Source organism: Sphingomonas sp. PvP055, assembly GCF_040546365.1.
In the GTDB taxonomy this organism is placed as follows: domain Bacteria; phylum Pseudomonadota; class Alphaproteobacteria; order Sphingomonadales; family Sphingomonadaceae; genus Sphingomonas; species Sphingomonas echinoides_A.
Genome location: NZ_JBEPNS010000001.1, coordinates 3,029,471 through 3,086,144, shown reverse-complemented (window position 1 = coordinate 3,086,144; position 56,674 = coordinate 3,029,471). Strand labels below are relative to the sequence as shown.

Below are 56,674 nucleotides of genomic sequence, written 5' to 3'. Positions count from 1 at the left end.
ACGACAGGCGCAGGCGCTCGAGCGCGGGCACATGCCGCAGGATCCGTTCGACCAGCAGCCCGAGGCTCGGCGCGCCCGGAAGGTCGGGGCCGTAACTGGTCAGGTCGACCCCGGTCAGCACGACTTCGCGATGCCCCGCATCGACCAGCCCAGCGATCTGGTCGATCACCGCGCCCGCCGGGACCGAGCGACTGTTGCCGCGCCCATAGGGAATGACACAAAAGGTGCAGCGATGGTCGCAGCCATTCTGCACCTCGACAAAGGCGCGCGCGTGCGTCGCGAACACGGCCGCCAGTTGCGGCGCCGTGTCGCGTGCGGTGAGCATATCGCCGACGACCACCGCTTCGTCCGAAGCCCACGCCGCAGCCGAGCGTTTCTCGACGTTACCGAGCACCCGGTCGACTTCGGGCATCGCCGCGAAGCTCACAGGGTCGATCTGTGCGGCGCACCCGGTGACGACGATCTGCGCGTTGGGTCGGTCGACGCGTGCGCGGCGGATCGCCTTGCGGGTCTCTGCAACCGCGCTGTTGGTGACCGCGCAACTGTTGATCACCACCGTATCGCCGCCGACCGCAAGCGCGCGAATCGCTTCGCTTTCTGCGATATTGAGACGGCAGCCAAGGCTGATGATCCGCGGTTCGGGCATGGCGGCGATCTAGGGACGGTACGGGGCGAAGTCCATGCGTGGCACGCCCCCCGGTTCAGGCGCTACGCCGCGTGTCCGTACCGGATACGGCAGCGATCCCGGCTGCGGGCTTCTGCAACAGGCGGCGCTCGGCCAGCAGGCGGCGCGTGTTCGCCACGCTCATCGGCTGGCCGTAGAGGTGGCCCTGTCCCATGGCGCAGCCCAGCATGCGCAGGCGCTCCTCGATTCGGATGTCCTCGATCCCCTCGGCGGTGATCGGCAGATTGAGGCTCTCGCCCAGGCGGGTGATCGCCGTGACGATCGCGGTGCTTTCCGCGCTGCGCTCGATCGACATGATGAGGCTGCGATCGATCTTGACGTGATCGAACGGCAGCGCGCGCAAATGCGCCAGCGCGGAGAAGCCGGTTCCGAAATCATCCAGGGCGATCCGGACTCCCTGATTCTTGAGGCTTCCGACGATCGACTGGGTCAGGGCAAGATTGTCGATCAACGCGGTCTCGGTGATCTCGATCTCGAGCCGGTTTGCCGGGAATCCCGTTTCGGTCAGGACCTTGATCACCTTCTGCGCCATCCACGCATCGCGGAACTGGAGCGGCGAGAAGTTGACCGAAAGCGACAGGCCCGCATCCCAATCCCGCGCCGCATGAAACGCCTGCTGCATGAGCGACATCGACAGGTCGCTGATCAGCCCGGTCTGCTCGGCGATCGGAATGAACACCGAGGGGCTGATCATCCCTCGCGTCGGATGCGCCCACCGGGCGAGGACCTCGAACCCGGTAATCCTCCCGCTCACCAGATCGACCTGCTGTTCGAAATAGGGGACGATCTCACCGTTGGGGATTGCGTTGCGCAATTCGGTTTCAAGGTCGTTGCGCGCCTTCAACTCGCGCTCCATCGACTGGTCGAACCAGGCGAACCGGTTGCGACCGGCGTTCTTCGCCGCGTACATCGCGGTGTCGGCCGACCGCATCAGCGCATCGAAGCCAGCGCACCCGGTGTCGGACCGCGCAATGCCGACGGAGGCCGAGATATGAAGATGCAGGCCATCGGCATGGAACGGGCGCGCCAGCCGCGTGACGATGGCTTCCGCCACCTGTTCGACTTGCGCGGGCAGCATCGGATCGAACGGGAATGCGCAGGCAAATTCGTCGCCACCCAGCCGCGCTGCCACCGCAAATGGAGGCATCGCTTCGGCAATCTCGCGCGCGACCGCCTTCAGCAACGCATCGCCCGTGGCGTGCCCATGCAGATCGTTGACCATCTTGAAGTAATCGAGATCGAGCAGGAGCAACGCCATCGCGGTCTGGCGACCCGTGGCTTGTCCGAACCCGGTGGCCTGCCCGAACATCTTGGCCCCGGTTTCCGCGAGGCTGCGGCGGTTGAGGAACCCGGTTAGCGGGTCCTTCGCGGCGAGTTGATGCGCGCGTTCCTCGGCGGCGGCGCGCACGTCGACCTCACGCAGCAAGAGACGGTTGTGCCGCCAGCCGATCAGGATCAGCGCGATGTTGAGCAACAGTGCGATCACCAGCGCCTGGTCGATCTGTTCGCCGCGACCGAGATAATGTTGCAGCGCGTTGGACATGGCTGCGCTGCCGAGCGCGACGAACAACAGGATCGCCCCAGTCGTGATGGCACCATTGACCACGCCGGGCGCCAACGACGTCCGGACGCTTTCTGCCTCTTCCTGACGGAATCCTCTGTCGCGTCTCATCATTTAGGATCAACCTTCCGTGCGTCGCCCATCTCACGGGATACATGTACAGGTGGTTAAACCCCGAGAGTTGCAGCGACGAACGCGTTGATGTAAGGGACGAACCGATCGCTCCACCGTGAAGCGTGAAGGCTGTCCTGCGGGACTACGCCGGCCGACGAGGTTTCGTCCGCCGGCGCTCTTTGCGTTACGCGGCGGATGCGCTGAATTGGAAGGGTTTTTTCGGATGTTCGAGAGCCTGAGCGACCGCCTTGGCGGTGTGTTCGATCGGTTGCGGGGGCGCGGTGCGCTGACCGAGGCCGACGTGCGTGCGGCGATGCGCGAAGTCCGAGTCGCGTTGCTCGAGGCCGACGTCGCGCTGCCGGTGGCGCGCGATTTCGTCGATCGCGCGACCGAGCAGGCGGTCGGCCAGAACGTGCTGCGTTCGGTCACGCCGGGGCAGCAGGTCGTCAAGATCGTCAACGATGCGTTGGTCGAGATGCTGGGTGCGGAAGCGTCCGAGCTCGAACTCGACGTCTCGCCGCCCGCGATCATCATGATGGTCGGCCTGCAGGGCTCGGGCAAGACGACGACGACCGCCAAGATCGCGCTGCGCCTCGCCAAGCGGCAGGGCAAGAAGGTGCTGATGGCGTCCTTGGACGTCAACCGCCCGAACGCGCAGGAGCAGCTCGCCGTGCTCGGCACGCAGGCCGAGGTTTCGACCCTGCCGATCGTCGCGGGGCAGCAGCCAGTCGATATCGCGCGGCGCGCGGTGCAGGCGGCGAAGCTGCAGGGCTTCGACGTGCTGATGCTCGACACCGCGGGTCGTCTCCACGTCGATCAGGCGTTGATGGACGAGATGCGCGCGGTCGCCGAGGTGACGAAGCCGACCGAGATCCTGCTCGTCGTCGACTCGCTGACCGGGCAGGATGCGGTCAACGTCGCGCAGAACTTCTCGGATCAGGTGCCGCTGACCGGCGTCGTGCTGACCCGGATGGACGGCGATGCGCGCGGTGGTGCGGCGCTGTCGATGCGGGCCGTCACCGGCAAGCCGATCAAGTTCGCGGGCATGGGCGAAAAGCTCGAGGCGCTCGAGGCGTTCGATCCGAAGCGGGTCGCGGGCCGGATCCTCGGCATGGGCGACGTCGTCGGCCTCGTCGAGCGTGCGGCGGAAGCGATCCAGGTCGAGGACGCCGAGAAGATGGCGGCCAAGCTCGCCAAGGGCGAGTTCGACCTCGACGATCTGCGCGCCCAGCTTGGGCAGATGCGCCGCATGGGTGGCCTGGGGGCGCTCGCGGGGATGATCCCCGGCATGGCCAAGGCCAAGCAGGCGATGGCATCGGGCGCGATGGACGAGAAGATCCTCGTGCGCTTCGACGCGATGATCACGTCGATGACGCCCAAGGAGCGCCGGAAGCCCGAACTGCTCAACGCCAAGCGCAAGATCCGCGTCGCCAAGGGCTCCGGCACGACCGTGCAGGACGTCAACAAGCTCCTGAAGATGCATCAGGAAATGGCGAACGCCATGAAGAAGATCAAAAAGATGGGCGGGCTGAAAGGCATGGCCAAGCTGTTTGGTGGTGGCGGCGGCATGGGCGGTCTGGGCGGCGGTGGCGGCCCGGATGGCGCGGGTGGCCTCGGCGGTCTCGGCGGGATCGACCCGTCCAAGATGTTCAGCGGCGGTGGCGGGGGTCTTCCCGGCCTCGGCGGCGGCCAGACGAAGCTCCCTCCGGGCTTCGAGAATTTGCTCAAGAAGAAGTGATCGCCATGCGGCCGCAAGCCGCTGGCAAAACCAAAGACCGAAGAAGAAGGAAGTAGTTTACAATGGCAATCAGCATTCGTCTGTCGCGTGGCGGCTCCAAGAAGCGTCCGTACTACCGCATCGTCGTCGCCGATGCGCGCAGCCCGCGCGACGGCAAGTTCATCGAGAAGCTGGGCACGTACAACCCGCTCCTCGCCAAGGACGACGAGAAGCGCATCATTCTCGACGCCGACCGCGCGAAGCATTGGCTGAGCGTCGGCGCGCAGCCGACCGATCGTGTCGCACGCTTCCTCGACGTCGCGGGCATCCGTGAGCGCGCTGCACGCAGCAACCCGAACAAGGGCAAGCCGGGCGAGAAGGCTACCGAGCGCGCAGAAGAGCGTGAGAAGAAGATCGCCGACGCCGAAGAGGCAAAGGCAGCAGCAGCGGCAGCCGCCGCTGAAGCAGCCGCAGCGCCTGCGCCTGCCGAAGCAACCGAAGATGCGACCAACGAGGGCGAGAGCGCCTCGGCACCGGTCGAAGGCTGATGTCGGCCGACTCCCCCGTTACGCTGGCCGTCGTGATCGGCGCGCATGGGGTTACGGGGGAGGTGCGTCTCAAGGTCTTCACCGAAGACCTTGGGCAGTACAAACTGTTCAACGGCGGCGCACTGACGCTCAAGTCGGTGCGCCCCGGCAGCAACGGCGCAATCGCACGGATCGCCGAAGTCACCGACCGCAACGCCGCCGAGGCGATGCGCGGGACCGAGCTGACCGTGCCGCGCTCGGCGCTCCCGCCCTTGGAAGAGGGCGAATATTATCATGCCGATCTGCTCGGCCTGCCGGCGGTATCGCTGGAGGGTGAGGCGCTCGGCCATGTCGTCGCGATCGACGATTTCGGCGCGGGCGACGTGCTCGAGATCGAACGACCCGACAAAAAGCGCTTCATGATCCCGATGAACGCCGAGGCGGTTCCCGAGTGGAACGCGGAGCGCGTGGTCGTGGACGGGGCGTTCATCGTTTAACCTGAATGCGGACGACCGGCGCGTAAGGCCCGGTCAACGCCTTCTGTTCTCCTGCGAAAGCAGGAGCCCAGGGTTACGCGTACCTCGTGCCGTTGTTCTGCTGGACCCTGGGTTCCTGCTTTCGCAGGAACACGGTGGGGGTGTTACGCCGCCTCGTTGAACTGCAGGCTGGCAAGCCGCGCATAGAGGCCATTCTGGCCGATCAGCGCGCCATGCGACCCCTGTTCGACGATCTGCCCATCACGCATCACGATGATCCGCTTCGCCGCGCGCACGGTCGCGAGGCGATGTGCGATGACGAGCGTGGTGCGGTGGTCCATCAACCGCTCGAGCGCTTCCTGCACCAGCCGTTCGCTTTCCGCATCGAGCGCGCTGGTCGCTTCGTCGAGCAGCAGGATCGGCGCATCGCGCAGCAATGCGCGCGCGATCGCGACGCGCTGGCGCTGCCCGCCGGACAGGCGCGCGCCGCTCTCACCGAGGAACGTGTCGAGCCCTTCGGGGAGCTTGCGCAGGAATTCGGCGGCATTGGCGGCCTCGGCGGCGGCCCATAACTCGTCGTCATGCGCGCTCCAGCGACCGTAGCGCAGATTGTCACGCGCGGTCGCGCCGAAGATCACGGTCTCCTGCGGCACCATCGCAATTCGTGCGCGAACTTCCGCCGGATCGGCATCGCGCAGGTCGACACCGTCGATCCGCACCGCGCCCGCATCGGGATCGTAGAAGCGCTGGATCAGCTGGAACAACGTGGTCTTGCCCGCTCCGGACGGGCCGACGATCGCGACCGTCTCGCCGCTCAGGATATCGAGCGAGAAGACGTGGAGCGCGGCGACGTCCTGCCGTGTCGGATAGCGGAATTCGACATGATCGAACGACACCGTGCCGCGCGCAGGAACGGGAAGAACGGCGGGCGCCGCCGGGGCAGCGATCTCGGGTTCTTCGTTGAGCAGTTCCGCAAGCCGCTCGGCAGCCCCCGACGCGCGCAGCAGGTCGCCGTAGACCTCGGTCAGCGCGCCGAACGCGCCCGTCACCAGACCCGCCGTGAAGATGAACGCGGTCAGCGCGCCACCCGTCAGCCGTCCCGCCGAAACGTCCGCGAGCGTCGTCCACATCAGCAGCGTCACCGCCCCGAAGATCAGGCCGATCACCAGCGCGGTCATGATCGCGCGGATCCGGATCCGGCGCTTGGCGGCGGCGAAGCTGCGTTCGACCGCACCGGCGAAGCGTTCGGTTTCGCGCTGTTCCTGGCCGAACGCCTGGACGATTTTCATCGCGCCGAACGTCTCGACCGCCATCGCGCCGATGTCGGCGATGCGATCCTGGCTGGAGCGCGAATAGGCCTGCACGCGGCGCCCGAGGAGCACGATCGGCAGCACCATCACCGGAATACCGAGCAACAGCAGCCCGGCAAGCTTCGGCGCGAGCGCGAACAGCGAGATGATCCCGCCGATCCCGGTCAGCACGTTGCGCAGCGCGACGGACACGGTGGTGCCCACCGCATTCTCGATCTGCGCCGTATCCGACGTCAGCCGGGAGGCGACTTCGGAGGGGCGATTCTCCTCGAACCAGCGTGGCGCGAGCCGGAGCAGGTTCGCCTGGACCGCGGTGCGGATGTCCGCGACGGTCCGCTCACCAAGCCATGATACGAAGTAAAAGCGCACCGCCGTGGCGATCGCCAGCACCGCGACGAGCCCGAACAGGCCGTAGAACACCCGATCGATATGTTCGGAATTGCCCGCCGAGCTGAACCCGCGATCGATGACCGACTTGAAGGTCCATGGAATGTACAGCGTCGTCGCGGACGTCGTCAGCAACGCCAGCAGCGCGATCGTGAGTTGGGCCGGGTAGCGCGACCCGTAATGCCAGATCATCAGCAAATTGCTGAGCTTCCGACGGCCGGGTGGCGCGGTATCGCTCGCATTGGGGTTGGGCTGGGGCGCGGCTTGGACGGGGTCTGCCATGGCGAACGCCTAGCAGGGACGGACGAGCGCCTCAATCGGGGTGCATCGTATTCCTCTGTTGCGCGTAGTAGCGCTGAACGCCATTCGTCCGGTTGCGGGACTGCGGATGCATATGGTGATAGAATCGTAAGCCCGGTATGCTAGAAGGCCGCTTATGCTGTACAATGCCTATGAAATTCAGAAGTCCATGCTCGCCGGAGCGAGCGCCATGGCCGACTTCAGCGCCGGCTGGCTGAGCAACCCGTCCAACCCGTTCTCCTACTTCGGTGGCGGCGCGGTGATGGGGTCGGCGCTCGAGGTGTTCGCGCACGCCGCCGCGCCGCGCGGCAAGCCCGAGTTCGGGCTCGATACAACCGAGGTCGACGGCAAGACGGTTGCCGTGTCCGAGGAAATCGTTGCGCGCAAGCCCTTCGGCCAGCTCAAGCGGTTCGTCCGCGAAGGCGTCGAGACGGGACCAAAGCTGCTGATCGTTGCGCCGATGTCGGGGCATTACGCCACGCTGTTGCGCGGCACGGTCGAGCGGATGCTCCCGGTGGCGGACGTCTACATCACCGACTGGCGCGATGCGAAGCTGGTGCCGCTGTCGGACGGCAAGTTCGATCTCGACGACTACATCGACTATCTGATCGAATTCCTCGAGGCGGTCGGGCCGGGCGCGCACATGCTCGCGGTGTGCCAGCCGTCGGTGCCGTGTTACGCCGCAGCCTGTGTCATGAGCGCGGACAAGAACCCGTGCCGCCCCAAGACCCTGACGATGATGGGCGGCCCGGTCGACACGCGCGAAGCGCCGACCTCGGTCAACACGCTCGCGACCGAGCGCCCGCACAGCTGGTTCAGCCAAAACGTCATCGCGACGATCCCGGCGATGCATCCGGGTGCAGGGCGGAAGGTCTATCCGGGGTTCCTGCAATTGGCGGGCTTCATGTCGATGAACCTCGGCAGCCACATGATGTCGCATTACGAGATGTTCAAACATTTGGTCGTGGGCGAAGATTTGGAAGCGGCCGCGACCAAGCGCTTCTATGAGGAATATCGCTCGGTCTGCGACATGACCGCGGAATTCTACCTCCAGACGATCGACGTGGTGTTCCAGGACCATTCGCTCCCCAAGGGCACGATGACGCATCGCGGACGACCGGTCGATCCGGGTGCGATCACCGATATCGCAATCCTCGCGATCGAGGGCGAGAAGGACGATATTTCCGGGCTGGGGCAGACGCGTGCGGCATTGACGATCGCGACCAATTTGCCGGATGACAAGAAGCGTTATTACATGGCCGAGGGTGCCGGCCATTACGGGATCTTCAACGGGTCGAAGTGGCGCAACAAGGTCGCGCCGGTCGTCGAGGAATGGATGAAAGCGCACGGCTGAGGTTGCTTAGCGCCGTCCCCAGCAATCTGGCGTCAAAATGAACTCGTTTCAGAGTCCACCGCGCTGCGAGTCCGGTCCGAGCCTGTCGCACGGTGGATGCTGAAACAAGTTCAGCATGACGGCAGGCGGGAGGTAAGCGGCGGTCCTTCAATCAACGCCACTCTGGACACGTTTCAGACTTCACTGCATCGAAAATGCGGTCTGCGCGGGATCCCGGCACGTGGCCGGGATCCCGCAGCACTGTCTTAGGCCGCGGTCGTGCTGACCTTGGCGTGGCTGCTGCTCTCGTCTGCGGTAATCGTGCCGCCGAACAGCATCTTGACGCGACCCGTCAGCGAAATGTCGGTTTCCCACAGCTCAGCACTGTCGATGTCCATCCGCAACAGCGCGAGATTGGGGTCTTCCTTGCCTTGCGGGAACCAGGCCTCGACCTGCTTGCTCCACAGCTTGTCGATCATGGCCTTGTCGTTGTCCTGGCGGATCGTGCCGGCCATGCACGCGAAATAGTCATGCCCCTTGGACACGAACTGCGCCATCACCGCGCCGCCATCGGCCAAGCGATTGTCCTTGCCGGTGAAGAAGAACAAAGTGTCGACCAGATCCTTGTCGAGCTGCGCCATCAGCGGCTCGCTGTGCGACGATCCGTCGGCCTTGCCCACCATGAGGTAGGGGCTGTCGGCCATCTTCTTCCACAGCGTCTCTTTGATTTCCTGGGTGTCTGCCATGCGTGTCTCTCCTTGAGGATGGTTCGGGAAGGAAACGACGGGACGCTAGGTTGGTTGCCCTGCATTTTTCGCAGTGTCATGGGCAAGATGTCAGCGCATGTCGCGAAGATGATCGACTACCATAATGTGACAATGACGTACTTGAGAAAGACCATTTACATCCGAATTTGCGGATATCCAAAGTCTCCATTAGTCATTCTGTCGGCGGCAATCCGGCCGCTAAGATGAGAGGTGGACCTATGGCGGTCACCGATCTGTGCCTGATCTTGGGCGTGCTCTTCGCCTTCACGACCTTGGTCCTGAAGATCATCGAAATGGCACGCAAAGACTAGGGTGCACGGGCGGGGCTCGGTCTAGCAGCCGAGCCCCAAACGCATTGAGCCCCGGCTGCTAGCACAACCGGGGCCCGTTATGAGAGGCGCCTATGACATCGCCAATCCCTACATAGACGAAATGGGCCTCGAGTTCAATTACAGGACTTCGAACAGACCGGCGGCACCCTGGCCTCCGCCGATGCACATCGTCACGACGACGTATTTCGCGCCACGACGCTTGCCTTCGATCAGCGCATGGCCGGTCGCGCGCGCGCCGGTCATGCCGTAGGGATGGCCGATCGAGATCGCGCCGCCCGAGACGTTGAGCAGCTCATCCGGAATGCCGAGCTTGTCGCGGCAATACAGCACCTGCACCGCGAACGCCTCGTTGAGCTCCCACAGGCCGATGTCGTCCATCTTGAGGTTGAAGCGCTCAAGCAGCTTGGGGATCGCGAAGACCGGGCCGATCCCCATCTCGTCGGGCTCGGTGCCAGCCACCGCCATGCCGACATAACGGCCAAGCGGGGCGAGGCCGCGCTTCGAGGCGAGCGACTCTTCCATCAGCACCGAGGCGGACGACCCGTCCGACAGCTGGCTGGCGTTGCCCGCGGTCACGTTCATCCCCGGGCCCATCACGGGCTGAAGCGACTGGAGACCCTCGAGCGTCGTCTCGGGGCGGTTGCCTTCGTCCTTGGAGAGCGTGATCTCCTTGTGCGTGACTTCCTTGGTTTCCTTGTTCGTCACCGCCATCGTCGCGGTGACGGGGACGATCTCCGCGTCATAATAACCCGCGGCCTGCGCGGCAGCGGTGCGCTGCTGCGACTTGAGCGCATATTCGTCGCACGCTTCGCGGCTGATGTTGTAGCGCTTGGCGACGACTTCCGCCGTGCCGAGCATCGCCATGTACACGTCCTTGTGCATCGCGATCAGTTCGGGGTCGGCGGCGAAGCGCATCTGCGGGGTCTGGACGAGGCTGATGCTCTCGACCCCGCCGCCGATGGTGACGTCCATATTGTCGGTGATGATCTGCTTGGCGGCGGTGGCGATCGCCATCAGGCCGCTGGCGCATTGGCGGTCGACCGACATGCCCGGCACGGTGACGGGGAGGCCGGCGCGGAGCAGCGAGGTGCGGGCGATGTTGCCGGCCTGGTGACCTTGCTGAAGCGCGCAGCCGAACACGACGTCATCGACCATGCCACCGTCGATCCCGGCGCGCTCGACGGCGGCCTTGATCGCGTGGCTGGCGAGGGTTGGGGCAGGGGTGTTGTTGAACGCACCGCGATAGGCGCGGCCGATCGGGGTGCGGGCGGTGGAAACGATGACGGCTGAACGCATCGGACTTCTCCTTTTTAAAGCCCCTCCCCTTCAGGGAAGGGGTTGGGGGTGGGGACGTGGGATGCAGGCAGCCGGTACGTTCGCGGCACGGCCCCACCCCAACCCCTCCCCCGAGGGGGAGGGGCTTTTAAGAATCACACGAAAATCTGTGACATCCATTCGGCAATCATGGCGGGCTTCTGCTCGCCCTCGATCTCGACCGTGAATTCGTTGGTCTGCTGCCACTGGCCGGGTCGCTTCTCGATCAGCTCGAGCAACTTGAACCGACCACGCACACGCTTGCCCGAGCGCACCGGCTGGAGGAAACGAACTTTGTTGCCCCCGTAATTGATGCCCATCTTTACGCCATCGATCTGCACCGCATCGATGATCTTGGACGACAGCAACGGCATCAGCGACAGCGTCAGGAAGCCGTGCGCGATCGTGCCGCCGAACGGCGTCATCGCCGCCATCTGCGGATTGACGTGGATGAACTGGTGATCGCCCGTGGCATCGGCGAACTTGTCGATCATTTCCTGGCTCACCTCGACCCAGTCGGACACCTGCTCACTGCCGATACGGCTCGCCAGTTCCTGGATGGTAATCGTCGTCACGGCATTCCCCTGAAGGCGGCACACTAAAATAGTATCGATCGGGAAATGGCACCCGGGCGCGCTGCATGCAAGCACCGCAGAAACCCGCAACCGGAACATTACGAAGGCCGTAGCGTTAAGGTACAGGAATTCACGATCGAGTCGGTTGCCAAGAGCGAACCCGATGTTCAAAAACGCGCTTTCGACGATTCGGATAATACGTAATGCGAGGCGGGAGATGGGTCGAACGGACCATCTTTCGACACCATATCGTCACGAAAAATAGTCAATAGGAATGAAACCGTTCTTTCGACGGATGGCATCCCCGACGGATCGCTGCATACCCCTCCTACATTCTTCCAACATCGTATGGATGTCAGCGGGGCATTTGAAAATGCGAGTAGCTATGAAACAGCGGCCAGAAAATCGGGGCGAAATGTACGTAGTGCGCGACATGCGCACCAACGAGTGCGCGGCGCAGGACGTTGTGCCGCTCGACCATCTGGCACATCTCACCATGCGTGCGTTGCAGGTGTCGGTCGCGGTGATCGTGGTGGATGGCGGCGCGAACCGCTGGACTCAGCGCCAGGTGGGTGTGGCCGTCGACGGTGCGTGTCTTACCGTCGCGGATCGCGACCAAGGCTCGCTTGCCGTTCTGGCGAACCCGGTGACGGCGGAAACCGAAGGCTTCGCCTTTTATGTCGCGACGCCGCTTCGCGACCCGTTGGGTGTTCGGATCGGTACGCTCGCGGTCCTGGACGAACGGTTGCGGTCGGTATCCGAAGACGACCTGACGACGTTGCGGGAAATGGCGGGGGTTATCGAGCGCCTGGCGTGAGCGCTGGGGCGCTCAGGAGCGGATGGTAGACGCGACGCCCTTGCGCGTCAGTATGGCATCGCGCGCGGTTGGTTCGTCGCCAGTGCCGATGAGGAAGAATTCCACGGACAACATCCCGTCGTCGATCAATGTCTGGACAATCCGGACGAATGCCTTGGCTTCAGGCGAAAATTCACTTCCCAGCCGAGTAGGGGAGAGATTCACCGGATTGGGCCAACTCTTCCGAAGATAGGCAAGGGTCGCCTGATTAAGGCGCACCTCGATGCTATCCGGATCGTCGGGGACCCATTGCAAAGCCACTATTATTGCCCCCAATACAACGGCGTCGTGCTAAAATCCCGTCAGATGTATCTGGGATAGTTCCGTGCGCTCCAAGTATACGGGCAATTTATAGGTCAAGAACGGTTCAAAAGCCAGTCTGGAAGCATCCGTTTGGGTGTCGCACCTAATAATGAAATACTATCTCATACTAATGGTGTACGGCGCATTCTGTATATGATGCAGCGGCTATTGTCGTGGTTAACGCTGGTCCCCATCTTCGTCGACGGCGGAAGTGTTTGGCGTCGCGCCAGTTCCGTGACGGCGATCGGGTGAGGCGCGGTCGGCGGCAATTTTCGGATCGCCAGAGCCTGCTTCGGCGTCGGCGTCGGGCATTGCTGGCGGGTTGATGAAATTGGTCTGGGTCGGATAGGCGAGGGCGATCCCCTCGTCGTTCAGCCGACGCACGATCGCCAGGCCAAGCGTGTGGCGCGCATTGTAGAAGTCCTGGAACGCGGCGCTCGGGGAATCGAACTGCACGTCGAAATCGTAACTGTTGGCGCCAAAGCCGGTAAAGCCGCTGCGCACGAACTTCATGCCATGCGCTTCGATCAATTCCTTCAGCATCGACGGCAAGGCTTCCATCGTGTCGATCGGGGTCCACTGGACAACGCCGAGCACGAACACGACGCGCCGATATTCGCGCGAACTGTTGTTGATGATTTCCTTTTCAAGAAGCTGCTTGTTCGCAACGACGCGTTCTTCGCCGGTCACGCCGCGAATGCGCGTCGACTTCAGGCCGATCGCCTCGACCGTGCCTGCGGAAGAATCGTAGCTGATCGCGTCGCCGCGTCGGAACGGGCGATCGAAAATGATCGCAAGCGCGGCAAACAAATCCGCGAAGATGCCCTGCGCGGCAAGACCGATCGCGATGCCGCTGACGCCCAGCCCCGCCACCAGTCCGGTGACGTTGACGCCCAGATTGTCGAGCACGACGATCAGCGCGATCGCGAACACCGCGAAGCTGACGAGCAGGCGGATAATCCCCATCGCGCTGCCGATTGCTTCGCCGGTATAATGCTCGCTCCGCGTGCGATGCTCGATCGCGCCGAGGATCAGTTCGCGCGCCCAGATCGCCGCCTGGAACACCGCCGAGATGGTGAACAGGAAGTTGATGACGCGCGTGACGTCGGCGGGCGGGTTCGCAAACCCGATCACGAGTTTGGCGGCGAGCACCAGAATGAAGATGTTGCCGGTGCGCGTCACCGCCCGGCCGAGGACGATGCCCCAACCGCCCAGCTGCTTGTCGCGCTCGCACAGTCGGTGGCCCATGCGACGTGCGAAATGGAGCGCGATGACGATCGCGGCGCCAGCGGCGAAGGAAATCAACAGTTGCAGCCAGTAATCGCCGATCCACTCGACCGTCGTCCGGACGAGGCTCTGGACCTGGCTGTTGACGTCGCGCACGCGGATCGGCGGCAGGACGACCGCATGTTTAGTGCTCATGGTGTACCTCAGGCAGCGCCGGCGAGGATCGGCGTGCCGATGGTCGCCGTGCCATTCTCAAGAAAAGCGATCAGACCGCGCTCGACGCGGGTGAGATGCTGGGTCGATCGCGGCAGGCGCAATGCTGCGCGGAATTCGCTCTGGCCGTGCTTGGCGATGTCCAGCAGCGCCGGGTGGACATACGACTTGCGCGCGATCGCGGGCGTGTTGCCCAGCGCCTCGCATACCGGTTCCAGCATCGTCTTCAGGCTGATGTCGTGTTTCGAATTGGCGAGCGCTTCGAACGCCAGCACGCTCGCGCTCCAGGTGCGGAAGTGCTTTGCGGTGAAATCGCCGCCCATCGCGTCGCGGATATAGGCGTTGACGTCGGACGAGTTGACCGGGTGGCATTCGCCCTCGGCGTCTACCCAGCGGAACAGGTGCTGGCCCGGCAAGTCCTGGCACAGCTTGACGAACCGGCTGAGCGACCCATCGGTGATCGTGAGCATCCGCAACTTGCCCGACTTCGCCTTGAACTGGAGCTTGAGCGATTGCCCCTTTAGCGCCGCATGGCGCTTCCGCAGCGTCGTCGCGCCGAAACTCTTGTTCGACTTCACATAGCCTTCATTGCCGATGCGAACCTTACCGAGATCGAGCAGCCGCACCACGGCGGCGACGGCCATGTCCTTGTCGAGCCCACGGCGCTTCAGGTCGGTCTCGACCCTGGCGCGCAGCTTGGGCAATGCATGCCCGAACGGCGCGCACAATTCGTATTTCGCGGCCTCCTGCGTTTCGCGAAAGCCGGTGTGATAGCGATATTGCTTCCGGCCCTTCTCGTCCCAGCCAACCGCCTGGATGTGCCCGGTGGGGGAGGGGCAGAACCAGGCGTCCCGATATGCCGGCGGAAGGCCGATCGCGTTCAACCGCTCGATTTCATCGCGGTCGGTGACACGCGCTCCGTCCACGCCGTAATAGCCCCAGCCGTGCCGCATCTTGCGTCGCGTGATGCCGGGTTCGCTGTCGTCGTGATACGAAATCGTCGGTGTGGTTTGCGCCATGTCCGTAAGGAATGCACGGGTCGGCGCATCGTTCCGGAACAGGCGCGCGCGCTCACGGGTTGAGCACCGCGAGCCCCCGAGGCTTGTTCCCAGTCGAATTATCCAAGTACCGGAGATTGTCATGGCCGAGCTTTCGCAAGCGCACGTACTCATCATCGCGACGGACGGCTTCGAACAGGCCGAATTGTTCGAACCGCGGAAAGCGCTGCTCGACGCGGGCGTGAAGGTCACGCTCGCATCGATCAAGACCGATCCGATCCAGGGGATGGTGTTCGACGAAAAGGGCGACACGATCACCCCAGACACGACGCTCGACGAAGTCGACACCGAAGACTTCACCGCGCTGCTGCTGCCCGGCGGCGTCGGCAATCCGGACAAGCTGCGCATGAACGACCGCGCGGTCGAGATCGTCGAGGAATTCGCGGACGACGGCAAGCTGATCGCGGCGATCTGCCACGCGCCGTGGCTGCTGATCGAGGCCGACGTGGTCGACGGTCGCCGCATGACGAGCTGGCCGTCGCTTCGCGTCGATCTGGCGAATGCCGGCGCGGACGTGGTGGACGAGGAAGTCGTGCGCGACGGTCCGTTCATCACCAGCCGCAAGCCGGACGACATCCCCGCCTTCAACAAGGCGCTGCTGGCGGCGTTGCAGGAAGACCTGGACGATCAGGAAGCGGACGAGGACGAAACCGCGGACGCATAAGCTGCCGAACCGGCTCGCCGACGCGCGGCGAGCCGGTTCATCGCCGTTTGCGCAGGGCGTTCGACCCAGTGATAGAGCGCGAACGAACTCGCCAGGACCAAACAGAGATACAGCACGACGAGGGCAGGTGGAACGGCATGGGCGTCCCGCACCAGCGCCAGCTTGAACACGACGAACAGCAGGAAGTGCCCGAGATAGGTGGCATAACTGACCTCACCCAACCAGTGGAGCACTGGTCCCGCCAACGGGTTGCCGCTCCTGTCAGACGTGAGCGCCAGCGCTAGCAGCAATGCGGCGAACCCCAGCGGTACGCCAAGCGTTTCCGGAATCCCCAACCCGATCGACCCGACCGCCCCCGTTCCGAGGAGGACCGCGATCAGCGCGGGCCGGGCAGGGGCCTTTGACCACCGCTGCCACAAGCCGCAAACCGCGCCCCCGATCGCAAATTCGATCAGGCAGCGCCGCAGCCCGAAGGTCCAGATCTCGCTGCCAAGCGTCGCCGCGCCAGCCATGCCGAAGTGTAGCAGGACGCCCAGCGTGACGATCGCCGCCAAGACCAACGGAATCGGCATCCGGCGCCAGTCGATCCGCATCGCCAGCAGCGGGAACAGCAGATACGCTGCCCATTCGGTGCTGATCGACCAGCTCGGATCGTTCCACGCGAGATGATCGGTAAATCCCCAATTCTGCAGAAGCAGGACATGCAGCGGCAGCTCCGCAAAGGGGTAGGCACCGGGGTTGTGCTTGCCCACCATCGCCAGCACCAACGCCAGCCCGACCGCGCACGCCAGCATGAACCCATGCAGCGGCCAGATCCGCGCGAGCCGTCGCCACAGGAAACCGGGGATCGCCGCAATCCCATCCGCCCGCAGTCGGTCGCTCCAGCTCAGCCACAATACGAAGCCCGACAGCAGGAAGAAGAAGTCGACCGCGAGATACCCCTTGGCGAACACCGCAAGCCAGAAGGGCGGCAACCCCGCGATCGAAAGGCGAATATGATACAGCACGACAAACCACGCCGCGATCCCGCGCATCCCGGTCAGTGCGCGCAATTCGGGCCGGTTGCCGGTCACGCCGCCAGCTTCGCTGTACGGACCGGGCGCATCGGCCGGAACGCCTGCGACGCCCGCTTGCGCGCGAGGTAGGTGTCGAGCCCGATCTGCGCGCCGATCAGCATGTAGACAAACGGCTGGAACGCGATCGCGATGAACGCCGCCCCCAGCAGATAGACGATATGCGCGGATTGCAGCGCGCCCGCGAGCGGGGCGATCCACGCGTCGCCCATATCCGGCTTGGCGTAGCGTCGGCGCAGCACCTCCATCCGCAGCAGCCCGCCCAAGTTGATCATCGCCCAGATCGCGAGGCCGGGGAAACCCTGCTCGCCGATCATCTCGAAATAGGCGCTGTGGAACGCGCGCGCCCTGTCGACCGTCAGCTTGCGGTCGACGGTCGCGTTGGTGCCGTCGCCTTCGACCTTTTCGGTGTCGTAGCGGATCTGGTTCTGGCGATACATTTCGAACCCGCCGCCCAGCGGATGCTCTTTTGCATACTCCCACGTCCAGCCCCACACCGCGAGCCGGGTCGAGGCGGATTCGTCCCCCTTATAGGTCTTGATCGTCCCCATCCGCTCGGTGAACGCGCTCGGGAGGAACGGCACCGCGACCATGCCCGCGGCGGCGATCAGCCCGAGATACAGCAGCTTGCGCTTCGCATCGCGCAACATCAGCAGCGCGACGAGGCCGATGCACAACAGCCCGGTCCGCGTCGACGTGCCGACCGGGATCAACAGGCACGCGAACACCAGCGCATAGCAGAACGCCGTACCCTTCCAGCCCGGCGGGAAGATCGTGCCGTGTCGCGCAAACCACAGGATCAACGGAATGATCGCGACCGCCACGGTCGAGATGGTCGATCCTTCGTACAGCCCCGAATTGTTCGAGACCATCAGGTTGAGCGTGCCATAGCCGCCCCCGCCGCTGGCGATCGTCTTCAGGCCACCGACGATGATGATCGAGGATGCCGAGGCGATCATCACCAAGAGCAGCGCCTCGATCCGAAGCTTGGTGCGCAAGGTGAGGGGGAGGAAAGCGGCGAACGCCAGTGTCTTCCACACCCATGCCCATTTCTCCAGCGCCTCGACCGGAAAGTCCGCGCTGCGCGTCGTGAGGCCGCAATAGAGCAGCAGCAGGACGATCAGCGCCTGCCGCGGCGCGAACCGCACGTCGCTTTTGTCGTCCGCCAGCGCGAAGCCTCCAACCGCCAGCGCCACCGCGATCAGCGAAATCGGGATCGTGTTGAGCAGCAGGTAGGTCAGACGCTGCGGGGAGACGATATCGATGTAGACATAAGCGAGAACGAACAGGAACGGGCGCCGGAACCCCGCCGCAAAGAAAGCGGCGAGAAACGCGACGAAGAACAGGTCACGCACGCGGCCGCGCCCGTGTTTTCCGGAAAGGCTTTGCGGGGGGCGGCGTCGGCTGGTCCGCAGGCGCCGCTTCGGCATCAAGATCGGGGCGGCGCAGCAACAGCCAGACCGTCAGCGCGATCAAGCCATGGCTGATCGCGAGCGCGAAATTGTCGATCATCCTCCGCCATACCTTTCCGCCGTCCCCGGACCGGGGCGTTGCGCGCCACGCCGGATCGCCCGGCTATCGAGCGCCGTCCTAACCGCGCTCCGGTTGAGGCTCCGTTAAACACTGCTGCGCTATCGGACGGGCATGCGGATTCTCCACATCCTAGATCATGGCCTGCCGCTCCACAGCGGCTACACCTTTCGCACGCGGGCGATCCTCAAGAGCCAGATGCGACGAGGCTGGGAGGTCGCGGCGGTAACGGGGCCGCGCCACGGGGATTCGGCCGCAATTGCCGAGACGGTCGACGGGATCGATTTTCACCGGACCGCACCCGTGCGGAAAACGCTGCCGGTCGTGCAGGAATTGCACGAAATCTACGCCTTTTCGAAGCGAATCGACGCCGTTGTGGCAGAATTCCGTCCGGATGTACTGCACGCGCATTCGCCAGTGCTTGACGCGCTCGCCGCGCTGCGCGTGGCGCGGCGCCGCAACTTGCCGCTCGTCTATGAGATCCGGGCGTTCTGGGAGGATGCGGCGGTCGGCAACGGCACCGGACGCGAAGGATCGCTCGTCTACCGCGCCACCCGCGCGCTCGAAACCCATGCGGTCCGTCGTGCCGATGCGGTCGCGGTGATCTGCGCTGGCCTGCAGATCGATCTCGTCGCGCGCGGGATCGATCGGAACAAGATTTTCGTCTCGCCCAACGGTGTCGATCTTTCGGTGTTCGGCGAACCCCTGCCATATGACACCGCGCTCGCCACGGCGTTAGGGATCACGGACGCCGAAGTCGTCGGGTTCATTGGCAGCTTCTACGATTACGAAGGGCTCGACGACCTGATCGCCGCAATGCCGCAACTCGTCGCGGCGCGCCCGAAGGTGCAGCTCGTCCTCGTTGGCGGCGGACCGGCCGAGGCAGCGCTGCGCGCACAGGCCGCGGCATCCCCGGTTGCGGACCATATCCGCTTCGTCGGGCGCGTGCCGCATACCGAGGTCGAGCGCTATTACAGCGTCACCGACATCCTCGCCTATCCGCGCAAGCCGATGCGGCTGACCGATCTGGTCACGCCGCTCAAACCGCTCGAGGCGATGGCGCAACGCCGGCTGGTCGCGGCCTCCGATGTTGGGGGGCACCGTGAACTGATCGAGGACGGCGTGACCGGTACGCTGTTCACGCCCGCCGATCCCGCCGCGATGGCGCTGGCGCTGGCGGGGTTGCTCGCCGACCGGCAAAGCTGGGAGCAGCGCCGCGACCGCGGACGCGCGTTCGTCGAGCGCGAGCGGGACTGGGCGCGCAACGTCGGCTGCTATGCGCCCGTTTACCAGAAACTCACCGATCCTCTGGCAAGGTTCACCCCATGGCCAACCGTTCCGATCCTAAACGCGTAATTCCCGTCGCACCGATCGTGGGGTCGATGGTCGGTGCCGTGGCGGCGGTCGCCTTCGCGCTCCTGCCGATGGCGCTGGTCGAGGACGTCGTGCTCGACAGCGGGATCGCCTCGGTCGTCGCGGCGGCGGCGCCACCGCTCGGCTTTACCGCGCGCTTGCTGCTCGTGGTGCTGGGGGGCGGAGGGCTTGGCATGATCGCGTGGCTTGCGACGTACCTGCTGCTGGGGCCGAGCGACGCGCCGATCGCCGGGGATGGGTTCGTGCTCAAACCCGCGAGGGAGGAGCCTGACGACGCCCCGATCCTGCGGCGGGCCGATGCGCATCCGGACGCGCCGTCCCGGCCTCCGCTTCGCGCCGACCGCGATCTTGGCGCCCGGCTGTTGGACGTGGCGCCACCATCGGGACCGGCGGTCGGAGATCGCGCGCCGGCGCCCGTGGCGGATGTCGACCGCCCGGCGGCGTTCGTTGCGGGACGCGCGATGCCGGACGATCTGGACCAGCCGCTCGCGGCCTACGCTGTCGTCGATCCCCCGGCACCGACGGCGGTGGCACCGAACAGGGACGATCCTGCCGAAACGATCCATGCGCTGCTCGATCGGCTCGAGCGCGTGCTGCAGCGGACTCCCGCTGCCCCGGTCGCGCTGCGCGACGGGACGCCCATCGCACCCGCTGCGTCACCGGCAAACGGATCGCATCCGGGGGCGTTCGAGGACACGCTCGCCACGTTACGCGCGCTGGCAATCCGCTCGGTCTAGGTTTCGACGGTCAGCACTTCGACGCCGAGCTCCGCGCGCTCACCAGTGCGCGTGATGGTCGTCACGGCCACGTCGGCGACCAGATGACCGCGCAGGGGCAGATCGACCTCGTCCAAGGCGGCGATCCAGCCCTCGATTCCCGGACCTTCGACCGACAGCGTCAGCCGGTGGCAAGCACCGACGAACGTCGCACTCGCCCAGCGGCGGGTTGCGAGCGCATACCACGACAGCACGAGCCCGTGCCGATCGGCATGCCGTTCGAGCGCGCGCCGCAGCAGCGTCGCGGCGTCGGGACCACGGCTCATCGTGATGCCTCATCGTGTTGCGCGAGGAAGGTTTCGATCCGTTGCACCATGCGCGCGCCGGGCTCGCGCCCGCGCCGCAGATCGTCGACCAGGCGGGGGTCGCCCACCGCAAGCCGCCCGAACTTCGTCCGCGGCATCGCCGTTGCGCGGAGATAGCAATCGATCTTGTGCAGCACCGACATGTTTGCCCTTCCCAGTTGAGTCGCTGTATGTTCACGATGTGTTCCGCAATCTCCAACTTGTCTAGGGAATTTCCTATGGTATCGTCGCGAGCATGAGTACGCTTGATCCCCGCGCGCGGCTGGAGGCTCTGATCGCCGAACATGGCGTGGGGTATGCGGCGCTGTCGCGAATGCTGCGGCGGAACGATGCGTATCTTCAGCAATATGTCCGGCGCGGTACGCCGCGTGTCCTCGCCGAGCGCGATCGGGCGTTGCTGGCGGCCTATTTCCGCATCGACGAGAGCGAACTGGGGGGCAAGCCCGCGCCCGTCATGGCCGCGATCCGACGCCTTGCGGTGGAGGCGTCCGCCGGCCCCGGCGCGATGGTCGATGTCGGCGAGAGCCGCGACGATGCGCGCACGATGCTGCTCGATCCGCGGCTTCTGGCCGATCTGCGGCTGGCCCCGGCCCATGCCGGCATGCTGACCGCGCGGGGCGATTCGATGGTGCCGACGATCGCAGACGGCGACGCGCTGGTGGTGGACGAACACGACCGCACGATCGGGCCGCGTCCGGCGATCTTCGTGGTGCGACACGACGGCCAGTTGCTGGTCAAGCGCGTGTCCCGACAGGAGGACGCCATCGTCGTCTCTAGCGACAATCCCGCTTATCCGGACATCGTCACCTCTGACGCGGTCATCATCGGGCGCGTCGTCTGGCTATCGCGCGCCTTGCGCTGAGCCGCTGCCGTCGGTTCAGCCGTCGCGTTTGCGATCCAGCAGCCATATCGCAAGCGACATGGCGATCCCCGCCGCTAACCCCGCGAGAAACCCGCGCGTCGGCCCGAGCGGCGTGAACAGGCCGACCGCGACACCGACGATCGCACCCAGCGCAATCAGGAAGCCACCGGCAAGCGGCGAGCGGGGCGGGCGGGAAGCAGGCATGATCGTGCGTCTGCCATGTCCCGCACGCAGACACCAGCGTCCCGAAGCGGGAAGCGTGGATCAATCGGAACAGGAACCGGAAAATGACCTGTTGCCGACCAGTGACGTGGCCGACAAGAGTTGGTAGGCGCCCCCCAGTTCCAGGTGGTTCTTGCGTTGCCTCCGGACTTTGTGGAGCCAGAATGCAGCAACTTCCCTACCTTGCCGACCGCGCCGAGTTCACCGACGCGACCGACTTGATCACCATGTTCGGCACCGGCGCGCGGACCGAAGCCGCTGCCCGCGCGGACCGCAGTCGGGATCTCGGCAATTATCTCCACTTCTGCCGCTGGCGGCAGATCGAACGGTTGATCGGCTGGCTTTCGTCCGACCGCGCGATCGGCACGGTCCACTAAGCCGGATCGGCAACCCCTCTGTCGTTTCGTGGATTGCCGGGCTAGGAGGGCGGCCATGTCGTTTCCGGTTGGACGACGGGGCCAGTTGCTTGCCGCCGTCGGGGTCTTTGTCGTGGGGTGTCCGGGGGCGGTTGCACAGGTGCGTCCGGCAGCGGGGCAGACCGATTCGGTCGCCGCGCCGGTCCTGATTCCTACCGAACCCCAAACCCTCGACCCGCAATCGCCGATGGCAGCATTGCCGGGGCTCGGCGTCGATTGGCCGGATCTAGCAAAGGCACCGACCGAGCCCGTGGCGGCACCAAGCGCTGCCACGCTGACCGGCGAAGTTCGCTACAGCTACCGCGTCGACGGAATCGACAGCGTCGCCAGTACGCTGTTGCGCGAACGGTTCGATCAGTTGTCGACGTTGCGGGCGAATGACGGCCAGCCCGCCAATGCCGCCCAGCTCGATCGCCGCGCGCGCGAGGATGCGACGCTGCTGACGTCGCTGTTAAAGGCGGACGGCTATTATGATGCGCGCGTCGCGACGCGAGTCGAACCCAATGCGGTTCGCCCTTTGGTCGTGCTCGATGTCGATCCGGGCGTCCTGTACACGTTCAGCGGCGTAACGCTGACCGGCCTCACTGCGGCGGGCGACAAGAAAGCGTTGCTGCGCGACGCCTTCCGGTTGCGCGCCGGGGATCCGGTCAATTCCGATAGCGTCGTCGCTGGCCAAACGGCATTGACGACGACGATCACCGACAAGGGCTTCCCGTTCGCTGTGATCGCCGACCCGGCGATCGTCGTGGATCGCGCGGCGCGCACCGCGACGCTTGATCTCGCGGTCGTGCCGGGGGCGGAGCGGCGGTTCGGTCACGTCGTCATGATGTCCGGGCAACAGGTGTTCGATGCGGATCACGTGCAGGAAATCGCGCGCTTTACGCCAGGCAACCTTTATGACGCCTCCGCGCTGGTCGATCTTCGGCGGGCGTTGATCCAGACTGGGCTGGTGTCGACGGTCAAGGTCGAGCCGGTCGAGGGCAAGACCCCCGGCACAGTCGACATCGCGGTCGGGGTCGAACGCGCGCCGCCGCACACGATTGCCGGCGAAATCGGCTACGGCACCGGCGAAGGGGCGCGATCCGAAGTGAGCTGGACGCACCGCAACCTGTTCCCGCCCGAAGGCGGGCTGACGTTGCGCGGAGTGCTGGGCACGCAGGAGCAATTGGCGAGCGTCATCTTCCGCCGCAACAACTTCAAGGGACGCGACCGGATCCTGACCGGGTCGATCACCGCATCGAACCTCAAGCGCAACGCCTATCAGGCGCGCACCTTCGGGCTCGCGGCAAGCCTGGAGCGGCAGACCAACATCTTCTTCCAGAAGAAATGGACCTGGTCGCTCGGCGGGGAATTGCTCGCATCGGACGAGCGCGACGTGATCGTGTCGACGGGTGCGCCGCGGCGGCGGACCTATTTCATCGGCGCGCTGCCCTCGACGCTCACCTATGACGGGTCGGACGATCTGCTCAACCCGTCGCGCGGGTTCCGTCTGAGCGGGCGCTTCTCCCCCGAGCTTTCGCTCCAGGGCAACGTGTTCGGCTATTCGCGCGTCCAGCTCGACGCGAGCACGTATCGCAGCGTGGCGAAGGGCACCGTGCTCGCTGGGCGCATCCGCATGGGGACGATCGTCGGTGCGCCGCGCGATGCGATCGCGCCGTCGCGGCGTTTCTATGCGGGCGGCGGCGCGTCGGTGCGCGGCTATGGCTATCAGGATATCGGCCCGCGCGATCCCAACAACGATCCGATCGGTGGGCGCAGCCTTTCCGAATTCTCGATCGAAGCGCGGGTGAAGGCGTTTGGCAATTTCGGGATCGTGCCGTTCTTCGACGGCGGCAACATCTACACCAGCGCGCTGCCGAGCTTCACCGGCATGCGCTACGGCGCCGGGATCGGCGTGCGCTATTACACCAACTTCGGCCCGATCCGGATCGACGTCGGCACGCCGGTCAACCCGGTCAAGGGCGATCCGCGAGTCGCGGTCTATGTCTCGCTGGGACAGGCGTTTTGACCGAGCCGGTGCCGCCCGAAGCGATCGAGACCCCCGCTGCCGTGCCAAAGCGGCGGCATTGGGGGCGGATCGTGCTGGGGGCTATCGTCGGTCTGGTGCTGCTCGCGGTCGCGCTGGTGGGGATGCTCGATACCGGGATCGGCCACCGTTTCCTGACCGACCGGATCGCCGCGCTGCGCCCGGCGAACGGCTTGCGCTACCAGATCGGGCGGATCGAGGGGTCGATCTACGGCAAGGCCAGGCTGATCGACGTGCGCATCCGCGACCGTCGCGGGCTGGTGTTCGCCGCCCCCCGGGCGGAGCTCGACTGGGCACCGTTGCGGTGGGTGCACAACCGGCTCGACATCACGCGCCTGCACATTGCGCAAGCGCGTCTCGAACGTTTGCCCGACCTGATCCCCTCGACGCGGAAGGCACCGATCCTGCCGTCGTTCGACATCCGGATCGGATCGCTGTCGGTGGACCGGCTCGTGCTCGCGAAGGCCGTTACGGGCACCGAACGCGTGGGGCGTCTCGCTGGCCGGGCGGACATCCGCAATGGCCGTGCGCTGATCGACCTGAAGGCGGCGGTCGCGGGAAGCGATACGCTGCGGCTCAGGCTGGATGCCGCCCCCGATCGGAACATGTTCGACGTCGCCGCTTACGCGCGTGGGCGGGCGGATGGCGTGCTCGCGAAGCTGGCGGGGTTCGCCCGGCCGATCGCGCTCGATATCGCCGGGCGCGGGACGTGGAAGCAATGGGATGGCCATGCAATCGCGGATATCGGCACGGTCCGGCTGGTCGACCTGAAGCTGACCAACCGCGCAGGAACCTATGCGCTCGACGGCGTGCTGATCCCCGCGCCGCTGTCGCACGGTAAATTGCAGACCCTGTCGACGCCGCGCGTGCTGACGCATGGCAGCGCGACGCTGGTCGATCGCCAGTTGAAGGGCACGCTGTCGCTGCGGTCGGGGTCGCTGAACCTGACGGGCGACGGGACGCTCGATCTCGCCGCGAACGCGTTCCGCTCCGTCCGGCTGCACGCCGTGCTGCTGCGCCCGAGCGGACTGTTCCGCAACATGAGCGGCCGCGCGATCGAACTGCGCGTGCTGCTCGATGGCGCGTTCGCCACCGCGCGGTTCGATTATCGGCTCGCCGCCAAACGGTTCGCGTTCGACGATACCGGGTTCGAGGATGCGTATGCCGCGGGCAGCGGACGCCTGTCCAAGACGCCGGTGCTGGTCCCGATCCGGTTCGTCGCCAAGCGCGTGACCGGGGTGGGCGACGTCGCGGGCGGGATCCTGCGCAATCTCACGATGCAGGGCGTGCTCCGTGTCACCGCGACGACGGTGACGGGCAACGCGATGCGGCTGACCTCGGACAAGCTCAACGGCCGGTTCGATCTGCAGCTCGACCTGCGCAACGGACGGTATGAGATCGCGCTCAACGGCGGGCTGAAGCGCTATCTGATCCCCGGTCTGGGCATCGTCGATGTCGCGACGGTGCTCAAGGTGGTGCCCGGTTTGGACGGACACGGCACGCGCGTGATGGGGCAGGGGACCGCGCAGATGGTCCGGCTCGACAACGCCTTCTTCCGTTCGCTCGCGGGCGGGTTGCCGCGGATCGTCACCGGGCTTGAGCGGACCACCGATGGCGTGCTCCACCTCAACAACCTCGTGCTGACCGGGCCGCAGATCCGCATCACCGGAAACGGCATCCGGCGGCGCGACGGGACGTTCCACTTCGAGGGAACGGGCACGCAGCAGACGTACGGCCCGCTGACACTCAAGCTCGACGGCAAGATCGACCGGCCGACGATTGATCTGGTGTTCCAGCGCCCCAACGAGACGATGGGGCTGCGCGACGTGGTCGCGCATCTCGACCCGACCGAGGCGGGCTTCGCGTTCACCGCAAGGGGCGGATCGCGGCTCGGGCCGTTCACCGGCAATGGCGCGATCCTGTTGCCCAAGGGCGGGGGCGGGACGATTGCGATCGCGGATCTCGCGGTCAGCGGGACGCATCTGTCGGGGCCGCTCGCGATCGTCGATGGCGGGTTCGACGGACGGCTCGCGGTGGCGGGCGGTGGCGTGACCGGGGCGCTCCTGTTCGCGCCGGTCGGCGACAACCAGCGGATCGAGGCGCATCTCGATGCGCGTGCCGCGACGCTGGCGGACGGCGTCACGGTCCGACGCGCGCGATTGGATGCAGTAACCGTCCTCGATCCGGCGGGAACCACGATCGAAGCGACGCTGACCGGCGGCGGATTGCGGCGCGGGTCGCTCGTCCTCGCGCGGTTCGGCGGCAAGGCGTCGCTGCGCGGCGGGGTCGGCACGATCACCGCGTCGATCGCGGGATCGGGCGGGCGCGCGTTCGATATCCAGTCGGTGACGCAGGTCACGCCCGATCGTTGTGTCGTATCGGCGCAGGGCACGCTCGACCGGCGGCCGATCAAGCTGGTGACGCCCGCAGAGTTCACGCGCGACGGGGAAGACGGCTGGCGGCTTGCCCCCACCAAGCTGACCTTTGCCGGTGGGGATGCGCAACTGTCGGGCCGCTTCACCCGCGGCGCCAACGCGATCGACGCGAAGGTGGCGCATATGCCGCTCGCGATCCTCGACATCGGCTACCCCGGCCTGGGGCTGGGCGGGAGCGCGTCGGGGAGCTTGTCCTATGCACAAGGCGGGACGAATCCGCCGACGGGCCGCATCGACATGACCGTCCGCGGGCTCACCCGCTCAGGGCTCGTGCTGACCTCGCGCCCGGTCGACGTCGGCGTGGCGGGGATCCTGTCGGCCGACCGGATCGCGGCGCGCGCGGTCGCCGCGACCGGCGGCAAGACCGTCGGGCGCGCGCAGCTGCTGCTCAACCTCCCCGCCGGGACCGATCTGGCGAAACGCGTGGAGGAGGCGGGCGTGTTCGCGCAACTCCGCTACGATGGCGCCGCGGACACGCTGTGGCGGCTCACGGGAATCGAGCTGTTCGACCTGACCGGCCCGGTCGCGATCGGCGCGGATGTCGGCGGGCGCGTGAGCAACCCGCAGATCAAGGGCGTCGTCCAGGCGCGCGGCGCGCGGATCGAAAGCGCGACGACCGGCACGGTGCTGACCAACGTGGTCGCGAACGGCCAGTTCGGCGGATCGCGCCTGACGATCGACACCTTCACCGCCGATGCGGGCAAGGGCGGCAAGGTCGTCGGCAAGGGCGCGTTCGATTTCGGCGCGAACAGCGGGTTCGACCTGTCGGTCCAGGCCGACCATGCGGTAATGATTGCGCGCGACGATATCGGCGCGACCGTGACCGGCCCCTTGCGCTTCCTGTCGAACAAGCAGGGCGGGACGATCTCGGGCGAACTCCGCCTCGACAAGAGCCGCTACCGGCTCGGCCAGGCGACCGCGGCGAGCGCGGTGCCGCAGCTCAACATCCGCGAGATCAACTTGCCCGGCGGCGGGACCGAAGACGACGAGGTCGCGCCCGCTCCGTGGCGGCTCGCGATCCACGCGCGCGCGCCCAACCAGCTGATCGTCTCGGGGCTCGGCCTGCGCAGCGAATGGTCGGCGGACCTGCAGATCGGCGGCGCCCCCGACAATCCCGCGATTTCGGGCCGCGCCGATCTGGTGCGCGGCAATTACGACTTCGCCGGGCGCACCTTTGCGCTGGAACGCGGCAAGATCCTGTTCACGGGTGACGTCCCCGCCAACCCCGCGCTCGACATCGCAGCGAATGCGAGCACCACCGGACTGAACGCCACGATCAACGTGACGGGGCCTGCGCTCAAGCCCGAGATCGCCTTCTCGAGTACCCCCGCACTGCCGCAGGACGAATTGCTGTCACGGCTGCTGTTCGGCACCTCGATCACCAACCTGTCCGCGCCCGAGGCGCTGCAACTGGCGTCGGCGGTGGCGGCGTTGCAGAACGGCAAGGGCGGGCTCGACCCGATCAACGCGGTGCGGCGCGTGGCGGGGCTCGACCGGCTGCGCATCGTCTCTGCCGACCCGCAAACCGGGCAGCGGACCTCGGTGGCGGCGGGCAAATATATCACCCGGCGTTTCTATGCGGAGATCGTGACGGACGGCGCGGGCTATTCCGCCACGCAGGTCGAGTTCCAGGTGACGCGCTGGCTGTCGGTGCTGTCGTCGATCTCGACGCTCGGGCGGCAAAGCGCAAACTTGCGGGTTTCCAAGGATTATTGAGGGCGGGGTAGCGCCGCGGCCGCTCTCCTCATGCTTTACGGCGGCCTGCAATCCGCAAGGTCGTCCGCCCGCGTTGTGAACCGGTTCGCAAGGGCGTGCACCGCTCGGCCGCAGATCGGCCTAAGCAGCGTCGTCTGAAATGCGCCCACGCGCGCGTAGCGCTGCCCGTAGCGGAAGATGCGATCGCGGCAATAAAGAAGAAATCGCGTGCTTATCCGTCGGTCTTGCGCGGCTCTCCTATACTAAAAATATCGATCAACCGTATCATCGCAAGACACATCGTCCTCTCCTGCTGGAAACAGCCGACGCGGGACGATGGCATAGAGGATTTAATCTTTGAAAACGCCTCTAAGGGCCGGGGTTGCACTTGCCGTGCTCATCCTCGCCACGCCCGCTCTTGCCCAAAACGCTTCGCCCGATCAGGCGGGTCTGGCCGCGCTCGTTCGCGCGCAGGCGAACGAGATCGCCGCGCTACGCACCCGCCTCGACAAGATCGAAGGCGAGCAGCCGACGACGGTAACACAGGCGCCGACCACCGCGCCGATGCGAGCGGTCCCGGTCGCCGGTCGTCTGCAGACCGCCAATGACGACGGTCTGGCAGAATCGTTCGCCCCCCAAATCATCGCCCCGGGTCTTGCGGACCAGACGGTCGCGCAGGCGCGTGCCGCCGCGATGAACACCGCGGGCGTCAAGACGGAATGGCGCGGCGGCCTGCCGATCTTCCGGTCCGCCGACGGCAAGTTCCTGTTCAAGATGCGCGGCCGCATCATCAACCACGTCAACTCCACCTTTGGGTCCAGATATGATGCGCGCAACATCACCACGACCGGCGCGCGCGCGTTGCGGATCGGGATCGAAGGCGCGGTCGGGCCGCACTTCTTCTATCAGTTCGAAAACGACTTTGCCGACAACGTGTCGGATGTCGGCACGATGTTCGTCGGTTGGCGCAACGATATCGGCAAGCTGTCCTACGACGTTCGCTTCGGCAACATGTTCAACGACCGCAGCTTCGAGGGCTCGGGCGGATCGGATGCGCCGCCGTTCCTCGAGCGCAACGTCGTCGCGACGGCGATCATCCCGCAGCGCGGCTTCTACGGCATCGCATTCATGCCGCGGCTGTTCTGGAGCACCGGACACGCGTCCGTCACGATCAGCGGCGATTCGGTCGATGCGAGCCAGGTGGTCGGCGATAGCCGCACCGTGATGGGCCGTGCGCACTGGAACCCGATCAAGAGCGATCGCGCGTTGCTCCATCTCGGGCTGTGGGGCTTTGACGAGAAGCTGGCGGTCGGCCCTGGTTCGCTCACGCGGAACACGGTCATCGGCGGGCGCTTCAATGGTACGCTTCGGGTCGGCAGCGGGACGCTGGTCGGTGGCACGGGGACGACCGGCTACGGCGCCGAAGTCGGCGGCTATGTCGGGCCGCTGTGGGTCATGGCAGAAGCGGGCCAGCGCCACGCACGCCTTAATGCGGGGCGTCCGGATTTCGTCAGCAAGGCGTGGAGCCTGTCGACCGGCTATTTCCTGACCGGGGACTTGCCGCCGTACAACCCCCGCCTCGGCACCTTCGCGCAGCCCAAGGTGCTGCGCCCCGTGTTCGAAGGCGGCCCCGGCGCGATCGAGCTGACCGCGCGCTACGAAAACCTCGATTACGCCAGCCTGGCGACGGGCGGCACGGGCTGGGCGGCAACGGCGGGGACCAACTGGTATCTCGACAGCGTGATCCGTCTCCAGTTCAACGTGATCCGCTGGCACACGGATAATCGCGCCGGCGCGTTTACCGGCGGTGATTCCGGCGAAACGGTGACGGGCGGGGTCGGGGTGACGTTCTAACCCGTCATTCTCGGGAGGTCGCGCGGACTGCACCGCGCGACCTCCGCAGAAAGGGCAAGTATCGACCGCATCGTAGGGTCGCGGGCGTTACCGGGTGAACAGATACCCGACGCAGAACAGAAAGACCGCACCTTCAAGCATACCGATCAGGACGTTTCCGGCGGCCTGAAGATACCCGATCCCCAGAACCTTCGCGAACCAGCGCGCTTCCACGATCCAGTAGTTCAACAGGGTAACGACGGCGAGCCAGCGGCCAATCGTCGCGAGCGACTGGTGATGATCGGCACCGAGGCTGGCGCTGAGGCTGAGACCGAGCGCGAAGACCGCGGCGGGATAGCATTGCTCGTAGAACGGCTGTTGCAGCGTCGCGCGATCGAGCTTCACCCCGCTGCGCCGGATAAGACGCGCCGCCAGAAACAGCGGGAAGGCGGCGAACACCACGACCCGAAGGACCAACGCACTTGCGTTGTCGTTGACGAGATCCGCCAGCCCATGGTGGTTGGCGATGATCAGGTCCGTCTGCCCCAAGGCCGTCGCGACCGTATGCGACAGCAGCAGCGACAGCGCGAGAAACAACGGCGGGCTCAGGACGGAGGAATATTGCTGGTCCTCCGGCAACGCGGCCTCGGCGTCGATCTCGGTCATGATGACGATCGGCCGAAACGTCGCCCGCCACAGCGTGATCGGGAAAAACAGCAGCCAGCTCATCACCTCATAGAGGAGTTCGTCCAGCGAATTGAGCCACTTCATGAAATCCATGCCGTATCATGGGCGAACCGTATCCGGCTCGCAACGGGGTCTTGCACTTCCGGACAAGAGGCGGTTTGGTGGAGGGGAGACAGGAGAAACGTAGATGCGACGGTCTATAGCATCGCTCGGGATTGCCGTTTGGATGGCGTGCGCGTCCTCCCCGGCGGTCGCGCAGGGCGCAACGGCGAGTTCGGCAACCGAGTTCGTCCACATGGCCGATCGCCTCAAGCCGGGGCAGTGGGTGTGGGCGCCGGGGATCGCGTCCGCCGGGCAAGTGCTGGTCTATGTCGACCTGTCCCGCCAGCTTGCGACGGTCTATCGCAACGGTGTCCGGATCGGCGTCGCATCGGTCTCCTCCGGCAAGCCCGGGCACGAGACGCCGACCGGCGTGTTCACGATCCTGCAGAAGGACGCAAACCACCGTTCGAGCAAATATAACAGCGCACCCATGCCCTATCAGCAGCGCCTGACGTGGGACGGGGTCGCGCTCCACGCCGGGGGTCTGCCGGGCTATCCCGAGAGCCACGGCTGCGTGCATCTGCCCTACGGCTTTTCCAAAGAGCTGTTCGGCATCACGTCGCTCGGGGCGACCGTGGTCATCAACGGCGATGCCGCCACCCACGTCCGCAGCTCGGGCACAAGCCTGCTCGCGCCCTTCGATACCAAGGGCCGACCGGTCGACCGGCAACTGTTGAACGGACAGCAATTCACCTGGCAACCGGATCGCGCATCCTCCGGGCCGATGACGATCATCGTGTCGAAGTCTGACGCGCAGGTGGTCGTCATGCGGGGCGGCGTGGAGATCGGCCGCAGCGTCGCGCAAGTCGACGACGATGATCCCGGCAGCCACGTGATCACGCTCACCACCGGTGCCGACGGGGCTCCGCGCTGGGTCTATATCGGTTTGCCGGGGCATGAAGAGGAAGCCGGACGCGCGCTCGACGAAGCGGTCATCAACCGGCTCCGCCTGCCCCGCGCGTTCTACGAGCCAGTGCGCGCCGCGCTTCGGCCGGGAACGACGATCCTTATTACGCAATCGCAAGTCGGCACCAGCGGTGGGGAACCGCTGACGATCATGGACGCTGTTGTTCCACGACCGTAAAATCTTCGTAACCAGTCCCACTGTTATTGGGATCAACAGGGAGAATTGCCATGTCGAGCCTAGGACGCTCAACGATCGTTAGCGCTGCACTCTTGGTATCGATCGGGTTGCCCGGCGTGGCGAACGCCCAGTCAACCGGCCTTGAGGACATGGTCGGCGCCCGCGCCGGTCAGGCCGAAGGCGAATTGCAACGGCGCGGCTACGTCAACACCGGTGGCCAGCAAGGCGATGATCGCAGCTACACCAACTGGTGGAACGCCAGTCGCCGCCAATGCGTGACGATCGCCACGATGGATGGACGCTATAGTTCGATCCAGCCGACGTTGCCGCCCGATTGCCGGCAATCGGCCAATCAGCGCCCGAACCCGACCTATCAGGGCCAACCGGCCAGCCGACCGCGCCCCGGCTATCAACCCGATCCCGGCTTCGGCCGCCCACCCTACCCACCCGGGGGGCAGCCCGGCTATCCCGGTGGCGGACCGGTGGTCGCTGGCCAGAGCGTCGACCTCGGCCTCGTCTGCTTCGGCGACGGGTCCAAGACCGGGCTCGCAAGTGGGACCACCTGGACATGGAACCGGGACCGCGATCGCTATGAATATGGCACCTACAACACGACCCGGACCGAAGTGTTCGACGCGTCGCTGATGGTGCAGACCTGGGGCGGTGGCGGGCGCATCCGCCTGCCGCGGTCGCTGATTCCACCGATCAACTCGCGCGGCAACAACGGCTGGTGGGATCTCTATGACGTGTCGATCGGTCCCGACGTCATCCGTGGCACCTACCGCCTCAACGGCCTCAACAAGCCGCGCGTCATGATCGATCGGCGGAGCGGTCGAATCACCGTGCAGGGCACCGCCGACTACGGGTTCCGCGGCACCTGCGACATGATCGGTCACGAACCGCGCAGGTTCTAGGCGCGTCTCCTAAACGGAACGAGGGTCGCATCTTGGATGCGACCCTTCGACCTGCCGGGTCCGCGCTCCCGCGCCACGCGGCGGTCGCCCCGGAAACCTATGGCGCTGGCGGGAGCGGGCGCCTTAGCCCGGCTCTCCGACCACGGTCTTCACTTCCATGAAGTCCGCCAGCCCGAACTTCCCATTCTCGCGGCCATTGCCCGATTGCTTGTAGCCGCCGAACGGCGCGTTGCCGTCGGGGCTCCACGAATTGATCGTCACCAGTCCGGCGCGCAGCCGTGGTGCGACCTTGGCGGCGGCGGCGGGGTCGCCCGAGATCGTCGCAGACAGGCCGTAGGGCGTCCCGTTGGCGATCTTCACCGCCTCGTCCTCGGTCTCGTACCGCGTGATCGTCGCCACGGGGCCGAACACTTCCTCCTGCGCGATCCGCATGTCGGGGGTCACGTCGGCGAACAGCGTCGGTTTGATGAAATAGCCGACGTTGCGGCCATCGGGACGCCCCGTGCCGCCGGTGACGAGCGTCGCGCCTTCGTCGATTGCGGACTGGATCAGCCCCTGGATCTTGTCGAACTGCGCCTTGTTGACGACCGGGCCGATGTGCGCACCCATCTGCGTCGGGTCGCCGACCTCGGTGCCTTCCATCATCGCCTTGACGATCGCGGAAGCCTCCTCGACCTGGCTGGCGTGGACGAGCAAGCGGGTCGGCGCGATGCAGCTTTGCCCCGAATTGGCGAGCACGCCCTGCACCGTCGGCGGCAGGACCGCACCCAGATCCGCGCCCTGCAGCACGAGGTTCGCGGCCTTTCCGCCGAGTTCCTGATGCACCCGCTTGACCGTCGCGGCGGCGGCCTGTGCGACCGCTATCCCGGCGCGAGTCGACCCGGTGAAGCTCACCATGTCGACGTCCTTATGGCGCGACAGCGCGTTGCCGACCCCCGCACCGTCGCCGTTGACGAGGTTGAACACGCCCTTCGGCACGCCTGCCGCGTCCAGGATCTCGGCGAGGATCATCGCGCAACCGGGCGATTCCTCGCTGGGTTTCAGGATCATCGTATCGCCCGCCGCGAGCGCGGGGGCGACCTTGGCGGTGACCTGGTTGAGCGGCCAGTTCCACGGCGTGATCATCGCGACGACGCCGAGCGGTTCGTGAACGATTTTCGATCGGCCAAGCCGTTCCTCAAATTGAAAGGCGTTGAGCGCCTTCAACGTCGAGAGGAAATGCCCAAGCCCGGCGGGGACTTGCGCCGCCATCGCAAAGCCGATCGGCGCGCCCATCTCGCGGCTGACCGCTTGCGCCAGATCAGGGATGCGCTTCTTATATTCCTCGATGATCCGTTCGAGCAGCGCGGCGCGCTCTGCGACGCTGGTCTGCGAGAAGGTCTCGAACGCGGTGCGTGCGGCGGCGACCGCGGCGTCGACATCGGCGGGGGTGCCAAGCGTAATCTCGGTGCACGGCTGTTCGGTCGCCGGGTCGATCACGTCGTGGCGGTGGCCACCGATGCTGTCGACCCATGCGCCGTCGATATAGTGCTTGAGATAGCTTTGCATGTCAGCCTCCACCGCTTTTGAATATGGGGTACGTCGGCGCAGTCTTGGCGCGGGCGAAGACGCGTTGCAACCTGAAACCCGTCCGGTACGTTGGCGCGACGACACAAGAAGGTACCAAGGCATGACACGCACCGCACGGATCGAACGCACCGGGGGACCGGAGGTGATCGAATGGATCGACGTCGACGTGCCCGCGCCCGGTCCCGGCGAGATCCGGATGCGCAATACCGTGGTCGGCCTCAACTTCATCGACCTCTATTTCCGCAGCGGGGTTTATCCGGCGAAGCTGCCGACCGGGCTCGGGTCCGAAGCGGCGGGAGTCGTCGAGGCGGTGGGGGAGGGCGTCACCGGCCTGTCGGTCGGCGACCGCGTCGGCACGTTCGGCCCGACCCCGGGTGCGTATGCGCAGGCCCGCAACCTGCCCGCCGCGACCGTGTTCAAGCTGCCCGACGACATTGACGATCGCACTGCGGCGGCGATCCTGCTCAAGGGTTGCACCACCGAGTTTCTCGTCGAGCGGTGCGCCAAGGTGCAGGCGGGGCAGACCGTGCTGGTCCACGCGGCGGCGGGCGGAGTCGGGCATCTGCTGGTCGGGTGGCTCAAGGCGACCGGCGCGACCGTGATCGGCACGGTCGGGACCGCGGACAAGGCCGCGCAGGCGCGCGCGGCGGGGGCGGATCACGTGATCGTCCACAAGCAGGAAGACGTGGTCGCGCGGGTCCGCGAGATCACCGGCGGCGCGCTGGTGCCGATCGTGCTCGACGGGGTCGGGATGGCGACGTGGGAAACGTCGCTGGCGTGCACCGCGCGGCGCGGGCTGATCGTGAGTTACGGCAATGCCGGGGGCAAGGTGACGGGGGTCGACCTCGGCACGCTCTCGACTCGCGGATCGCTGTTCGTCACGCGGCCGACGCTGTTCAGCTATTACGTCACCCCGGAGGAGCGCGCAGCCGGGATCGAGCGGCTGTACGCGATGCTGCGCTCGGGTGCGATCGCGCCCGTGATCGGACAGACCTTCGCGCTGGAAGACGCGGCCGACGCGCATCGCGCGCTCGCGGCGGGCGAGACCACGGGGGCGACGCTGTTGACGGTGTGAACCGCGGAAAGGACCGAAGCGGGGCGAACGGAACGCGGGCAAGGTGAGGGCGTTTTTTCCGTCTCCCGAGCAAGGGAGGCGTTGATGCGTAGATCGAGAGGTGCTTCATGAAAAAGCTTCTTGCCGCGGTGTTCGCCGCCGGCATCGCCTTGGCCGCCGTCGGTCCTGCCGAAGCGGCAGGCGGATGCGGTCGCGGGTTCCATCCTGGCCCGCGCGGGATCTGCCGCCCGAATGGGCCACCCGTCTATGCGCATCGTGGTCCGCCGCGGGTGGGCTATTATTACCGCGGTCGCGGCTATTGGAACCAGGGGCGCTATTGGCAGCACCGCTATCGGTATCGCAACGGCTGGCGTTATCGCTGATCCTTTCAAGCCCCTCCCCTTCAGGGGAGGGGTTGGGGGTGGGGCAGTGCCTCGCAGAGAGTTCGGTTCTGCTGGACGTCCCCACCCCAACCCAGTGTCAGGTCGGTCAGGCCCCCGGCCTGACCTGAATAGCCCGGGGGGCTATTCACCTGTCACTCCTGAAGGGGAGGGGCTAACTCGGTCATCCGGGCTTTGCCCACGCCGCATTTCCCGCTATCCGCGCGGACATGATCAAACGCGCACTCCCCGTCACCCGCGAGGCCGATTTTTCCGCCTGGTACCAGTCCGTCATCACCGAGGCCGACCTCGCCGAGGAGTCCGGCGTTCGGGGCTGCATGGTCATCCGGCCATGGGGCTATGGCATCTGGGAGCGGATCCAGCGGTTGCTCGACGACCGGATCAAGGCGACGGGGCATGAGAATTGCTACTTCCCGCTGTTCATCCCGCTATCCTATTTCGAAAAAGAAGCCGAGCATGTCGAAGGCTTCGCCAAGGAAATGGCGGTCGTCACGCATCACCGGCTCAAGGCGGATGGCCTCGGCAAGCTGATCCCCGATCCCGAAGCGAAGCTCGAGGAACCGCTCGTCGTGCGGCCTACGTCAGAGATGGTGATCGGCGCGGCGTTCGCCCGCTGGGTCCAGTCGTGGCGCGACTTGCCCGTCCTCATCAACCAGTGGGCGAACGTCGTCCGCTGGGAAATGCGCACCCGCATGTTCCTGCGCACCAGCGAGTTCCTGTGGCAGGAAGGCCATACCGCGCACGCCTCGGCCGACGAAGCGCGTGAAGAGACGCTCAAGATGCTCGAGGTCTACCGCGAATTTTCCGAAACCTGCCTCGCGCTGCCGGTGGTGGCGGGCGAAAAGCCCGAGAACGAGCGTTTCCCCGGCGCGGTCGCGACCTACAGCATCGAGGCGATGATGCAGGACGGCAAGGCGCTCCAGGCGGGCACCTCGCATTTCCTCGGCACCAACTTCGCGCATGCGCAGGACATCAAGTTCCAGAATGCCGAAGGCGTGTTCGAGCTCGCCAATACGACGAGCTGGGGCGTGTCGACGCGGATGATCGGCGGGGTCATCATGGTCCACGGCGACGATGACGGCCTGCGCGTCCCCCCGCGGATCGCGCCGTGGCAGATCGTGATCGTGCCGATGCTGCGCGACCAGCCCGAGGACGCAGCGATCGTCGACTATTGCAAGGCGTTGCAGGCCGAGCTCGCGCAACAGAGCGCGCTGGGCGAGCCGGTGCGTGCGCTGCTCGACCTCAAGTTCGGCAAGACCGCGACCAAGCGGTGGAGCTGGGTCAAGAAGGGCGCGCCGATCGTGATCGAAGTTGGCGGGCGTGACGTGTCCGGCGGCAACGTCTCGGTGATCCGCCGCGACCGGCTGTACCGCGAGGACGGCAAGCTCGACAGCAACGTCCTCGCGCGCGGTGATTTCGTCGCGGCGGCGGCGGCGACGCTGGAGGAGATCCAGGCGTCGCTCCATAGCGAAGCGCGCGCACGGCTCGATGCGAACATCGCGCGCGCCACCGATTTCGCGGCGATCGAGGCGCATTTCGCAGACGGGGCGAAAAATCCCGGCTGGCTCGAAGTGCAATGGTCGCGGCCGACCGGCAGCGCGCTCGACGCGGTGGTTGCGCGACTGAAGGCGCTCAAGCTGACGATCCGCAATGCCCCGATGGAACAGCCTTCGATCGACGCGGCGTGCATCTTCACCGGCGATCCCGCGGTAGAGCGTGTGCTGATCGGGCGCGCCTATTGATCCCGTGGTCCGGCCGGGGGGCACCCCGGCTGGGGTTTCCGGCAATGATTCGGAAAAAGACGCTTCCGGTCGTCGCACGTCCGGGGCAGCTCATCACATTTGCTCCCCATCATCGCCACCTTTGCGCCGCAGTTCGTTCATCCTGACGAAAGAAAGCGTTGCACAAATGTGACATTTCCGCGTTTCAGATTTTTAATTCTGCCGCGATGCAACAACCTGCGGACAATCTAGTTCAAGTCGCTACGGGACACCCGACGCATCCCCAGGGTGCGATCCAACTGCCAATTACGAGGCTATAACACATGCGTACTCTCAAGCTTGCAGCCGCCGCCGCCGGCGTTCTCTTCGCAGCGCCGGTTTTCGCTCAGGACATGGCACCTGCCGCTCCTGCCGACACCACGATGGCAGCCCCTGCCGACACCGGCCCGAAGGCACCCGACGGCACGCGCGCATTCGGCATCGAGCCGTATGTCGGCGTGATGGGCGGCTGGGAGCAGTTCGACAACGAGCCGAACCACGGTATCCCGCAGGCAGTCAACTCGAACGGCACGCTCCGTAACAACTACCGTCTCGCAGGCGCGCTGGTTCAGGGCGTCGTCGGCTTCAACGTTCCGCTCGGCCCGGTCTTCGTCGGTGCAGAAGGCAATGTCGCAAAGGGCATTTCCGGCAACATCGATTGGGAATATGGCGCAGCAGGCCGTTTCGGCGTTCGCGCTGGCGATAGCGGCATGTTCTACGGCAAGGTCGGCTACCAGTGGGTCAACTTCGACAACTACCCTGCCTTCGTCAGCGGCAACCGTAACGACAAGAAGGTCGACGGCATCACCTACGGCATCGGCACCGAATTCGGTCCGAAGGACATCGGCCTGAACGGCATCACCGGCAACGCAGGCTTCCGCATCCGTGCAGAAGTCAACACCTTCGGTGACTTCCACAGCTTCCGTCCGATGCTGGGCGTGATCACGCACTTCTAATATTTTCCGAATCGTCGGACAGCCTTGAGGGGGCGGGGAATGGCAACATTCCCCGCCCTTTCTTGTTGTGGCGGGGATCGACCAGCGGGTTGGCGGGCGCGCGCGGTTGCCATCAAGGATCTGTTACAGCGTCAGTGCGGCCTTCAGCCCGAGGACCACGACGTCGCCCCGCGTACGGACGCCGCCCGGATGGTGGATCCATTGGACGTTGGGCTGAAGTTCCAGCCAGGCGACCGGGGTCAGGCTGTAATAGACTTCAGCGGCATATTCCGCGTCGCGCACGGGCGTTCCCGGGATCAGGCGATCGCCGTCGGCGGCACGACCGTTTACGTTGGTCCGCCCGACCGCGACGCCGAGCACGTCCCCCTCGAGCCCGGGCAGTAACCCCTTGTAGAAAATGCCGAGTGTTGCCTGATTGTCGGTCACGCTGGTGGCGCGGTCCGCCTGCGTCACGTTGGCGAAGATCCCCAGCCCGGTCAGCGCCTTGCCGTCCTTCGACGTCCCGCTGAGCTGTTGCTGGATATTGGCATAGACGCCGTACCGCCCGGATCGCTGCAACGGTGCAAGGCCGGTGATGGCGATCGGGCTACGGTTCCGATCGAGCAGCACGTCGTCGCCGTTGGCGGTCGAATACCAGGCACCGACCTTGTACGATCCGACGTGACCGGTGTTGCCCAGCCGGGTCCAGCCCGCTTCCGCCGGGATCAGCGCGCCGGTCGCGCCATGCCAGCGCGCGATGAAGAAATTGTTCTTCAGGTTGAGGGGGTTGACCTCATAGGCTCCCAATTGGACATAGCCGCCGCTGCCGATATCGACGTGCACTCGTCCGCCCCATTGGCTCACCGGCCAGTTGTACCAGTAATCGCCGACGAGATTGCCGGGCTGCGCGCCACAGAAGGTCAGGTTCTGGAAGTGGCAGGAGAAGCCCGCGAAATCCGATCCCGGGTTGGTCCGGCCGACCTTCACCTCGATCGTGTCGCCGATCTTCTGTTCATACCATAATTCGGTGACACGCACGGTCTGGCCGCGTCCGAACACTTCCTGCACCTGCTGCAAGGTGCCGAGCCCAGCGTCGTCGGAGAGGTTGCGTCCGCGGCGCCACGTCAGCGTCGCCTGCACGGTGCCGCCTTCGATCCCGGCGATCTTGGCCATGTCGATCTTGGCGCCGACATCGACCTGGCCGGTTTCGGTCAGCTTCCTGCGCTCGCCGCCAGCGACATTATACCCGCTTTCCGACGCATAGCGCGCGGACACATCAAACCCACGATCCCCCAGCCACGTCCGCGCATGCCGCCAGTCCGCGAACAGACCGGGGGGCGCGCTGCTCTGCGTATCGCCGATTTGTGGCGTGAACAGGATGTTGCGCGGACGCTGGATCCGGCCCGCCCCACGCCGCTTGGCGGGCGCGGTGGTTTCGGTCGGTGTATCGGGGCCGGACGGACCCGCGGGTTCGGTCGCGGGTTTCTGGCTGTCGTTGGCGGGCGGTTGCGCCACCGGGGCATCCGCAGCGGGCGGCGGGGCGGGGGCCCCGATATCGACCTGCTGCGCAATGGCGGGTTGCGCCAGGCACAGGGCGGTTGCGGACGTTGCCACGGCAAGGCGACCGAGGTTGGAATACAGCATCGAGGTTCTCACGTACACGGCGGCCGAACACTGCCGCATGCCGCTCAAGCCATGTGCGCGCGCTTTACGCTAGTCCCGAGACGGGAGAAATCGCGTCATTCCTCCGGGGTCGCTGGCGAACTCTCGCGTTTGGGAGCGACCGCACCGACATGCGCCTGCCCCCGCTGCTGCGCCAACCCTACTTGTCGATGCCGCTCGGCATAGGCCGCGCGCTTGGCCGCGCCGCGGGTTCCCGCGCAGGCGGGGCAGGCGACGCCCTCCTCGAACAGCGGCGACGCGCGCTCCTCGGGGGATACGGGCATCCGACACGCGCGGCACAAGGCATGCGTCCCGGGTGCAAGGCCATGGCCGACCGCGACGCGCTCATCGAAGACGAAGCACTCGCCCTCCCAGCGGCTATCTTCCTGCGGCACCTCCTCGAGATATTTCAGGATGCCGCCTTCCAGGTGAAAGACGTCGGTCAGCCCCTCGGCCTTCAGGAAGGCGGTCGATTTCTCGCAGCGAATGCCGCCGGTGCAGAACATCGCGATCCGCTTCCCCTGCAGCTCGGAGCGATGCGCGCGGGCCCAGGCGGGGAAATCGCTGAAACTGTCCGTCTCGGGGTCGATCGCGCCCGCGAAGGTGCCGACCTTGATTTCATAGGCGTTGCGCGTATCTATCACGACGGTGTCCGGCGCTTCGATCAGCGCGTTCCAGTCGGTCGGTTTGACATAGGTTCCGGTCCCACCGAGCGGGTCGATCGCGGGTTCGCCCATCGTCACGATCTCGCGTTTGATGCGCACTTTTATGCGGTGAAACGGCATGGTTTCGGCATAACTTCGCTTGAAAGCGATGTCAGAGCAGTCCGGAAGCGTGCGAATATGCGTCAAAACGGCGTCGATTCCGCCCTCGCTCCCCGCAATCGTCCCGTTGATCCCTTCCGGCGCGAGCAGCAGCGTACCCTTGATCCCCTCCGCTTCGCACACGTCGAGCAATGGCTGGCGCAGCGCCTTCGGGTCAGGGAAACGGGCGAAACGATAGAGCGCGGCGACGTGGATCATGCGCGGGCTTTAATAGGTTTCGCGGGGGTTTGGAATGTTGGTTTGCGGACAAGGAAAGGGCGCCCGGATTGCTCCGGACGCCCTTTCTGTGTGTCCCGTCGTGGCAAAGCCACGCCCTCGGTCCTCGCCTTGGCGCGGCCGGGGCTGCGTCTTAGTAGCTGTAATACATATCGAATTCGACCGGGCTCGGTGTCATTTCCCAGCGCAGCACGTCATGCATCTTCAGCTCGATGTACGATTCGATCTGGTCCTTGGAGAACACGTCGCCCTTCAACAGGAAGTCGTGATCCGCGGCCAGCGCATCGAGTGCCTCGCGGAGCGAACCGCAGACGGTCGGAACCTCGGCGAGTTCTGCCGGGGGCAGGTCGTACAGGTTCTTGTCCATTGCCTCACCCGGGTGGATGCGGTTCTGGATGCCGTCCATGCCGGCCATGAACAGCGCAGCATAGCAGAGGTACGGGTTCGCCATCGCGTCAGGGAAGCGCACTTCGACGCGCTTCGCCTTGGGGCCGGTGCCGTACGGAATGCGGCACGATGCCGAGCGGTTGCGCGCCGAGTAAGCGAGCAGCACCGGCGCTTCATAGCCCGGAACCAGCCGCTTGTAGCTGTTGGTCGTCGGGTTGGTGAAGGCGTTGACCGCCTTGGCATGCTTGATGATGCCGCCGATGAAGAACAGGCACGTCTCCGACAGGCCCGCATAGCCGTTGCCGGCGAAGAGCGGGTTGCCCTTGTCCCAGATCGACAGGTGGGTGTGCATCCCCGAGCCGTTATCTTCCTTGATCGGCTTGGGCATGAAGGTGACCGTCTTGCCATAGGCCTGCGCAACGTTGTGGCAGACATATTTGTAGATCTGCATGCGATCCGCGGTCAGCGTCATCGTGCCGAAGGTCAGGCCCAGCTCATGCTGGCCCGCGGCGACTTCGTGGTGATGCTTGTCGCACGGCAGGCCCATTTCGAGCATGGTCGAGACCATCTCGCCACGGATGTCGACCGCGCTGTCGATCGGCGCGCAGGGGAAATAGCCGCCCTTGGCGCGCGGACGGTGACCGAGGTTGCCGCCTTCATATTCGCGGCCGGTGTTGGTCGGCAGCTCGATATCGTCGATCTTGTAATAGCTGGTCGCGTAGCTGTTCTCGAACTGGACGTTGTCGAACATGAAGAACTCGGCTTCCGGCCCGATGTAGATCGTGTCGCCGATGCCGGTCGTCTTCAGATACGCCTCGGCGCGCTTGGCGGTCGAGCGCGGGTCGCGTGCGTAGAGTTCGCCGGTCGACGGCTCGACGATGTCGCACACCAGGATCAGCATCGGGGTTGCCGAGAACGGATCGGTCCACACGGCGTCCAGATCCGGCATGAGGATCATGTCGGACTCGTTGATCGCCTTCCAGCCCTCGATCGACGACCCGTCGAACATGAACCCGTCGGTCAGCTCGTCTTCGCCAACGACGCCCGCGACCATCGTCAGATGCTGCCACTTGCCCTTGGGATCGGTGAACCGCAGATCGACCCACTCGATCTCCTGGTCCTTGATCATCTTCAGCACGTCGTTTGCGCTGTTGCCTGTCTTAGCCATGTCCCCACGCCCTTTCTGGATACGAAAAAATTGCCCGTTCCGGTCAACCGGATGCGGGACTCGTGTTAAGCCCGGAGCTTTACGCTGTCACAAGATGTTGCGTTGCGTCAAACTCGCATTCCGATCGTTGCGCGATCAGATGGCGTCTTCGTTGCGTTCGCCGGTGCGGATCCGCAACACGGTTTCGACTGGAATCACAAAAATCTTGCCGTCGCCGATCCGTCCGGTCTGCGCGGCCGCGGCGATCGCCTCGACGACCCGATCCGCCAGACCGTCTTCGACGACGACTTCGAGTTTTACCTTGGGGAGGAAATCGACGACATATTCAGCGCCGCGGTACAGCTCGGTATGGCCCTTCTGGCGACCGAACCCCTTGGCCTCGGTGACCGTGATTCCGCTCACTCCGACCTCGTGCAGCGCTTCCTTCACTTCATCGAGCTTGAACGGCTTGATGATCGCTTCGATTTTTTTCACGCTGAATACGCCTCCCGGAATGTCCGTTTACCTTACAATAACCATGCCAGCCGCGCGAGGGGCAGAAATGCGTGGTTTGTCTGGCAATAGCTCCGCAGAGAAGTGCTTAACCCGCGCGCAACTGCCTAGCGTGTGCCCGTTTTTATGGCACGGTTGAGACGTCAGACAGGCAAGCGCCAGTGAAATTGCTGGGTCGCCCGGTCAGTAAGGCGGTCGGTCGAACCCGCCCGGGCTGAGCGTGAAGATCTCGCAACCGTCTTCGGTAATACCGATCGAATGTTCGAACTGCGCCGACAGCGAACGGTCGCGCGTCACGGCGGTCCAACCGTCGTCGAGCAGTTTCACGTCGGCCCGTCCGGTGTTGATCATCGGTTCGATCGTGAAGATCATCCCGGGCTTGAGTTCTGGCCCGGTTCCGGGGCGTCCCGCATGGACAACTTCGGGCGCGTCATGAAACAGTCGCCCGAGTCCGTGCCCGCAGAAATCACGTACGACGCCGTAGCGGTGTTTCTCGGCATGCCGTTGAATCGCATGGCCGATATCGCCGAGGTGATTGCCCGGCTTGGCCTGCTCGATCCCGATCATCAGGCATTCGTAGGTCACGTCGACCAGCCGCTTCGCCTTGATTGGCACGTCGCCGACCAGATACATCCGGCTGCTGTCGCCGTGCCAGCCATCGAGGATCGGGGTAACGTCGACATTGACGATATCGCCCGACTTGAGCGTCTTTTCGCTGGGAATCCCGTGGCATACGACATGGTTGGTCGAGATGCAGCTGGAATGCGTGTAGCCGCGATACCCGAGCGTCGCGGGAATCCCACCGCGATCGACGATGAAGCGGCGGATCATGTCGTCGAGCTCGGCGGTGGCCATGCCCGGCACCATGTGCGGTACGACCATGTCGAGCGTTTCCGCGGCGAGTTGCCCGGCGGCGAGCATGCCGTCGAACGCATCGCGGCCATGGAGCTTGATCGCGCCGGTCCGGCCCATGGGTGCGTCGGCGGTTACGGTTACATATTCGGTCATGACAATCGATATAGCGCCACCGTCCGGGCTTTGCGAGGGGGCGCCGGGGGGCTATGCGGGCGGGATGACGCATCGCATCTGGACAGCCGCACTCGCGGTGATTGGCGACGAGATCCTTTCGGGTCGCACGCAGGACAAGAATGTCGCGCAAATCGCGACCTGGCTCAACGTCCAGGGGATCCGGCTCGCTGAAGTGCGGATCGTCGCGGACAAGACCGAGGCGATCGTCGAAGCCGTCAACATTCTGCGATCGCGCAACGATTACCTGTTCACCACCGGGGGGATCGGCCCGACGCACGACGACATCACGGTCGACGCGATTGCCGAGGCACTGGGAGTCCCGGTCGATTTTCATCCCCAGGCGGTAGCAGTGCTCGAATCGTATTACGCCGAGCGCGGCGGTCTCACCGAAGCGCGCAAGCGGATGGCGCGGGTGCCCGAGGGGGCGAACCTGATTGAAAATCGCATGTCGGGCGCGCCGGGGATCCGGATCGGCAACATCTTCATCATGGCCGGCGTCCCGCACATCACCGCCGGGATGCTCGACGCGCTGACCGGCACGCTCGAAGGCGGGTTGCCGGTACTGTCGCGGACGATCGGCTGCTGGGTTGCCGAAAGCGAGGTGGCCGAGATGTTGCGCACCGCCGAGAAGACACATGAGGGCGTTGCGATCGGCAGTTACCCGTTCTTCCGCGACGGCCGGACTGGCGCCAACTTCGTCGTCCGCGCGACCGACGCGGCGCTGGCCGACCGGTGTATCGCCGATCTTACCGCGGCACTGGAGCAATCAGGCCGCACCGTTGTTAGCGACGGTATCTGAACAGGAGAATGGTCATGAAGCACGTCTCGCCCCTGTTCGCTGTCCCCATGGTTCTGGGCCTTGCGGTGTTGTCGGCCTGTGATCCTGGGGAGAAAGCGGCCACGACCGTCCCAGCGACCACCAAGCCCGATCCGATGGAAGCCAAGATTGACGCCCTGCCGCGTGCGTTGCAGGAAACGACGATGTTCCGCGCAATTCGTGATGGCGGCTACACGTGCCAGAAGATCGTCCGGTTCGAGAAGCATGCGCCGATCGATGGCCATGCCGTGTGGATCGCCGAGTGCGACGATCGCGGACAATATGTCATCACGTTGCAGCCCGGCGGTGTGTTCTGGGTGAGCGGTGTGCCCCAAGCCAAGAAGCCCTGACGCCTGTGAAAATCTGGAAAGTCGCGCTCGCCCTGGGCGGCGTGCCCGTTGCAGTGTCGGCGCAAACCGTTGCCGGGCCGACGGCGACCGAAGCCGCTGCGCCGGACATCGTCGTGTTGGGATCGCCGCTCCCGTTGCCGCCCGGAGTCCCCGCTTACGGATCGGTCACGATCGATCGTTCGCGCCTCACCAGCGATGCGTCGGGCCGGGTGGAGAACGTCCTGTCCGACGTTGCGGGGTTTCAGCAGTTCCGGCGCAGCGACAGCCGGTCGGCCAACCCGTCCGCGCAAGGCGTCACGCTGCGCGCGCTTGGCGGTAATGCGTCGTCGCGCGCCTTGGTGCTGCTCGACGGGGTGCCGCTGGCGGACCCGTTCTTCGGCTACATCCCGTTCAACGCTTTGTCGCCTGACCGCTTGTCGAGCGTGCGGATCACGCGCGGGGGCGGGGCGGGGGCGTTCGGCGCGGGCGCGGTCGCCGGAACGATCGAGCTCGCCAGCGCAACGCGTGCCGATCTCCCGCATGTGGCGGGAAGTGCCTTTTACGGCAGCGACAATGCCGTCGAAACCACCGCGAGCATTTCGCCGGATGTCGGCGCGGGGTATCTAACGGTGGCGGGCCGGTTCGAGCGTGGCGACGGGTTCTTCACGACCCCGGACGCGCAACGCACCGCCGCGACGGTGCGCGCACGTTATCGGGACTGGTCGGGGCAGATGCGCGGCGTGGTGCCGATCGACGCGCAGACCGAGTTGCAGGCGCGAATGGGGGTATTCCGCGACAATCGTACCTTGCGTTTCGCCGGTGCGGACAGCAGTTCCTCGGGGGAGGACGCGAGCGTCCGGGTGATTCATCGCGGCCCGTGGGCGCTCGATGTGCTCGCCTATGTCCAGGCGCGGAACTTCACCAATCGCGTGATTAGCGCGACCACATCGCGGCTGACGCTAGACCAGCGCAACACGCCCGCGACCGGGATCGGCGGCAAGATCGAACTGCGCCCACCGGTGGGGCCGGACCATGTGCTGCGGATCGGCGCAGACGTGCGGTTGGGTGAGGGGACGCTGTACGAGGACGCTTACGCCGCCGGCGGTGCAGTTACGACGCGACGGACTGCGGGCGGCAACACCAGCACCGCCGGGCTTTTCGCGGAGGACGACTGGACGCTCGGGCGGCTGGTGCTGACGGCCGGGGTGCGGGGGGATCGCTGGACGATCACTGACGGCTTCTTCCGCGAACGCACGCGCGCCGGGGCGATCACCACCAACCAGCGGTTCGCCGATCGCGATGGGGTAGAGGCGACCGGCCGCGCCGGTGCTTTGTTCCATGCGAGTGATGCGGTTGCGGTGCGCGCGGCGGGGTACACTGGGTTCCGTCTGCCGACTCTCAACGAATTGTATCGGCCTTTCGTGGTCTTTCCGGTCACCACGCAGGCCAACGCCGGACTCGGGCTCGAGCGGTTGCGTGGGGTCGAAGGCGGGTTTGACGTGGTCCCGTTGCGCGGTGTGTCGATCGGGGTGACGGGGTTCTACAATCGTCTGGAAGGCGCCATCGCCAACGTCACGATCGCGCCCAATTTACGCCAGCGGCAGAATGTCGACGCGATCGTCGCGCGTGGGGTGGAAGTGACTGCGCGAGCGACGCGGGGCCACGTATCGCTCGATGCTTCCTATGCGTTCAGCGACAGCAAGGTCCGGGCATCGGGCGTTTCCGCGCAGCTTGATGGCTATCGTCCGGCGCAAAGCCCGCGGCATACCGCGAGCGCGACGCTTGGATGGCAGGACCGGCGTGGGTTCGGCCTGTCGCTGACCGGGCGACACGTCGGGAAACAGTTTGAGGACGATTTGCAGACCGACATGCTGCCCGCCGCGACGACGCTCGACGGCGTGGTCAGCGTGCCAGTCGGCGCGCGCTGGGCGGTGGTCGCGCGGGGCGAGAACCTGACCGACACCACGATCGTCACGCGGAATGCCGGCGGATCGATCGATCTCGGGACGCCGCGCCGATTGTGGATCGGGGTACGGCTTGGGGGTGACTCCGCGCATCGCTAGCGCCCCGCGCCAGCGTCACGCCGATCTGGAGGTGAGGACTTTGCCGGGGGCGATCTCGTCCGCGCGGGATGCGAGATCGAGCAGATCGCGATGTAGCCGGCCTGCCGCGAACGCGAGCCCGAAGACACGGCCCGATGCTTCGAAATCGAGCGTTGCGGCTTGGGTGCTCTTGCGGAAGGCATCGAGGGCGGCACCGAAACGGCGGTAGCAGGGAGTCGCATCGGCTCGGTCGACGACGGTCCCCGCAGCGAGCGCGGCGGCACAGCGCTTGGCGAGGGATGCGTGCGCGTCGAGCATGGCGGCGGCGGGGGTTGCGAGCGCGGCGATCGCAGCGGGCGGGAGCACTTCGTCGAGCGCGCGGCCGATCAACACCAGGTCGTTGCGAATACGCCATAATGTTCGTGGGACCGAGGCGGGGATCTGATGATCGGCCAGCCGGGTGGCGCGCTCGCGATCCGCATCCTTCATCGCGGCTTCGACGGTGGCAAGCGCCTGTCGCAGCGCGGCATGTTCGGGCGAGGAGGGGAGCGCCGACCCTGTCTCGAGCGCGCGCGCCTGCTCGCCCAGCATGCGGGCGATGTGGCTCAGCACCGTCGCGGTCCGGGCGATGACAAGTCCATGAGATCGCGCCGGAAATACGAACATCGCCGCGAGCACGCCGATGACGCCGCCGATCCCGATTTCGATGATCCGGTCGCGGACGAAATCCTGCACCGGGGCACCGGGCGGCGCGCTGAGCAGCATGATCGCGGCGGTGACGGGGGCGACGCGCAGCCGCGGGCGGACCGCGGCGACGAAGGCGGCGAGCCCGGTGACAATGACCAGCACCAGCCCGACTTCGAGCACGGCCGTTCGCTGCAAGGCGGCGCCTAACCCACCGAGAACGGCGCCAATTAAGGTGCCGAGCAACCGGTCCGTTGCCGCAGTGAGGGTGCCGCCGATCGATCCCTGCATCACGATCAGCACGGTGAAGACCGACCAATAGCCTTCTTGCAGCCCCAGCATCCGGTACGCGGCGAAGGCTGCCGAGGCGCCGACCATCACGCGTGCGACCTGACGCAGGTGCGCGGCGTTGGCCGTGATAGTGCGGCGGAGATGGGAAGCGACGGTCAGCGTATTGCCCTGAAACCCGTGAGAAAAGCGCGCGGAATGACGCCGGTTTCGTGCGTTTGATGTCCGGAATGCGTCAGCACACTGCCGGAAATGGTACGTCCAAGGCAGCTTTTGCTACAGTTTCACGCGCAATTCAACGGGCGCTGTCCTGATATAGTCGATGAACGCACGAAGCGGCGGGGGCACGAGCCGGCGGCTGGAGTGATAGAGGAACGGGCCCGGAAAGGGCTGCCACCAATCTTCCAACACCGGCTCCAACGCGCCGCTTGTGATATATGGGCGGAGCCAGCCTTCGAACAAGTGGATCACGCCAACGCCCGCGATCGCCGCCTCCACCCCCAGTTCGATGGCACCGCTAATGCCGACGGTGAGGCGGGGCTGCGGCTCGATCAGGACGACCGCTCCGTCCTGTTCGAATTCCCATGGCGAGGTCAGGCGACCGCTGGCGAACCGGCCAAGGATACAGGGGTGTTGCAGCAGGTCGCGCGGATGTTGCGGGCGGCCATGCCGGTCGAGGTGCGCCGGTGCCGCGGCGGTCGCGAAGCGCTGGATGCGCGGACCGATCGGTAGCGCGATCATGTCCTGCTCAAGCCGCTCGTCGTAGCGGATACCGGCGTCGCAACCCGACGCAAGGACGTCCACGAACCCGTCTTCGGCGACGATCTCGACCTTCACGCCGGGATGCGCGGCAAGGAAACCGGGGAGGATCGCCGGGAGCACCAGCTTGGCGGCGCTGACCGGGACGTTCAGCCGCAGCATCCCCGTCACGCCGTCGCGCAGATCGTCGACCGCACCCAGCGCCGCCTCGACCTCCTGCAGCGCCGGGCCCAGCCGCTCCATCAAACGCGCGCCCGCCTCGGTCGGGGTCACGCTGCGCGTGGTGCGGTGTAGCAGGCGGACGCCGAGCGACGCCTCGAGCCGACGGACGGCTTCGCTCAGCGTGGAAGCGCTGGCCCCCGCCGTGCGCGACGCCTCGCGAAAGCCGCGCGCGCGCGCGACCGCGAGGAAAGCGTTCAAATCGGCAAGATCGGGCGTCATTGTTCGATTTTCCGCACAGCCTGTGCAGATCATGCCGGATTATCGCGGTGATCGCCAAGGCTTAAATCCGGTAGCGAAGGAGACGAACCATGCAGACCATCACGCAAGCCGGCAGCTTCAACCTTGGCGACCGTACCGTCCAGCGAATGGGCTATGGCGCAATGCAACTCGCGGGGCCGCATGTCTTCGGGCCGCCGAAAGACCGGCATGCGGCGATTGCGGTGCTGCGCGACGCGGTGGCCGCGGGCGTGAACCATATCGACACCAGCGACTTTTACGGGCCGCACGTCGTCAACCAGCTCATCCGCGAAGCGCTATCGCCCTATCCGGCGGATCTCGTTCTCGTGACCAAGGTCGGCGCGGTGCGCGGCGATGATGCCTCGTGGAACATCGCGGCATCCCCGGACGCGTTGCGGCGTGCGGTCGAGGACAATCTGCGCAACCTGGGGCTGGAAACGCTGGAGGTGGTCAACTTCCGCTGCATGCTGGGCGGTGCCGGCGGGGTGACCGAAGGGTCGATCGCCGAGCCGTTCGCCGCGCTGGCGCGGATGCGCGAGGAGGGACTGATTCGGCACCTTGGCGTCAGCAACGTCACGGCCGCGCAAGTTGCGGAAGCGCGCGCGATCGCCCCGATCGCGTGCGTCCAGAACCAGTATAACCTCGCGCATCGGGAGGACGACGCGCTGATCGATATGCTGGCGGCGGAGGGGATCGCTTATGTGCCGTTTTTCCCGCTGGGGGGCTTCAGCCTGTTGCAGTCGACCGCCCTGGACACGGTGGCGCGCGGGCTGGATGCCACACCGATGCAGGTCGCCCTCGCGTGGTTGCTGCACCGGTCGCCAAACATCCTGCTGATCCCCGGCACGTCGTCGGTCAGCCACCTGCGCGAGAATATGGCGGCCACCTCCCTGACTTTGCCGGACGCAGCGTTGGCCGCGCTCGACGAAATCGGGAAGTAACGCCTTAGAACGTGGCCGCCGGTAAGGTCTGGCGGGTTTCGCTGCCCAGCGTGGTTGCCGAGCTTCCGAGCGCGAAGCGATAGGTGCCCGCGTCACGGTGCCACTTGCCCGCGCGCCATTCGCTCAACAGGCGCGCGTCGATCGGCACCTCGACCGTGCGACGCTCGCCGGGTTCCAGATCCAGTTTGGCAAACCCGACGAGCCGCCGCACGTCGCCCTTCGGCGTTCCGACCAGATAGACCTGACCGACATCGGCACCCGCGCGTTTGCCGGTGTTGGTGATGGTGACTTTCGCGGTTGGATGGGCGCCGCCGGTGACCACCAGCGGACCATGCTCGAACTGCGTGTAGCTGAGACCGAAACCGAACGGGAACAACGGCTTGGCGCCTGTTCGTGCGAACCAGCGATAGCCGACGTCGGCACCTTCGATGTCGTAGTTGATCGTCAGCGTCTGGCCGGGCTTGCCCTTGCCCATGAAGTCGGGCTCCACCGTGCCGGTGCCCGGCAACGCCGGCCGCGGAAGCTGCGCGACCGAGGCGGGGAAGGTCACCGGCAGGCGACCCGAGGGATTGACGTCCCCGAACAGGATATTGGCGATCGCCTCGCCGCCGCGCGCGCCGGGATACCACGCCTCGATCACCGCGGCGGTCTGGTCGAGCCACGGCATCGCCACTTGGCTCCCGGTTTCCAGCACGACGATCGTGTTGGGATTGGCGGCGGCGACGGCGGCGATCAACGCATCCTGTCCTTCCGGCAGCGACAGGTCGGGGGCGTCGAGCCCCTCGGTCATCCATTGTGTCGCGAACACGATCGCGACGTCCGCCTGCCGCGCCGCCTGCACGGCATCGGCGATGTAGCGGCCGTTGCGGAACACGACGTCGGCCTTTGGCGCGTGCGCCTTGATCGCCGCGAGCGGAGAGGAGGCGTGATAGGATTGCGCGAGCAACGCGGCGAAGGGGCCGCCGATCGTCGGGATCGCGACTGCCGGCCCGCCCGGCCCCTGGGTTTGCGACGATCCGCCGCCCGAGAGAACGCCGCTGTCGGCATAGCCGCCGATCACCGCGATCCGGCTGGCCTTCGCGCTCAACGGCAGCGCATCGCCACGGTTGCGCAACAGCACGATCCCCTGTTCGGCGACATCCTGCGCGACCCGCGCGCCGGCGGCGAAATCGATCGCGGTCTTGACCGGCGGGTTGGTGTCCACGCCGACCGCGAACATCGTCCGCAGGATCCGCCGGTTCATGTCCGCAAGCCGCGTTGCATAGCGCGGGTCGCGCGCTGCCGCCGCGCGCAGATCCTCCGCGAAATAGAGTTTGTCGTCGAGCTGCGACCCGGATTGCTGGTCGAGCCCGTTGAGCGCGAAATCGAGCCCGTGGACGGCGCCCCAGTCCGACATGACGAACCCCTTATAGCCCCAGTCCCGCTTGAGCACGCCGTTGAGCAGCGCATCGTTGCCACAGGCGGACTGCCCGTTGACTCGGTTGTAGGCGCACATCACCGACCCCGGATTGCCGCGTTCGATCGCGATCTGGAAGGCGAGCAGGTCGCTCATCCGCAGCGCCGCGTCGCCGATCACCGCGTCGTGGAACTGGCGACCGGTTTCGACCGCGTTGATCGCGAAATGCTTGACGGTGGAAATGACGTGGCGGGACTGGATGCCCGCGATGGCGGCGCCGCCGAGCAGGCCCGAGTGGAGCGGATCCTCGCCGAGATATTCGAAGTTGCGCCCCCCGCGCGGATCGCGGACGAGGTTGATCCCTCCGGCGAGCAGGACGTTGAACCCCTTGGCATGCGCTTCGTTCGCGATCGTCTCGCCGCCATGCGCCATCAGCGCGGGATCCCAGGTTGCGCCCATCGCCAGACCCGATGGCAGCGCCGTCGCGCCGTCCTTGCGGATACCACCGACATAGGCGACCCCCAGGCTTGCATCGGTTTCGCTGAGCGCAGGGACATTGAGCCGCGGGATACCCGAGACATAGCCAGCCCCGAGCACGACACCCTGCGGGATCGTGATGGGACCGAACGGGAGCGCCATGATCCCGTTGGTGAGAATGACATGTTCGGCGGGGGTCATCTGTCGCTCGATCGCCGCCGCGCGAGTGTCCGGATCGCTCGCGCGCGCCGTTTGCGCGGCAAGCGGCGATCCCGCCGTCAGGAGCGTCGCCGCGAGCATGATGCCGCCGACTCGTCCGTGTGCTGCGCGGTTCTTCATGCTGCTCTCCCCCGTTTCGAAACAGTATCGATCGTGGCGGCGCGTAAGAAAAGTAAAGTCTTTGCATGGATCGATCAGCGTAGCGTATCGATCCGACGCAAGGAGAGAAACGATGCCGCGGACCCCAAGCCTTTCCAGTTTGCGGCTGTTCCTGCAGGTCGCGCAAACGTGCAGTTTCAGCGAGACCGCGCGGCTCGCCAACCTTTCCCAGCCAGCGCTCAGCCGGACGATCAAGCTGCTGGAGGAAGACCTGGGCGTGCGGCTGTTCGACCGCAACTCGCGCAACGTCGCGCTGACCGCGGCGGGTGCGGCGCTGATGCCGACGGTGGAGCGGCTCGCGGGGGATTTCGATCTCGCGTTCCAGGCATTGCGGCAGACGTTCGCGGGGCAGCGCGGGCGCGTCATCGTCGGCGCGCTGCCATCCGCCGCCGCGCATGTCCTGCCCGCGATCATCGCCGGGTTCCGGCAGAGCCACCCGCACGTCGAGATCATCCTGCGCGACAATCTGTCGGGGGCGCTGTACCAGCAGATGATCGACCGGATGATCGACTTCGCGATCACCACGCCCCCCGATATCGACAACGGGTTCCGGTTCGATCCGCTGATGGACGACGAATGCGTTCTGGTGTGCCGGCACGAAGATGCCGCCGCCATGCCCGCGCCCGTCGCGTGGAGCGTGTTCGGCGATCATCCCTTCATTGCGATGGCACCGCGCAGCAGCGTGCGGCTGTTGACGGACACCGCCTTCGCCAAGACCGATCTGGCGGTGCGCCCGTTGTACGAATGCGCGCAGCTCGCCACGGTCGGTGGCCTGGTATCGGCGGGATTGGGGATCACGCTGCTGCCCAAGTCGACCTTGCCGCTTCTCGGCGTGGCGGGCGATGTCGCCTGGCGGACGATGGCGCCGCCGCGGATTTCGCGTGCGATCGGGGTGGCGCGGCTCGACAAGCGCACGCCGTCCCCGGCGGCGGCGGCGTTCCTGGAAGCGGTCATGGCGCATGCGGCGAACGATGCGCGTAGCTGATCGATCTATCAGATAAGTCTAATTGCTGGATAAATCTTCTGCGGGCATGGTGTCGGCAAGATTGAACAGAAGTGCGGACAGGAGGGGATCATGCTGGCTATCGTCGCCGCCGCGACCATTCTGTCGTTGCTTGCCGTCATCCTGTCCAACCGCGTTTCGCCGCTTGCCGCGTTGATCCTCATTCCCATTCTGGGGGCGGTCGCGGCGGGGATGGCGCCGGGCATTCCCGGCTATATCGTCGCGGGACTGACCAAGATCGCGCCCGTTGCGGGGATGTTCGTGTTCGCGATCCTGTTCTTCGGGATCATGACCGATGCGGGGCTGCTCGCGCCGCTGGTCAACGGCGTGTTGCGGCTGGTCGGCGAGCGTCCGTCGCGGATCACGGTTGGTACGGCGGCGCTGGCGTTGCTGATCCATCTCGACGGCTCGGGCGCGGTTTGCTTTCTGGTGACGATCCCGGCGCTGCGCCCGCTGTACGACCGGCTCGGCATGGACCGGCGCGTGCTGGCGTGCACCGCGTCGATGGCGGCGGGCGTCAACTTTTTGCCGTGGACCGGGCCGACACTCCGCGCAGGCGCCGCGTTGAAGCTGCCGGTCGCGACGATCTTTACCCCGATGATCGGCGTGCAGCTGGTCGGCCTCGGTTTCGTCTTCGCTGCTTCGTGGTGGCTGGGTATTCGCGAGGAGCGGCGGCTCGCGGTGGAACGGCGGGGTCCGGTTTCCGGTGATCGCCTTGCCGTCACGACGGCCGTGCCGAGCGCCGCCGAACAGGCATTGCGGCGCCCGCGGCTGTACTGGGTCAACGTGCTGATCACGCTGGTCGTCGTCGTCACGATGGTGGCGGGGCTGATGGAGCCGGTGGTGGTGTTCATGGCCGGCACCGCGCTGGCGCTGATCCTCAATTATCCGACCGCGGCGGAGCAGCGCGAACGGATCGACGCGCATGCCCGCGCTGCTCTCATGATGGCGGGGATCTTGTTCGCGGCGGGCGCCTTTACCGGGATCATGGCGGGGTCGGGGATGATCAAGGCGCTGGCGCAGGCGTCGGTCGCGCATGTCCCCGATGCGATCGGGCCACGTATTCCGGTGCTGCTCGGGTTGCTGTCGATGCCGCTCAGCCTGCTGTTCGATCCGGACAGCTTCTATTTTGGCGTGCTGCCGGTCATCGCCGAAGTGGCGGGGCATTTCGGTGTTCCGGCGGTGCAGGTCGCGCAGGCCGCGCTGCTCGGGCAGATGACGACGGGCTTTCCGGTCAGTCCGCTGACGCCTGCGACCTTCCTGGTGGCGGGGCTGAGCGGGATCGAGCTCGGCGCGCATCAGCGGTTTTCCATTCCCTGGCTGTTTGCCGCTTCGGTGGTGATGACGATCGCCGCTCTTCTGTTCGGAATCTTTGCCTTATGACCGGCCGAACCATCCGTATCGGGGCGGGCGCAGGATTTTCGGGCGACCGGATCGAACCGGCGCTCGAACTGGTCGAGCACGGTGCGCTCGATTACCTCGCGTTCGAATGCCTTGCCGAACGGACGATCGCGCTGGCGCAGGCGGCGCGGCGAGTCGATCCCGCGGTCGGGTTCGATCCGCTGCTGGAAAGCCGGATGCGCGCGGTGCTGCCGGCGGCGCGCTCGCGTGGGGTGAAGATCGTCACCAACATGGGGGCGGCCAACCCGTTGGGCGCGGCGCGGCTCGTCACGCGGATCGCGCGCGAGCTGGGGCTGCACGGGGTACGGATCGCGGCGGTGCTGGGGGACGACGTGCTCGATATCGTCCGGTCGGATCGCTTCCCGCTGGTCGACCGCGCGGGGACGAGCCGCGATATCGAGCCGGGGATGGTCTCGGCCAACGCCTATCTCGGCGCGGAGGGGATCGTCGCGGCGCTTGCCGGGGACGCGGACGTGGTGATCACGGGGCGGGTCGGCGATCCGGCGTTGTTCCTCGGTCCGCTGATCCACGGCTTCGGTTGGGCGATGGACGATTGGGACCGGCTCGGGCGCGGGACGGTGGTCGGGCATCTGCTCGAATGTGCGGGGCAGGTGACGGGGGGCTATTTCGCCGATCCGGGCGTCAAGGACGTGCCGGGGCTGGCGCGGCTGGGCTTCCCCTTCGCGGACGTGCGCGAGGACGGGACGGCGGTGCTGGGCAAGGTCGCTGGATCGGGCGGGTGTCTGTCGGTGGCGACGTGCAAGGAACAGTTGCTGTACGAGATCCTCGATCCTGCCGCTTATCTGCAGGCCGATGTCGTCGCCGATTTCCGGACTGTGGCCTTCGAACAACTCGGCGCGGACCGGGTCGCGGTGCGCGGGGGGACCGGTCGTGCCCGACCGGATACGCTCAAGGTGTCGATCGGCTATGAGGATGGTTTCGTCGGGGAGGGGCAGATCTCCTATGCTGGTCCGGGCGCGGTGGCGCGCGGTCGGTTGGCACTGGCGATCGTCGAGGAGCGGTTGCGACTGACCGGGGTGCCGGTCAGCGACCTGCGGACCGAACTGATCGGGGTCGACTCGATCGACCGGACCGGTCGGCAGGCCGGAAACGAACCGCGCGAGGTGCGCGCGCGGGTCGCCGGGCGCGC

At 65.8% G+C, this 56,674-nt stretch carries 51 protein-coding genes (2 of these 51 cut by a window edge); 26 read left to right on the top strand and 25 right to left on the bottom strand.

What is annotated here, in order from left to right:
* A protein-coding gene (mtaB, locus tag ABIC16_RS14505) for a tRNA (N(6)-L-threonylcarbamoyladenosine(37)-C(2))-methylthiotransferase MtaB (RefSeq protein WP_354291631.1) crosses the window boundary here: on the bottom strand, positions 1-646 show its 5' portion. 662 nt of this gene lie to the left of the window's left edge; 646 of the gene's 1,308 nt are visible here — the first part of the coding sequence; it begins with the start codon at positions 644-646; its stop codon lies off the left edge, out of view.
* Positions 647-701: 55 nt separating this feature from the next.
* Positions 702-2,357: a putative bifunctional diguanylate cyclase/phosphodiesterase gene (locus ABIC16_RS14500; RefSeq protein ID WP_502958352.1), complete on the bottom strand. Its 1,656-nt coding sequence runs from the start codon at positions 2,355-2,357 to the stop codon at positions 702-704.
* A 226-nt stretch (positions 2,358-2,583) separates the two neighbouring features.
* Between ABIC16_RS14500 and ffh the strand changes: the two genes are divergently transcribed.
* The 3 genes from ffh to rimM all read left to right on the top strand — a co-directional run bounded on the left by ffh (position 2,584) and on the right by rimM (position 5,101).
* Entirely contained in the window at positions 2,584-4,098 is a 1,515-nt protein-coding gene (ffh, locus tag ABIC16_RS14495) for a signal recognition particle protein (RefSeq protein ID WP_354291629.1), read from the top strand.
* Positions 4,099-4,160: 62 nt separating this feature from the next.
* Complete coding sequence (gene rpsP, locus ABIC16_RS14490; RefSeq protein WP_277970305.1) at positions 4,161-4,625, top strand: 30S ribosomal protein S16; 465 nt, start codon at positions 4,161-4,163, stop codon at positions 4,623-4,625.
* Positions 4,625-5,101 (top strand): ribosome maturation factor RimM, encoded by a 477-nt coding sequence (gene rimM / locus ABIC16_RS14485; RefSeq protein WP_277970306.1) that lies wholly within the window; start codon positions 4,625-4,627, stop codon positions 5,099-5,101. The genes rpsP and rimM overlap by 1 nt, the downstream gene beginning before the upstream one ends.
* Before the next feature lie 143 nt (positions 5,102-5,244).
* On the opposite strand, the gene ABIC16_RS14480 is transcribed toward rimM, so the two are convergent.
* Positions 5,245-7,059, bottom strand: a complete 1,815-nt coding sequence (locus ABIC16_RS14480; RefSeq protein WP_502958318.1) for an ABC transporter transmembrane domain-containing protein — start codon at positions 7,057-7,059, stop codon at positions 5,245-5,247.
* A gap of 154 nt (positions 7,060-7,213) precedes the next feature.
* Here ABIC16_RS14480 and ABIC16_RS14475 point away from each other — a divergent pair, with 154 nt between their 5' ends.
* Positions 7,214-8,431: a polyhydroxyalkanoate depolymerase gene (locus tag ABIC16_RS14475; protein WP_354291628.1), complete on the top strand. Its 1,218-nt coding sequence runs from the start codon at positions 7,214-7,216 to the stop codon at positions 8,429-8,431.
* Positions 8,432-8,676: 245 nt separating this feature from the next.
* Here ABIC16_RS14475 and ABIC16_RS14470 read toward each other — a convergent pair whose 3' ends face one another.
* The 3 genes from ABIC16_RS14470 to ABIC16_RS14460 all read right to left on the bottom strand — a co-directional run bounded on the left by ABIC16_RS14470 (position 8,677) and on the right by ABIC16_RS14460 (position 11,398).
* Entirely contained in the window at positions 8,677-9,156 is a 480-nt protein-coding gene (locus ABIC16_RS14470; protein ID WP_354291627.1) for a pyridoxamine 5'-phosphate oxidase family protein, read from the bottom strand.
* A 470-nt stretch (positions 9,157-9,626) separates the two neighbouring features.
* Complete coding sequence (locus ABIC16_RS14465; protein ID WP_354291626.1) at positions 9,627-10,805, bottom strand: acetyl-CoA C-acyltransferase; 1,179 nt, start codon at positions 10,803-10,805, stop codon at positions 9,627-9,629.
* 134 nt (positions 10,806-10,939) lie between these two features.
* Positions 10,940-11,398 (bottom strand): MaoC family dehydratase, encoded by a 459-nt coding sequence (locus tag ABIC16_RS14460; protein WP_354291625.1) that lies wholly within the window; start codon positions 11,396-11,398, stop codon positions 10,940-10,942.
* A gap of 385 nt (positions 11,399-11,783) precedes the next feature.
* Here ABIC16_RS14460 and ABIC16_RS14455 point away from each other — a divergent pair, with 385 nt between their 5' ends.
* The gene (locus ABIC16_RS14455; RefSeq protein ID WP_354291624.1) at positions 11,784-12,215 is read left to right on the top strand and encodes a diguanylate cyclase; all 432 of its coding nucleotides are present in this window, start codon (positions 11,784-11,786) and stop codon (positions 12,213-12,215) included.
* A 12-nt stretch (positions 12,216-12,227) separates the two neighbouring features.
* Here ABIC16_RS14455 and ABIC16_RS14450 read toward each other — a convergent pair whose 3' ends face one another.
* The 3 genes from ABIC16_RS14450 to ABIC16_RS14440 form a co-directional block, all read right to left on the bottom strand.
* Positions 12,228-12,515 (bottom strand): hypothetical protein, encoded by a 288-nt coding sequence (locus tag ABIC16_RS14450; protein WP_277970313.1) that lies wholly within the window; start codon positions 12,513-12,515, stop codon positions 12,228-12,230.
* Positions 12,516-12,734: 219 nt separating this feature from the next.
* The gene (locus ABIC16_RS14445) at positions 12,735-13,979 is read right to left on the bottom strand and encodes a mechanosensitive ion channel family protein (protein ID WP_354291623.1); all 1,245 of its coding nucleotides are present in this window, start codon (positions 13,977-13,979) and stop codon (positions 12,735-12,737) included.
* Positions 13,980-13,987: 8 nt separating this feature from the next.
* Positions 13,988-15,016: a DNA topoisomerase IB gene (locus tag ABIC16_RS14440; protein WP_354291622.1), complete on the bottom strand. Its 1,029-nt coding sequence runs from the start codon at positions 15,014-15,016 to the stop codon at positions 13,988-13,990.
* Positions 15,017-15,137: 121 nt separating this feature from the next.
* Here ABIC16_RS14440 and ABIC16_RS14435 point away from each other — a divergent pair, with 121 nt between their 5' ends.
* The gene (locus ABIC16_RS14435) at positions 15,138-15,719 is read left to right on the top strand and encodes a type 1 glutamine amidotransferase domain-containing protein (protein ID WP_354291621.1); all 582 of its coding nucleotides are present in this window, start codon (positions 15,138-15,140) and stop codon (positions 15,717-15,719) included.
* Here ABIC16_RS14435 and ABIC16_RS14430 read toward each other — a convergent pair.
* The 3 genes from ABIC16_RS14430 to ABIC16_RS14420 are packed head-to-tail and all read right to left on the bottom strand — an operon-like array spanning position 15,683 to position 18,304.
* Entirely contained in the window at positions 15,683-16,753 is a 1,071-nt protein-coding gene (locus ABIC16_RS14430; RefSeq protein WP_502958351.1) for an acyltransferase family protein, read from the bottom strand. The two genes, ABIC16_RS14435 and ABIC16_RS14430, sit on opposite strands and share 37 nt — an antisense overlap.
* A 35-nt stretch (positions 16,754-16,788) precedes the next feature.
* On the bottom strand, positions 16,789-18,147 hold the full coding sequence (locus tag ABIC16_RS14425; protein WP_354291619.1) for a putative O-glycosylation ligase, exosortase A system-associated: 1,359 nt from the start codon (positions 18,145-18,147) through the stop codon (positions 16,789-16,791).
* Complete coding sequence (locus ABIC16_RS14420; protein ID WP_277970319.1) at positions 18,140-18,304, bottom strand: hypothetical protein; 165 nt, start codon at positions 18,302-18,304, stop codon at positions 18,140-18,142. The genes ABIC16_RS14425 and ABIC16_RS14420 overlap by 8 nt, the downstream gene beginning before the upstream one ends.
* A 132-nt stretch (positions 18,305-18,436) precedes the next feature.
* On the opposite strand from ABIC16_RS14420, the gene ABIC16_RS14415 reads away from it, so the two are divergent.
* Both ABIC16_RS14415 and ABIC16_RS14410 read left to right on the top strand, forming a co-directional pair.
* Positions 18,437-19,678, top strand: coding sequence for a TIGR04063 family PEP-CTERM/XrtA system glycosyltransferase (locus ABIC16_RS14415; protein ID WP_354291618.1), 1,242 nt, complete (start codon positions 18,437-18,439; stop codon positions 19,676-19,678).
* On the top strand, positions 19,648-20,433 hold the full coding sequence (locus ABIC16_RS14410; RefSeq protein ID WP_354291617.1) for a hypothetical protein: 786 nt from the start codon (positions 19,648-19,650) through the stop codon (positions 20,431-20,433). Before ABIC16_RS14415 ends, ABIC16_RS14410 begins: the two co-directional genes overlap by 31 nt.
* Here the strand turns inward: ABIC16_RS14410 and ABIC16_RS14405 are convergent.
* Together ABIC16_RS14405 and ABIC16_RS14400 are read right to left on the bottom strand one after the other, a co-directional pair.
* Positions 20,430-20,738: a hypothetical protein gene (locus ABIC16_RS14405; protein WP_354291616.1), complete on the bottom strand. Its 309-nt coding sequence runs from the start codon at positions 20,736-20,738 to the stop codon at positions 20,430-20,432. The two genes, ABIC16_RS14410 and ABIC16_RS14405, sit on opposite strands and share 4 nt — an antisense overlap.
* Positions 20,735-20,920, bottom strand: coding sequence for a hypothetical protein (locus ABIC16_RS14400; protein ID WP_277970323.1), 186 nt, complete (start codon positions 20,918-20,920; stop codon positions 20,735-20,737). The genes ABIC16_RS14405 and ABIC16_RS14400 overlap by 4 nt, the downstream gene beginning before the upstream one ends.
* A gap of 92 nt (positions 20,921-21,012) precedes the next feature.
* Here ABIC16_RS14400 and ABIC16_RS14395 point away from each other — a divergent pair, with 92 nt between their 5' ends.
* Positions 21,013-21,639, top strand: a complete 627-nt coding sequence (locus tag ABIC16_RS14395; protein ID WP_354291615.1) for a S24 family peptidase — start codon at positions 21,013-21,015, stop codon at positions 21,637-21,639.
* A 15-nt stretch (positions 21,640-21,654) separates the two neighbouring features.
* On the opposite strand, the gene ABIC16_RS14390 is transcribed toward ABIC16_RS14395, so the two are convergent.
* On the bottom strand, positions 21,655-21,843 hold the full coding sequence (locus ABIC16_RS14390; RefSeq protein WP_277970324.1) for a hypothetical protein: 189 nt from the start codon (positions 21,841-21,843) through the stop codon (positions 21,655-21,657).
* A gap of 182 nt (positions 21,844-22,025) precedes the next feature.
* Between ABIC16_RS14390 and ABIC16_RS14385 the strand changes: the two genes are divergently transcribed.
* From ABIC16_RS14385 to ABIC16_RS14370, 4 genes are all read left to right on the top strand, one after another.
* Entirely contained in the window at positions 22,026-22,238 is a 213-nt protein-coding gene (locus ABIC16_RS14385) for a hypothetical protein (RefSeq protein ID WP_277970325.1), read from the top strand.
* Between the two features lie 55 nt (positions 22,239-22,293).
* Entirely contained in the window at positions 22,294-24,285 is a 1,992-nt protein-coding gene (locus ABIC16_RS14380) for an autotransporter assembly complex protein TamA (RefSeq protein WP_354291614.1), read from the top strand.
* A 122-nt stretch (positions 24,286-24,407) separates the two neighbouring features.
* On the top strand, positions 24,408-28,454 hold the full coding sequence (locus ABIC16_RS14375; RefSeq protein ID WP_502958350.1) for a translocation/assembly module TamB domain-containing protein: 4,047 nt from the start codon (positions 24,408-24,410) through the stop codon (positions 28,452-28,454).
* Positions 28,455-28,790: 336 nt separating this feature from the next.
* Positions 28,791-30,287, top strand: coding sequence for a porin (locus tag ABIC16_RS14370; protein ID WP_354291612.1), 1,497 nt, complete (start codon positions 28,791-28,793; stop codon positions 30,285-30,287).
* 87 nt (positions 30,288-30,374) lie between these two features.
* Here the strand turns inward: ABIC16_RS14370 and ABIC16_RS14365 are convergent, their stop codons facing one another.
* The gene (locus tag ABIC16_RS14365; protein WP_354291611.1) at positions 30,375-31,046 is read right to left on the bottom strand and encodes a hypothetical protein; all 672 of its coding nucleotides are present in this window, start codon (positions 31,044-31,046) and stop codon (positions 30,375-30,377) included.
* Positions 31,047-31,140: 94 nt separating this feature from the next.
* Here ABIC16_RS14365 and ABIC16_RS14360 point away from each other — a divergent pair, with 94 nt between their 5' ends.
* Positions 31,141-32,139 carry a L,D-transpeptidase family protein gene (locus tag ABIC16_RS14360; RefSeq protein ID WP_354291610.1) on the top strand — a complete coding sequence of 333 codons (999 nt, stop codon included), beginning with the start codon at positions 31,141-31,143 and terminating at the stop codon, positions 32,137-32,139.
* Between the two features lie 116 nt (positions 32,140-32,255).
* Positions 32,256-33,053: a hypothetical protein gene (locus ABIC16_RS14355; protein WP_354291609.1), complete on the top strand. Its 798-nt coding sequence runs from the start codon at positions 32,256-32,258 to the stop codon at positions 33,051-33,053.
* A 123-nt stretch (positions 33,054-33,176) separates the two neighbouring features.
* Here ABIC16_RS14355 and ABIC16_RS14350 read toward each other — a convergent pair whose 3' ends face one another.
* A complete protein-coding gene (locus ABIC16_RS14350) occupies positions 33,177-34,601 on the bottom strand; it encodes an aldehyde dehydrogenase family protein (RefSeq protein WP_354291608.1) in 1,425 nt (474 codons plus the stop codon).
* 121 nt (positions 34,602-34,722) lie between these two features.
* Here ABIC16_RS14350 and ABIC16_RS14345 point away from each other — a divergent pair, with 121 nt between their 5' ends.
* The 4 genes from ABIC16_RS14345 (at position 34,723) to ABIC16_RS14330 (ending at position 38,793) form a co-directional block, all read left to right on the top strand.
* Positions 34,723-35,697 (top strand): quinone oxidoreductase family protein, encoded by a 975-nt coding sequence (locus tag ABIC16_RS14345; protein WP_354291607.1) that lies wholly within the window; start codon positions 34,723-34,725, stop codon positions 35,695-35,697.
* Positions 35,698-35,804: 107 nt separating this feature from the next.
* On the top strand, positions 35,805-36,059 hold the full coding sequence (locus ABIC16_RS14340) for a GCG_CRPN prefix-to-repeats domain-containing protein (protein WP_354291606.1): 255 nt from the start codon (positions 35,805-35,807) through the stop codon (positions 36,057-36,059).
* Positions 36,060-36,286: 227 nt separating this feature from the next.
* Positions 36,287-37,819 carry an aminoacyl--tRNA ligase-related protein gene (locus tag ABIC16_RS14335; RefSeq protein WP_354291605.1) on the top strand — a complete coding sequence of 511 codons (1,533 nt, stop codon included), beginning with the start codon at positions 36,287-36,289 and terminating at the stop codon, positions 37,817-37,819.
* A gap of 302 nt (positions 37,820-38,121) precedes the next feature.
* Positions 38,122-38,793, top strand: coding sequence for an outer membrane protein (locus ABIC16_RS14330; RefSeq protein WP_277968610.1), 672 nt, complete (start codon positions 38,122-38,124; stop codon positions 38,791-38,793).
* A gap of 123 nt (positions 38,794-38,916) precedes the next feature.
* Here the strand turns inward: ABIC16_RS14330 and ABIC16_RS14325 are convergent, their stop codons facing one another.
* The 5 genes from ABIC16_RS14325 to map all read right to left on the bottom strand — a co-directional run bounded on the left by ABIC16_RS14325 (position 38,917) and on the right by map (position 44,529).
* On the bottom strand, positions 38,917-40,416 hold the full coding sequence (locus ABIC16_RS14325) for a carbohydrate porin (RefSeq protein WP_354291604.1): 1,500 nt from the start codon (positions 40,414-40,416) through the stop codon (positions 38,917-38,919).
* Positions 40,417-40,511: 95 nt separating this feature from the next.
* The gene (trhO, locus tag ABIC16_RS14320; RefSeq protein WP_354291603.1) at positions 40,512-41,456 is read right to left on the bottom strand and encodes an oxygen-dependent tRNA uridine(34) hydroxylase TrhO; all 945 of its coding nucleotides are present in this window, start codon (positions 41,454-41,456) and stop codon (positions 40,512-40,514) included.
* A gap of 151 nt (positions 41,457-41,607) precedes the next feature.
* Positions 41,608-43,029, bottom strand: a complete 1,422-nt coding sequence (gene glnA / locus ABIC16_RS14315; RefSeq protein ID WP_354291602.1) for a type I glutamate--ammonia ligase — start codon at positions 43,027-43,029, stop codon at positions 41,608-41,610.
* 135 nt (positions 43,030-43,164) lie between these two features.
* Positions 43,165-43,503: a P-II family nitrogen regulator gene (locus tag ABIC16_RS14310; protein WP_277968606.1), complete on the bottom strand. Its 339-nt coding sequence runs from the start codon at positions 43,501-43,503 to the stop codon at positions 43,165-43,167.
* A gap of 201 nt (positions 43,504-43,704) precedes the next feature.
* Positions 43,705-44,529: a type I methionyl aminopeptidase gene (gene map / locus ABIC16_RS14305; RefSeq protein WP_354291601.1), complete on the bottom strand. Its 825-nt coding sequence runs from the start codon at positions 44,527-44,529 to the stop codon at positions 43,705-43,707.
* Positions 44,530-44,593: 64 nt separating this feature from the next.
* Here map and ABIC16_RS14300 point away from each other — a divergent pair, with 64 nt between their 5' ends.
* The 3 genes from ABIC16_RS14300 to ABIC16_RS14290 are packed head-to-tail and all read left to right on the top strand — an operon-like array spanning position 44,594 to position 47,759.
* Positions 44,594-45,349 carry a competence/damage-inducible protein A gene (locus ABIC16_RS14300; protein WP_354292341.1) on the top strand — a complete coding sequence of 252 codons (756 nt, stop codon included), beginning with the start codon at positions 44,594-44,596 and terminating at the stop codon, positions 45,347-45,349.
* 14 nt (positions 45,350-45,363) lie between these two features.
* Entirely contained in the window at positions 45,364-45,717 is a 354-nt protein-coding gene (locus ABIC16_RS14295; RefSeq protein ID WP_354291600.1) for a hypothetical protein, read from the top strand.
* 41 nt (positions 45,718-45,758) lie between these two features.
* On the top strand, positions 45,759-47,759 hold the full coding sequence (locus ABIC16_RS14290; RefSeq protein ID WP_354292340.1) for a TonB-dependent receptor plug domain-containing protein: 2,001 nt from the start codon (positions 45,759-45,761) through the stop codon (positions 47,757-47,759).
* Between the two features lie 15 nt (positions 47,760-47,774).
* On the opposite strand, the gene ABIC16_RS14285 is transcribed toward ABIC16_RS14290, so the two are convergent.
* Together ABIC16_RS14285 and ABIC16_RS14280 are read right to left on the bottom strand one after the other, a co-directional pair.
* Entirely contained in the window at positions 47,775-48,800 is a 1,026-nt protein-coding gene (locus ABIC16_RS14285) for an FUSC family protein (protein ID WP_354292339.1), read from the bottom strand.
* Positions 48,801-48,986: 186 nt separating this feature from the next.
* Entirely contained in the window at positions 48,987-49,910 is a 924-nt protein-coding gene (locus ABIC16_RS14280; RefSeq protein WP_354291599.1) for a LysR family transcriptional regulator, read from the bottom strand.
* 89 nt (positions 49,911-49,999) lie between these two features.
* On the opposite strand from ABIC16_RS14280, the gene ABIC16_RS14275 reads away from it, so the two are divergent.
* Entirely contained in the window at positions 50,000-50,869 is an 870-nt protein-coding gene (locus ABIC16_RS14275; protein WP_354291598.1) for an aldo/keto reductase family oxidoreductase, read from the top strand.
* Between the two features lie 4 nt (positions 50,870-50,873).
* On the opposite strand, the gene ABIC16_RS14270 is transcribed toward ABIC16_RS14275, so the two are convergent.
* The gene (locus ABIC16_RS14270; RefSeq protein ID WP_354291597.1) at positions 50,874-53,081 is read right to left on the bottom strand and encodes a beta-glucosidase family protein; all 2,208 of its coding nucleotides are present in this window, start codon (positions 53,079-53,081) and stop codon (positions 50,874-50,876) included.
* Positions 53,082-53,193: 112 nt separating this feature from the next.
* On the opposite strand from ABIC16_RS14270, the gene ABIC16_RS14265 reads away from it, so the two are divergent.
* The 3 genes from ABIC16_RS14265 to ABIC16_RS14255 all read left to right on the top strand — a co-directional run.
* Positions 53,194-54,105, top strand: coding sequence for a LysR family transcriptional regulator (locus ABIC16_RS14265; RefSeq protein ID WP_354291596.1), 912 nt, complete (start codon positions 53,194-53,196; stop codon positions 54,103-54,105).
* 90 nt (positions 54,106-54,195) lie between these two features.
* The gene (locus ABIC16_RS14260) at positions 54,196-55,506 is read left to right on the top strand and encodes a CitMHS family transporter (protein WP_277968599.1); all 1,311 of its coding nucleotides are present in this window, start codon (positions 54,196-54,198) and stop codon (positions 55,504-55,506) included.
* A protein-coding gene (locus ABIC16_RS14255; protein WP_354291595.1) for an acyclic terpene utilization AtuA family protein crosses the window boundary here: on the top strand, positions 55,503-56,674 show its 5' portion. 172 nt of this gene lie beyond the right edge of the window; only the first 1,172 of its 1,344 coding nucleotides appear in the window; it begins with the start codon at positions 55,503-55,505; its stop codon lies beyond the right edge, outside the window. The genes ABIC16_RS14260 and ABIC16_RS14255 overlap by 4 nt, the downstream gene beginning before the upstream one ends.

Coding starts and splice junctions, on each gene's coding strand:
- ABIC16_RS14500 (WP_502958352.1), bottom strand. CDS start 2,357: ATGAGACGCGACAGAGGATTCCGTCAGGAAGAGGCAGAAAGCGTCCGG.
- ffh (WP_354291629.1), top strand. CDS start 2,584: ATGTTCGAGAGCCTGAGCGACCGCCTTGGCGGTGTGTTCGATCGGTTG.
- rpsP (WP_277970305.1), top strand. CDS start 4,161: ATGGCAATCAGCATTCGTCTGTCGCGTGGCGGCTCCAAGAAGCGTCCG.
- rimM (WP_277970306.1), top strand. CDS start 4,625: ATGTCGGCCGACTCCCCCGTTACGCTGGCCGTCGTGATCGGCGCGCAT.
- ABIC16_RS14480 (WP_502958318.1), bottom strand. CDS start 7,059: ATGGCAGACCCCGTCCAAGCCGCGCCCCAGCCCAACCCCAATGCGAGC.
- ABIC16_RS14475 (WP_354291628.1), top strand. CDS start 7,214: ATGCTGTACAATGCCTATGAAATTCAGAAGTCCATGCTCGCCGGAGCG.
- ABIC16_RS14470 (WP_354291627.1), bottom strand. CDS start 9,156: ATGGCAGACACCCAGGAAATCAAAGAGACGCTGTGGAAGAAGATGGCC.
- ABIC16_RS14465 (WP_354291626.1), bottom strand. CDS start 10,805: ATGCGTTCAGCCGTCATCGTTTCCACCGCCCGCACCCCGATCGGCCGC.
- ABIC16_RS14455 (WP_354291624.1), top strand. CDS start 11,784: ATGAAACAGCGGCCAGAAAATCGGGGCGAAATGTACGTAGTGCGCGAC.
- ABIC16_RS14445 (WP_354291623.1), bottom strand. CDS start 13,979: ATGAGCACTAAACATGCGGTCGTCCTGCCGCCGATCCGCGTGCGCGAC.
- ABIC16_RS14440 (WP_354291622.1), bottom strand. CDS start 15,016: ATGGCGCAAACCACACCGACGATTTCGTATCACGACGACAGCGAACCC.
- ABIC16_RS14435 (WP_354291621.1), top strand. CDS start 15,138: ATGGCCGAGCTTTCGCAAGCGCACGTACTCATCATCGCGACGGACGGC.
- ABIC16_RS14430 (WP_502958351.1), bottom strand. CDS start 16,753: ATGCGCGGGATCGCGGCGTGGTTTGTCGTGCTGTATCATATTCGCCTT.
- ABIC16_RS14420 (WP_277970319.1), bottom strand. CDS start 18,304: ATGATCGACAATTTCGCGCTCGCGATCAGCCATGGCTTGATCGCGCTG.
- ABIC16_RS14415 (WP_354291618.1), top strand. CDS start 18,437: ATGCGGATTCTCCACATCCTAGATCATGGCCTGCCGCTCCACAGCGGC.
- ABIC16_RS14410 (WP_354291617.1), top strand. CDS start 19,648: ATGGCCAACCGTTCCGATCCTAAACGCGTAATTCCCGTCGCACCGATC.
- ABIC16_RS14405 (WP_354291616.1), bottom strand. CDS start 20,738: ATGAGCCGTGGTCCCGACGCCGCGACGCTGCTGCGGCGCGCGCTCGAA.
- ABIC16_RS14400 (WP_277970323.1), bottom strand. CDS start 20,920: ATGTCGGTGCTGCACAAGATCGATTGCTATCTCCGCGCAACGGCGATG.
- ABIC16_RS14395 (WP_354291615.1), top strand. CDS start 21,013: ATGAGTACGCTTGATCCCCGCGCGCGGCTGGAGGCTCTGATCGCCGAA.
- ABIC16_RS14390 (WP_277970324.1), bottom strand. CDS start 21,843: ATGCCTGCTTCCCGCCCGCCCCGCTCGCCGCTTGCCGGTGGCTTCCTG.
- ABIC16_RS14385 (WP_277970325.1), top strand. CDS start 22,026: ATGCAGCAACTTCCCTACCTTGCCGACCGCGCCGAGTTCACCGACGCG.
- ABIC16_RS14380 (WP_354291614.1), top strand. CDS start 22,294: ATGTCGTTTCCGGTTGGACGACGGGGCCAGTTGCTTGCCGCCGTCGGG.
- ABIC16_RS14375 (WP_502958350.1), top strand. CDS start 24,408: ATGCTCGATACCGGGATCGGCCACCGTTTCCTGACCGACCGGATCGCC.
- ABIC16_RS14365 (WP_354291611.1), bottom strand. CDS start 31,046: ATGGATTTCATGAAGTGGCTCAATTCGCTGGACGAACTCCTCTATGAG.
- ABIC16_RS14360 (WP_354291610.1), top strand. CDS start 31,141: ATGCGACGGTCTATAGCATCGCTCGGGATTGCCGTTTGGATGGCGTGC.
- ABIC16_RS14350 (WP_354291608.1), bottom strand. CDS start 34,601: ATGCAAAGCTATCTCAAGCACTATATCGACGGCGCATGGGTCGACAGC.
- ABIC16_RS14345 (WP_354291607.1), top strand. CDS start 34,723: ATGACACGCACCGCACGGATCGAACGCACCGGGGGACCGGAGGTGATC.
- ABIC16_RS14340 (WP_354291606.1), top strand. CDS start 35,805: ATGAAAAAGCTTCTTGCCGCGGTGTTCGCCGCCGGCATCGCCTTGGCC.
- ABIC16_RS14335 (WP_354291605.1), top strand. CDS start 36,287: ATGATCAAACGCGCACTCCCCGTCACCCGCGAGGCCGATTTTTCCGCC.
- ABIC16_RS14330 (WP_277968610.1), top strand. CDS start 38,122: ATGCGTACTCTCAAGCTTGCAGCCGCCGCCGCCGGCGTTCTCTTCGCA.
- ABIC16_RS14325 (WP_354291604.1), bottom strand. CDS start 40,416: ATGCTGTATTCCAACCTCGGTCGCCTTGCCGTGGCAACGTCCGCAACC.
- trhO (WP_354291603.1), bottom strand. CDS start 41,456: ATGATCCACGTCGCCGCGCTCTATCGTTTCGCCCGTTTCCCTGACCCG.
- glnA (WP_354291602.1), bottom strand. CDS start 43,029: ATGGCTAAGACAGGCAACAGCGCAAACGACGTGCTGAAGATGATCAAG.
- map (WP_354291601.1), bottom strand. CDS start 44,529: ATGACCGAATATGTAACCGTAACCGCCGACGCACCCATGGGCCGGACC.
- ABIC16_RS14300 (WP_354292341.1), top strand. CDS start 44,594: ATGACGCATCGCATCTGGACAGCCGCACTCGCGGTGATTGGCGACGAG.
- ABIC16_RS14295 (WP_354291600.1), top strand. CDS start 45,364: ATGAAGCACGTCTCGCCCCTGTTCGCTGTCCCCATGGTTCTGGGCCTT.
- ABIC16_RS14285 (WP_354292339.1), bottom strand. CDS start 48,800: ATGGTCGGCGCCTCGGCAGCCTTCGCCGCGTACCGGATGCTGGGGCTG.
- ABIC16_RS14280 (WP_354291599.1), bottom strand. CDS start 49,910: ATGACGCCCGATCTTGCCGATTTGAACGCTTTCCTCGCGGTCGCGCGC.
- ABIC16_RS14275 (WP_354291598.1), top strand. CDS start 50,000: ATGCAGACCATCACGCAAGCCGGCAGCTTCAACCTTGGCGACCGTACC.
- ABIC16_RS14270 (WP_354291597.1), bottom strand. CDS start 53,081: ATGAAGAACCGCGCAGCACACGGACGAGTCGGCGGCATCATGCTCGCG.
- ABIC16_RS14265 (WP_354291596.1), top strand. CDS start 53,194: ATGCCGCGGACCCCAAGCCTTTCCAGTTTGCGGCTGTTCCTGCAGGTC.
- ABIC16_RS14260 (WP_277968599.1), top strand. CDS start 54,196: ATGCTGGCTATCGTCGCCGCCGCGACCATTCTGTCGTTGCTTGCCGTC.